Origin of the sequence: Kitasatospora sp. NPDC059160 (assembly GCF_042755465.1) — a bacterium.
Lineage (GTDB): Bacteria > Actinomycetota > Actinomycetes > Streptomycetales > Streptomycetaceae > Kitasatospora.
In genome coordinates this window covers 1-57,671 of sequence record NZ_JBHZCN010000001.1, presented here as the reverse complement: position 1 = coordinate 57,671, position 57,671 = coordinate 1, and the positions used below count along the sequence as shown (strand labels likewise).

48 protein-coding genes and 1 tRNA gene (1 of these 49 running past the window's edge) are annotated in these 57,671 nt (G+C 71.9%); 35 read left to right on the top strand and 14 right to left on the bottom strand.

What is annotated here, in order from left to right; all coding sequences use genetic code 11:
* From ACFXOZ_RS00245 to ACFXOZ_RS00235, 3 genes are all read left to right on the top strand, one after another.
* Window positions 1-283, top strand: partial view of a TetR/AcrR family transcriptional regulator gene (locus ACFXOZ_RS00245; RefSeq protein ID WP_375881973.1) — the 3' portion only. It extends 281 nt beyond the left edge of the window; 283 of the gene's 564 nt are visible here — the last part of the coding sequence; its start codon lies beyond the left edge, outside the window; the stop codon is at window positions 281-283.
* Between the two features lie 255 nt (window positions 284-538).
* A complete protein-coding gene (locus ACFXOZ_RS00240; RefSeq protein WP_380586268.1) occupies window positions 539-2,017 on the top strand; it encodes an MFS transporter in 1,479 nt (492 codons plus the stop codon).
* A 63-nt stretch (window positions 2,018-2,080) separates the two neighbouring features.
* Window positions 2,081-3,124: a UDP-N-acetylmuramate dehydrogenase gene (locus ACFXOZ_RS00235; RefSeq protein ID WP_380521305.1), complete on the top strand. Its 1,044-nt coding sequence runs from the start codon at window positions 2,081-2,083 to the stop codon at window positions 3,122-3,124.
* An 88-nt stretch (window positions 3,125-3,212) separates the two neighbouring features.
* Here ACFXOZ_RS00235 and ACFXOZ_RS00230 read toward each other — a convergent pair whose 3' ends face one another.
* Window positions 3,213-4,256 carry an adenosine deaminase gene (locus ACFXOZ_RS00230; protein WP_375881976.1) on the bottom strand — a complete coding sequence of 348 codons (1,044 nt, stop codon included), beginning with the start codon at window positions 4,254-4,256 and terminating at the stop codon, window positions 3,213-3,215.
* 116 nt (window positions 4,257-4,372) lie between these two features.
* Window positions 4,373-5,620, bottom strand: coding sequence for a pyridoxal phosphate-dependent aminotransferase (locus ACFXOZ_RS00225; RefSeq protein WP_375881979.1), 1,248 nt, complete (start codon window positions 5,618-5,620; stop codon window positions 4,373-4,375).
* A gap of 286 nt (window positions 5,621-5,906) precedes the next feature.
* Here ACFXOZ_RS00225 and ACFXOZ_RS00220 point away from each other — a divergent pair.
* The 13 genes from ACFXOZ_RS00220 (at window position 5,907) to ACFXOZ_RS00160 (ending at window position 22,546) form a co-directional block, all read left to right on the top strand.
* A tRNA-Trp gene (locus ACFXOZ_RS00220) sits at window positions 5,907-5,979 on the top strand.
* Between the two features lie 150 nt (window positions 5,980-6,129).
* Complete coding sequence (secE, locus tag ACFXOZ_RS00215) at window positions 6,130-6,456, top strand: preprotein translocase subunit SecE (RefSeq protein ID WP_360226154.1); 327 nt, start codon at window positions 6,130-6,132, stop codon at window positions 6,454-6,456.
* A gap of 207 nt (window positions 6,457-6,663) precedes the next feature.
* Window positions 6,664-7,581 carry a transcription termination/antitermination protein NusG gene (gene nusG, locus ACFXOZ_RS00210; RefSeq protein WP_380398955.1) on the top strand — a complete coding sequence of 306 codons (918 nt, stop codon included), beginning with the start codon at window positions 6,664-6,666 and terminating at the stop codon, window positions 7,579-7,581.
* Window positions 7,582-7,748: 167 nt separating this feature from the next.
* Entirely contained in the window at window positions 7,749-8,183 is a 435-nt protein-coding gene (gene rplK, locus ACFXOZ_RS00205) for a 50S ribosomal protein L11 (RefSeq protein WP_375881984.1), read from the top strand.
* 106 nt (window positions 8,184-8,289) lie between these two features.
* Window positions 8,290-9,012, top strand: coding sequence for a 50S ribosomal protein L1 (gene rplA, locus ACFXOZ_RS00200; RefSeq protein ID WP_375881987.1), 723 nt, complete (start codon window positions 8,290-8,292; stop codon window positions 9,010-9,012).
* A 239-nt stretch (window positions 9,013-9,251) separates the two neighbouring features.
* Window positions 9,252-10,034, top strand: a complete 783-nt coding sequence (locus tag ACFXOZ_RS00195) for a hypothetical protein (protein WP_380521301.1) — start codon at window positions 9,252-9,254, stop codon at window positions 10,032-10,034.
* Between the two features lie 103 nt (window positions 10,035-10,137).
* Entirely contained in the window at window positions 10,138-10,992 is an 855-nt protein-coding gene (locus tag ACFXOZ_RS00190) for a hypothetical protein (RefSeq protein ID WP_380521299.1), read from the top strand.
* Between the two features lie 92 nt (window positions 10,993-11,084).
* On the top strand, window positions 11,085-12,002 hold the full coding sequence (locus tag ACFXOZ_RS00185) for a hypothetical protein (RefSeq protein WP_380521297.1): 918 nt from the start codon (window positions 11,085-11,087) through the stop codon (window positions 12,000-12,002).
* Between the two features lie 102 nt (window positions 12,003-12,104).
* A complete protein-coding gene (locus ACFXOZ_RS00180; protein ID WP_380521295.1) occupies window positions 12,105-12,980 on the top strand; it encodes a hypothetical protein in 876 nt (291 codons plus the stop codon).
* 359 nt (window positions 12,981-13,339) lie between these two features.
* Entirely contained in the window at window positions 13,340-13,903 is a 564-nt protein-coding gene (rplJ, locus tag ACFXOZ_RS00175; protein WP_350503606.1) for a 50S ribosomal protein L10, read from the top strand.
* 87 nt (window positions 13,904-13,990) lie between these two features.
* Window positions 13,991-14,374, top strand: coding sequence for a 50S ribosomal protein L7/L12 (gene rplL, locus ACFXOZ_RS00170; RefSeq protein ID WP_375881995.1), 384 nt, complete (start codon window positions 13,991-13,993; stop codon window positions 14,372-14,374).
* Between the two features lie 685 nt (window positions 14,375-15,059).
* The gene (gene rpoB / locus ACFXOZ_RS00165; RefSeq protein WP_375881997.1) at window positions 15,060-18,536 is read left to right on the top strand and encodes a DNA-directed RNA polymerase subunit beta; all 3,477 of its coding nucleotides are present in this window, start codon (window positions 15,060-15,062) and stop codon (window positions 18,534-18,536) included.
* 116 nt (window positions 18,537-18,652) lie between these two features.
* The gene (locus ACFXOZ_RS00160; RefSeq protein WP_375882000.1) at window positions 18,653-22,546 is read left to right on the top strand and encodes a DNA-directed RNA polymerase subunit beta'; all 3,894 of its coding nucleotides are present in this window, start codon (window positions 18,653-18,655) and stop codon (window positions 22,544-22,546) included.
* 118 nt (window positions 22,547-22,664) lie between these two features.
* Here ACFXOZ_RS00160 and ACFXOZ_RS00155 read toward each other — a convergent pair whose 3' ends face one another.
* The 6 genes from ACFXOZ_RS00155 to ACFXOZ_RS00130 all read right to left on the bottom strand — a co-directional run bounded on the left by ACFXOZ_RS00155 (window position 22,665) and on the right by ACFXOZ_RS00130 (window position 29,418).
* A complete protein-coding gene (locus ACFXOZ_RS00155; protein WP_380586119.1) occupies window positions 22,665-23,972 on the bottom strand; it encodes a M48 family metalloprotease in 1,308 nt (435 codons plus the stop codon).
* A gap of 97 nt (window positions 23,973-24,069) precedes the next feature.
* Entirely contained in the window at window positions 24,070-24,585 is a 516-nt protein-coding gene (locus tag ACFXOZ_RS00150; RefSeq protein WP_380586116.1) for a Pycsar system effector family protein, read from the bottom strand.
* 17 nt (window positions 24,586-24,602) lie between these two features.
* A complete protein-coding gene (locus ACFXOZ_RS00145; protein WP_380521288.1) occupies window positions 24,603-25,553 on the bottom strand; it encodes a hypothetical protein in 951 nt (316 codons plus the stop codon).
* Between the two features lie 42 nt (window positions 25,554-25,595).
* On the bottom strand, window positions 25,596-27,782 hold the full coding sequence (locus ACFXOZ_RS00140; protein ID WP_380586113.1) for a hypothetical protein: 2,187 nt from the start codon (window positions 27,780-27,782) through the stop codon (window positions 25,596-25,598).
* Window positions 27,779-28,588: a hypothetical protein gene (locus ACFXOZ_RS00135; protein WP_380586110.1), complete on the bottom strand. Its 810-nt coding sequence runs from the start codon at window positions 28,586-28,588 to the stop codon at window positions 27,779-27,781. The genes ACFXOZ_RS00140 and ACFXOZ_RS00135 overlap by 4 nt, the downstream gene beginning before the upstream one ends.
* Window positions 28,589-28,698: 110 nt before the next feature.
* Window positions 28,699-29,418, bottom strand: coding sequence for a Crp/Fnr family transcriptional regulator (locus ACFXOZ_RS00130; RefSeq protein WP_380521281.1), 720 nt, complete (start codon window positions 29,416-29,418; stop codon window positions 28,699-28,701).
* Window positions 29,419-29,651: 233 nt separating this feature from the next.
* Here ACFXOZ_RS00130 and ACFXOZ_RS00125 point away from each other — a divergent pair, with 233 nt between their 5' ends.
* The 4 genes from ACFXOZ_RS00125 (at window position 29,652) to ACFXOZ_RS00110 (ending at window position 33,036) form a co-directional block, all read left to right on the top strand.
* Window positions 29,652-30,326 carry a DUF4097 family beta strand repeat-containing protein gene (locus ACFXOZ_RS00125; protein WP_380586107.1) on the top strand — a complete coding sequence of 225 codons (675 nt, stop codon included), beginning with the start codon at window positions 29,652-29,654 and terminating at the stop codon, window positions 30,324-30,326.
* 112 nt (window positions 30,327-30,438) lie between these two features.
* Window positions 30,439-31,626 carry a sensor histidine kinase gene (locus ACFXOZ_RS00120; RefSeq protein WP_380398930.1) on the top strand — a complete coding sequence of 396 codons (1,188 nt, stop codon included), beginning with the start codon at window positions 30,439-30,441 and terminating at the stop codon, window positions 31,624-31,626.
* Window positions 31,623-32,303 (top strand): response regulator, encoded by a 681-nt coding sequence (locus tag ACFXOZ_RS00115; protein WP_380521274.1) that lies wholly within the window; start codon window positions 31,623-31,625, stop codon window positions 32,301-32,303. The genes ACFXOZ_RS00120 and ACFXOZ_RS00115 overlap by 4 nt, the downstream gene beginning before the upstream one ends.
* Before the next feature lie 121 nt (window positions 32,304-32,424).
* Window positions 32,425-33,036, top strand: a complete 612-nt coding sequence (locus ACFXOZ_RS00110; RefSeq protein WP_380521272.1) for a hypothetical protein — start codon at window positions 32,425-32,427, stop codon at window positions 33,034-33,036.
* 47 nt (window positions 33,037-33,083) lie between these two features.
* Here ACFXOZ_RS00110 and ACFXOZ_RS00105 read toward each other — a convergent pair whose 3' ends face one another.
* Together ACFXOZ_RS00105 and ACFXOZ_RS00100 are read right to left on the bottom strand one after the other, a co-directional pair.
* Window positions 33,084-34,880 (bottom strand): hypothetical protein, encoded by a 1,797-nt coding sequence (locus ACFXOZ_RS00105; RefSeq protein ID WP_380586104.1) that lies wholly within the window; start codon window positions 34,878-34,880, stop codon window positions 33,084-33,086.
* Complete coding sequence (locus ACFXOZ_RS00100) at window positions 34,877-35,941, bottom strand: ATP-binding protein (RefSeq protein WP_375882031.1); 1,065 nt, start codon at window positions 35,939-35,941, stop codon at window positions 34,877-34,879. Before ACFXOZ_RS00100 ends, ACFXOZ_RS00105 begins: the two co-directional genes overlap by 4 nt.
* 112 nt (window positions 35,942-36,053) lie before the next feature.
* Here ACFXOZ_RS00100 and ACFXOZ_RS00095 point away from each other — a divergent pair, with 112 nt between their 5' ends.
* From ACFXOZ_RS00095 to ACFXOZ_RS00080, 4 genes are all read left to right on the top strand, one after another.
* Complete coding sequence (locus ACFXOZ_RS00095) at window positions 36,054-36,794, top strand: NAD-dependent deacetylase (RefSeq protein WP_380586101.1); 741 nt, start codon at window positions 36,054-36,056, stop codon at window positions 36,792-36,794.
* Window positions 36,795-36,868: 74 nt separating this feature from the next.
* Entirely contained in the window at window positions 36,869-38,083 is a 1,215-nt protein-coding gene (locus tag ACFXOZ_RS00090) for a cytochrome P450 (RefSeq protein WP_375882036.1), read from the top strand.
* 21 nt (window positions 38,084-38,104) lie between these two features.
* A complete protein-coding gene (locus tag ACFXOZ_RS00085) occupies window positions 38,105-39,103 on the top strand; it encodes an ADP-ribosylglycohydrolase family protein (RefSeq protein ID WP_380521265.1) in 999 nt (332 codons plus the stop codon).
* Window positions 39,104-39,140: 37 nt separating this feature from the next.
* Window positions 39,141-40,472: a serpin family protein gene (locus ACFXOZ_RS00080; RefSeq protein WP_380586098.1), complete on the top strand. Its 1,332-nt coding sequence runs from the start codon at window positions 39,141-39,143 to the stop codon at window positions 40,470-40,472.
* An 11-nt stretch (window positions 40,473-40,483) separates the two neighbouring features.
* Here the strand turns inward: ACFXOZ_RS00080 and ACFXOZ_RS00075 are convergent, their stop codons facing one another.
* From ACFXOZ_RS00075 to ACFXOZ_RS00060, 4 genes are all read right to left on the bottom strand, one after another.
* Window positions 40,484-41,599, bottom strand: coding sequence for an ADP-ribosylglycohydrolase family protein (locus ACFXOZ_RS00075; RefSeq protein WP_380521261.1), 1,116 nt, complete (start codon window positions 41,597-41,599; stop codon window positions 40,484-40,486).
* Window positions 41,600-41,635: 36 nt separating this feature from the next.
* Window positions 41,636-42,937 carry a DUF2786 domain-containing protein gene (locus ACFXOZ_RS00070; RefSeq protein ID WP_380586095.1) on the bottom strand — a complete coding sequence of 434 codons (1,302 nt, stop codon included), beginning with the start codon at window positions 42,935-42,937 and terminating at the stop codon, window positions 41,636-41,638.
* 71 nt (window positions 42,938-43,008) lie between these two features.
* Complete coding sequence (locus tag ACFXOZ_RS00065) at window positions 43,009-44,640, bottom strand: transporter (RefSeq protein ID WP_380521257.1); 1,632 nt, start codon at window positions 44,638-44,640, stop codon at window positions 43,009-43,011.
* Window positions 44,637-45,473 (bottom strand): ABC transporter ATP-binding protein, encoded by an 837-nt coding sequence (locus ACFXOZ_RS00060; protein ID WP_380586092.1) that lies wholly within the window; start codon window positions 45,471-45,473, stop codon window positions 44,637-44,639. Before ACFXOZ_RS00060 ends, ACFXOZ_RS00065 begins: the two co-directional genes overlap by 4 nt.
* 256 nt (window positions 45,474-45,729) lie before the next feature.
* On the opposite strand from ACFXOZ_RS00060, the gene ACFXOZ_RS00055 reads away from it, so the two are divergent.
* The 11 genes from ACFXOZ_RS00055 to ACFXOZ_RS00005 all read left to right on the top strand — a co-directional run bounded on the left by ACFXOZ_RS00055 (window position 45,730) and on the right by ACFXOZ_RS00005 (window position 57,594).
* A complete protein-coding gene (locus ACFXOZ_RS00055) occupies window positions 45,730-46,281 on the top strand; it encodes a DUF1707 and DUF4190 domain-containing protein (RefSeq protein WP_380521254.1) in 552 nt (183 codons plus the stop codon).
* Between the two features lie 428 nt (window positions 46,282-46,709).
* Window positions 46,710-47,081, top strand: a complete 372-nt coding sequence (rpsL, locus tag ACFXOZ_RS00050) for a 30S ribosomal protein S12 (RefSeq protein WP_014144289.1) — start codon at window positions 46,710-46,712, stop codon at window positions 47,079-47,081.
* 2 nt (window positions 47,082-47,083) lie between these two features.
* Entirely contained in the window at window positions 47,084-47,554 is a 471-nt protein-coding gene (gene rpsG, locus ACFXOZ_RS00045) for a 30S ribosomal protein S7 (RefSeq protein WP_148644378.1), read from the top strand.
* Window positions 47,555-47,593: 39 nt separating this feature from the next.
* Window positions 47,594-49,699, top strand: coding sequence for an elongation factor G (gene fusA, locus ACFXOZ_RS00040; RefSeq protein WP_380521252.1), 2,106 nt, complete (start codon window positions 47,594-47,596; stop codon window positions 49,697-49,699).
* Between the two features lie 195 nt (window positions 49,700-49,894).
* Window positions 49,895-51,088: an elongation factor Tu gene (gene tuf, locus ACFXOZ_RS00035; RefSeq protein WP_375882058.1), complete on the top strand. Its 1,194-nt coding sequence runs from the start codon at window positions 49,895-49,897 to the stop codon at window positions 51,086-51,088.
* Window positions 51,089-51,277: 189 nt separating this feature from the next.
* Entirely contained in the window at window positions 51,278-52,240 is a 963-nt protein-coding gene (locus ACFXOZ_RS00030; RefSeq protein ID WP_375882061.1) for a glycosyltransferase family 2 protein, read from the top strand.
* Window positions 52,237-52,692, top strand: coding sequence for a GtrA family protein (locus tag ACFXOZ_RS00025; RefSeq protein ID WP_375882063.1), 456 nt, complete (start codon window positions 52,237-52,239; stop codon window positions 52,690-52,692). The genes ACFXOZ_RS00030 and ACFXOZ_RS00025 overlap by 4 nt, the downstream gene beginning before the upstream one ends.
* A 223-nt stretch (window positions 52,693-52,915) precedes the next feature.
* Window positions 52,916-54,988, top strand: coding sequence for a hypothetical protein (locus ACFXOZ_RS00020; protein ID WP_380586087.1), 2,073 nt, complete (start codon window positions 52,916-52,918; stop codon window positions 54,986-54,988).
* Window positions 54,989-55,123: 135 nt separating this feature from the next.
* Window positions 55,124-56,446 carry a hypothetical protein gene (locus tag ACFXOZ_RS00015; RefSeq protein ID WP_375882067.1) on the top strand — a complete coding sequence of 441 codons (1,323 nt, stop codon included), beginning with the start codon at window positions 55,124-55,126 and terminating at the stop codon, window positions 56,444-56,446.
* A gap of 84 nt (window positions 56,447-56,530) precedes the next feature.
* Entirely contained in the window at window positions 56,531-57,220 is a 690-nt protein-coding gene (locus ACFXOZ_RS00010) for a glycosyltransferase family 2 protein (RefSeq protein WP_375882069.1), read from the top strand.
* Window positions 57,217-57,594: a DUF2304 domain-containing protein gene (locus ACFXOZ_RS00005; RefSeq protein WP_375882070.1), complete on the top strand. Its 378-nt coding sequence runs from the start codon at window positions 57,217-57,219 to the stop codon at window positions 57,592-57,594. Before ACFXOZ_RS00010 ends, ACFXOZ_RS00005 begins: the two co-directional genes overlap by 4 nt.
* The last annotated feature ends 77 nt before the right edge of the window (window positions 57,595-57,671 follow it).

The window sequence follows — 57,671 nt, the reverse complement described above, 5'->3', positions numbered from 1 at the left end:
GTACATGGGCCTGGTCGAGGACGGCGAGCAGCTGATGATGCAGATGCAGCTGTACGTCTCGGTGTTCGCCTCCCGGATGGCCGGTGAGGACGAGATCGGCGAGACCGCCCGGCGGTTGTGGGGGGAGCTGTTCGAGCGGGTGCGGGAGCGGGTCGGCGGCGACGTGCAGGGGACCACCGAGTTCTTCGCGTACGGGATGCTGATCAACGCCCTGGTGGCGCTGGGCTTCCCCCGGGAGCACCGGATCTGGGACGGCTTCGGCGAGCGCGAGGAGGCCGGGTAGCGGGTCGCGCGGCGCGGTCCGGGCGGCCCACTTTTCGGCCCTCAAAAGTTAGTGATCAATAACTATCCGGGAAATCCTGGGGGGACGTTCATGACGGAGCACACAGCAGCAAGCGCGACCGGGGCCGAGGCGGCGGAGGCGGCCGAGGGGGCCGAGGTGGCGAAGGCGACCGGGGCCGAGGTGGCGGCCACGGAGCGCCCGGGCCTCGGCCGTACCGGCGTCTGGACCTTGGTGATCACCGCCCTCGCGGGCTTCATGGCCGCGCTGGACAACCTGGTCGTCACCACCGCGCTGCCCTCCATCCGCGAGGAGCTCGGCGGCGGGCTGTCCGACCTGGAGTGGACGGTCAGCGCCTACACCCTCTCCTTCGCCGTGCTGCTGATGTTCGGCGCGGCGCTCGGCGACCGCTTCGGCCGCCGCCGGATGTTCGTGATCGGGCTCACGCTCTTCACCGTCGGCTCGGCCGCGGCCGCGCTCTCGCCCGGCATCGGCGAGCTGATCGCCGCCCGTGCCCTCCAGGGCGTGGGGGCCGCGGTGGCGATGCCGCTCACCCTCACCCTGCTGACCGCCGCCATCCCGGCGGCCAAGCGCGGGATGGCCTTCGGCATCTGGGCCGGTGTCAACGGCCTCGCCATCGCCACCGGACCGCTGGTCGGCGGCACCCTGACGGAGAACTTCTCCTGGCAGTGGATCTTCTGGGTGAACGTCCCGGTCGGCGTGGTCCTGGTGCCGCTGGCCGCCGTCAAGCTGCGCGAGAGCCGGGGCGCCAACCCGGCGCTGGACGCGGTCGGCACGGTGCTGGTGAGCCTCGGCCTGTTCGGCGTCGTGCTCGGCCTGATCCGCGGCAACCCGGACGGCTGGACCAGCCCGCTGGTGCTGGGCGCACTGGCCGGCGGCGTCCTGCTGCTGATCGCCTTCGTCCGGTACGAGCAGCGCGGCGCGAAGCACCCGATGCTCCCGATGCGGCTGTTCCGCAACCGGACCTTCACCGCCGTCAACGCCTCCGGCCTGCTGATGTCGCTCGGGATGTTCGGCTCGATCTTCCTGATCAGCCAGCACCTGCAGACCGTCGGCGGCTACACCCCGGAGGAGGCCGGCGTCCGGATGCTCCCGTGGACCGGGGTGGGGCTGATCGTCGCCCCGCTCGCCGGGATCCTGGCCGACCGGCTCGGCGGCCGCCCGATCGTGGTGCTCGGGCTGGTGCTGCAGGGCGTCGGCCTGGCGCTGTACGCGGCGATCAGCGCCGGACTCGGGCACTACGCGTACGGCCCGGTGGTGCCCGCCGTGGTGATGTGCGGGGTCGGCATGTCGATGTACTTCGCGCCGACCGCCGCCATGGTGATGGACAGCGTCCGGCCCGAGGAGCAGGGCATCGCCTCCGGCGCCAACAACGCGCTGCGCGAGGTCGGCGGCGCGCTCGGGGTGGCCGTGCTGGCGGCGGTCTTCTCGGAGCAGGGCGGGGACGGCTCGGCCGGGACCTTCGTCCACGCGATGGGGCCCGCGCTGTACGTCGGAGCCGCGGTGGTGCTGGCGGCCGGGGCCTGCGCGCTGCTGCTGCCGGGCCGGACGGCGAAGGCCGGGGCGGTGGTCGCCGGAGCGGTGGCCGCCGAGCAGTCCGCCGCGATCGAGCGGGCGGCGGACAACGAGGGCGTCGAGAGCATCCAGGGCGTCGAGAGCGTCGAGGGCGTCCAGGGCGCAGAGGAGGCCGTCCCGGCCGAGGCCTCGAAGGCCTGAACGGTGGGGTGCGGGTCACGGGGGCGGCCGAGCGGCCGCCCCCGTCCCCGTACGCTGGTGGGCGTGCTGGTAGAAAACGACGCCCCCCTCGCCCCGCTCACCACGCTCCGGCTCGGCGGCCCGGCCCGTCGGCTGGTCACCGCCCACACCGACGACGAGGTGATCGCCGCCGTCCGCGAGGCCGACGCGGCCGGTGAGCCGCTGCTGGTCCTCGGCGGCGGCTCCAACCTGGTGATCGGCGATGCCGGCTTCCCCGGCACGGTGCTGCGGGTCGCCACCACCGGGTTCGCCCTGGACGGTACCGTGCTGGAGCTGGCGGCCGGCGAGGTGTGGTCGGAGGCGGTCACCCGCGCGGTGCGCGAGCACGGCCTGGCCGGCATCGAGTTCCTGGCCGGCATCCCCGGCTCGGCCGGTGCCACCCCCGTGCAGAACGTCGGCGCGTACGGCCAGGAGGTGGCCCAGACCGTCACCGAGGTGGTCGCGTACGACCGCACGGCGGGCGAGGTGGTCACCCTCTCGAACGACGAGTGCGGGTTCTCCTACCGGCACAGCCGCTTCAAGGCCCGGCCGGACCGCTACGTGGTGCTGCGGGTGCGGTTCGCCCTGGCGGACCACGCGGGGCTCTCCACCCCGGTCAAGTACGCCGAGGTGGCCCGGCACTTCGGTGTCGAGCAGGGCGAGCGGGTGCCGCTGGGCGAGGCGTACGACGCGGTGCTGGGGCTGCGCTCCGGCAAGGGCATGGTGCTGGACCCGGCGGACCACGACACCTGGTCGGCCGGCTCCTTCTTCACCAACCCGGTGCTCACGGCGGCGCAGTACGAGTCCTTCCGCACCCGCCCGGGTGCCGAGGACGCCCCCGCCTACCCCGCCCCGGAGGGCTGCACCAAGACCTCGGCGGCCTGGCTGATCGACCGGGCGGGCTTCGCCAAGGGCTACGGCGACGGCCCGGCCACGCTCTCCACCAAGCACACCCTGGCGCTGACCAACCGCGGCGCGGCCACCGCCGAGGACCTGCTGGCCCTGGCCCGGGAGATCCGGGACGGGGTCCGCGAGGCCTTCGGGGTGGAGCTGGTGAACGAGCCCGTGATGGTGGGCGTCAAGCTCTGAGGCGTGTCCAGGGGCCCTGGCGGGCCCGTGCCCAGGGGCCCTGGCGGGCCCGTGCCCAGGGGCCCTGGCGGGCCCGTGCCCAGGGGCCCTAGCGGGCCGGGTGCCCGTCGACCAGCCAGGCGTCGATGTCCGCCAGCAGCTCCTTGCGGACGGCCTCCGGGGCGCACGAGCCGCGGACCGACTGCCGTGCCAGCTCGGCGAGTTCGGCGTCGGTGAAGCCCAGGGCGTCGCGGGCCAGGTCGTACTGGGCGACCAGCCGGCTGCCGAACAGCAGCGGGTCGTCCGCGCCGAGCGCCAGCGGTACCCCGGCGTCGAACAGCCGGCGCAGCGGTACCTCTTCCGGGTGTTCGTAGACGCCGAGCGAGACGTTGGAGGACGGGCAGACCTCGCAGGTGATCTGGCGGTCCGCCAGCCGGGCCATCAGCCGCGGGTCCTCGGCGGCCCGCACGCCGTGGCCGATCCGGCCGGCGCCCAGGTCGTCCAGGCAGTCCCGGACGGACTCCGGCCCGGCCAGCTCGCCGCCGTGCGGGGCGGCCAGCAGCCCGCCCTTGCGGGCGATCTCGAAGGCCCGGTCGAAGTCCCGGGCCAGGCCGCGGCGCTCGTCGTTGGAGAGGCCGAAGCCGACCACGCCGTGGTCGGTGTAGCGGACGGCGAGCCGGGCCAGCGTCCGGGCGTCCATCGGGGACCTCATCCGGTTCGCCGCGACCAGCACCCGGATGCCCACCCCGGTGGCCGCGGCGGCCTGCTCGACCGCGTCCAGGATCAGCTCCAGGGCGGGGATCAGCCCGCCCAGCCGGGGCGCGTAGGAGGTCGGGTCGACCTGGATCTCCAGCCAGCGGGAGCCCTCCCGCCGTTCGTCCTCGGCGGTCTCCAGGACCAGCCGGCGGATGTCCGACTCGTCCCGGAGCACCGAGCGGGCGGTGTCGTAGAGGCGCTGGAAGCGGAACCAGCCGCGCTCGTCGGTGGCGCGGAGCTTGGGCGGCTCGCCGGAGCTGAGCGCCTCCGGCAGGCGGACGCCGTGCTTGTCGGCCAGCTCCAGCAGGGTGGCGGGCCGCATCGAGCCGGTGAAGTGCAGGTGCAGGTGGGCCTTCGGGAGGCCCCTGACGTCTCGCGGGTTCAACAGGCGTTCCATTTTCCGATACTGCCGTATGAGGCCCCCAAACGGGAACCGCCCTCTTTCCGTCCCCCGAAGGGGTGAAAGAGGGCGGTGCGGCGTGTGAATCCGCCGTGTCCGGTTGACGTCGGACGTCAGTCGCGGGCCTCGCCGAGCAGCTTCTGGAGCCGGCTGATGCCCTCGACCAGGTCCTCGTCGCCGAGCGCGTAGGAGAACCGCAGGTAACCGGGGGTGCCGAAGGCCTCGCCCGGGACGGCGGCGACCTCGACCTCGTCCAGGATCAGACTCGCCAGCTCGGCGGAGGTCTGCGGGCGCTGACCGCGGATCTCCTTGCCCAGCAGGCCCTTGACCGAGGGGTAGGCGTAGAAGGCGCCCTCGGGCTCGGGGCAGAGGACGCCGTCGATCTCGTTGAGCATCCGCACGATGGTCCGGCGGCGGCGGTCGAAGGCGGTGCGCATCTCGTGCACGGCGGACAGGTCGCCCGCGACGGCGGCGATCGCGGCGCGCTGGGCGACGTTGGAGACGTTGGAGGTGGCGTGCGACTGGAGGTTGGTCGCGGCCTTGATCACGTCCTTGGGGCCGATCACCCAGCCCACCCGCCAGCCGGTCATCGCGTAGGTCTTGGCCACGCCGTTGACCACGATGCACTTGTCGGCCAGCTCGGGCAGCAGGGCCGGCAGCGAGGTGAAGGTCGCGTCGCCGTAGACCAGGTGCTCGTAGATCTCGTCGGTGAGCACCCACAGGCCGTGCTCCAGCGCCCAGCGGCCGATCGCCTCGGCCTCGTCGCGGGTGTACACCGCGCCGGTCGGGTTGGAGGGCGAGACGAACAGCACCACCTTGGTGTTCTCGGTGCGGGCGGCCTCCAGCTGCTCGACCGAGACCTTGTAGCCGGTGGTCTCGTCGGCGACGACCTCCACCGGGACACCGCCGGCCAGCTGGATCGACTCCGGGTAGGTGGTCCAGTACGGGGCCGGGACGATGACCTCGTCGCCCGGGTCCAGGATCGCGGCGAAGGCCTCGTAGATGGCCTGCTTGCCGCCGTTGGTGACCAGCACCTGGGAGGCGTCCACCTGGTAGCCGGAGTCGCGCAGCGTCTTGGCGGCGATCGCGGCCTTGAGCTCGGGCAGTCCACCCGCCGGGGTGTAGCGGTGGTTCTTCGGGTCGCGGCAGGCCTCGACGGCCGCCTCGACGATGTAGTCCGGCGTCGGGAAGTCGGGCTCACCGGCACCGAAGCCGATCACCGGGCGGCCGGCGGCCTTGAGGGCCTTGGCCTTGGCGTCCACGGCGAGGGTCGCGGACTCGGCGATCGCACCGATCCGGGCGGAGACCCGGCGGTCGGCGGGGCGGAGGGACTGGTCGGGCTGCGGGGTGGAAGCGCTCATGCCTGCATCGTCGCAGAACCGGGACGGACCGGGCGTGGCGGTTCCAGTATCCGTACGGCCCCGTCCGCATCGCGGCCCCCGGCGATCCGCCGGTGTGCGCCCCGCCGGGCCGGACATCCGCCGGGCGGACGGTGGTCCCGGAAGAAGAGGTTCGACCAAACACCCCTCGACCACGTACACTCGCTGCTCGACGGCCCGCCGAAAAAGACCGGAGCTTTCACCGCCTGTACAGACAGCGGGGGGAGATGCGGTAGGTTGGTCGCCACCAGGGGCCGCGAGGTTCCGTAGGGCAATAGCTCAATTGGTAGAGCACCGGTCTCCAAAACCGGCGGTTGGGGGTTCGAGTCCCTCTTGCCCTGCTGCTTGATCCGCATTCAGCCCGTTCGCTCCACAGAGCGAGCGGGCTTGATGCGGAGAGGGCTCCGATCAGCACCGCTTAAGCCGACCGCTCGTGCCTGAAACGGGTACGCAGGTGATGTTCGGCCGGACCCGGATTCAGGTGAGGACGAGTGACGGAGACCACGGGCTCCACCGCAACGCCTGAGAGCGGCAACCCCGAGGGGACCGACGGCGCTGCCGAGACCGCTGCTGTCGAGGGCGACAAGACCTCCGGCAAGCAGAAGAAGTCCGGCAAGCGGGCCAAGAAGGGCCTCTTCGCGCGGATGGGCCTGTTCTACCGCCAGATCATCGCGGAGCTCCGCAAGGTCGTCTGGCCCACCCGGAGCGAGCTCACCAACTACACGGCGGTCGTGGTGACCTTCGTCGTGGTCGTGATGGGCTTCGTCTACGGCCTCGACTACGGCTTCGCCAAGCTGAGCCTCTTGGTCTTCGGCTGATCGAGCCCCCACCTCCGAACCACCTCCCGACCCGGGCCGAATCATCGGTCCGGGTCGAGCTGTCGGCGGCGGACGTACGCGCGCGTACCGTGGACTCGGTACTGTTGAAGTCTCCGAGACCTCTCCTGGCGACCGCGCGAGCGGCTGCGCGCCGGGCCGGTTCCGGAGCGCGCCACCTTCACCATCTCCAGGAAAGAAGCAGCCACCGTGTCTGAGTCCCCCCTGTACGACGCCGACGAGACCGTCCGCGAGGCGGATGTCGCCGCCGAGCTGGACGCGGCCGAGCTGGCTGTCGACGCAGAGTCCGCCGAGCAGGTCGTCGACGCCGTGGACAGCGACGAGGACGAGGTCGAGGCGTACGACGAGGCCGAGGCCGGCGAGCCCGCCGAGGAGGCCGCGCTGCACGTGGAGGTCGACGAGGAGCTCGCCGCCGAGGAGTCGGTGGACGAGGAGCCGGCCGAGGACGAGGACGCCGAGGCCGTCGAGGCGGAGGACGCCGAGGAGGAGGCCGAGGTCGAGGTCGACCCGGTCGCCAAGTTCCGCGAGGACCTGCGCTTCATGCCGGGCGAGTGGTACGTGATCCACACCTACGCGGGCTACGAGAACCGGGTCAAGCAGAACCTGGAGCAGCGCGCCGTCTCGCTGAACGTCGAGGAGTACATCTTCCAGGCCGAGGTGCCGCAGGAGGAGGTCGTCCAGATCAAGAACGGCGACCGCAAGACCATCCGGCAGAACAAGCTCCCCGGCTACGTCCTGGTCCGCATGGACCTCACCCCGGAGTCCTGGGGCGTCGTGCGCAACACCCCCGGTGTCACCGGCTTCGTGGGCAACGCCTACGACCCGTACCCGCTGACCCTGGACGAGGTCGTCAAGATGCTCGCCCCGGACGTCGAGCGCCAGGCGGCCAAGGAGGCCGGCAAGCCCTCCCCGGTCAAGCCGAGCGAGATCCAGGTCCTGGACTTCGAGGTCGGCGACTCGGTCACCGTCACCGACGGCCCGTTCGCGACCCTCCAGGCGACCATCAACGAGATCAACCCCGACTCGAAGAAGGTCAAGGGCCTGGTCGAGATCTTCGGCCGGGAGACCCCGGTCGAGCTCTCCTTCGACCAGATCCAGAAGAACTAGTCACACGGTCTTCGGATTCGGGGCGGGGGCCGACGGCCTCCGCCCCGAATCCGTTTTGGTCCAGCGGCGCGGACGCGTTAGCCTGGCCTGATGTGTGTGCTGGCGACCGGGTGTCGCCCCGCGTCCGCACGCACCAGCAATCACCTCTCGGAAGGACCCGGAGAGACATGCCTCCCAAGAAGAAGAAGATCACGGGGCTTATCAAGCTCCAGATCAACGCCGGTGCGGCCAACCCGGCGCCGCCGGTCGGCCCCGCGCTGGGCCAGCACGGCGTCAACATCATGGAGTTCTGCAAGGCCTACAACGCTGCGACCGAGTCGCAGCGCGGCATGATCGTGCCGGTGGAGATCACGGTCTACGACGACCGTTCCTTCACCTTCATCACGAAGACGCCGCCGGCCGCGCGCCTCATCCTGAAGGCCGCCGGTATCGACAAGGGCTCCAGCGAGCCGCACAAGACCAAGGTCGCCAAGCTCACCAGCGCCCAGGTCCGCGACATCGCCACCACCAAGATGCCCGACCTGAACGCCAACGACCTGGACGCGGCGGAGAAGATCATCGCCGGCACCGCCCGGTCGATGGGCATCACCGTCGAGGGCTGATCAAGCCCCCCGTCCCGTCAGGGGCAAACCGGCTCAGCCGTCCCTGTGGTAGGGCCTGCGCAGGCCCGTCGAATACCACAACTCCAATCACCATTCAGGAGCAGCAGTGAAGCGCAGCAAGGCTCTGAAGGCCGCGGACGCCCAGGTCGACCGCGACCGCCTCTACGCCCCCCTCGAGGCCGTCCGCCTCGCCAAGGCGACCAGCACCACCAAGTTCGACGGCACCGTCGAGGTCGCCATGCGTCTGGGCGTCGACCCGCGCAAGGCCGACCAGATGGTCCGCAGCACCGTGATCCTCCCGCACGGCACCGGTAAGACCGCTCGGGTCCTGGTCTTCGCGACCGGCGAGCGTGCCGAGGCCGCGCGTGCTGCGGGTGCCGACATCGTCGGCTCCGACGAGCTCATCGACGAGGTCGCCAAGGGCCGCCTCGACTTCGACGCCGTCGTCGCCACCCCGGACCTCATGGGCAAGGTCGGCCGCCTGGGCCGCGTGCTCGGTCCCCGTGGCCTGATGCCGAACCCGAAGACCGGCACCGTGACCCCGGACACCGCCAAGGCAGTGAACGAGATCAAGGGCGGCAAGATCGAGTTCCGCGTCGACAAGCACTCGAACCTGCACTTCATCATCGGTAAGGCCTCCTTCACCGACGAGCAGCTGGTCGAGAACTACGCCGCCGCGCTGGACGAGGTGCTCCGCGCCAAGCCGTCCGCCGCCAAGGGCCGCTACATCAAGAAGACCGCGTTCTCGACCACCATGGGCCCCGGCATCCTGGTGGACCCGAACCGCACCCGCAACCTCCTCGTGGAGGAGGACCCGGCCGCGGTCTGAGCCCCAGTGCTCTAGAGCAGTCCGTACGACGGGCCCGCACCCCCTTCACCGGGGGTGCGGGCCCGTCGTCGTTCCTGCGGTGCGGCCGGGCAGCGGCGCGGCCGGGTGGTGGGGCCCGGCGGGGCGGCGGCGGAAACGGTTGCGGGATCGGGACACGGGTGAAGGGGAACGGTTGAGCGAGTCGTCGTACGCTCTGCCGGTCAGATCATGTGGAGAACCTGTGACCGCCGGAGTGTGCCGTGCCGCCCGCCCTTCGCCCCGCCGCGCTCGCGGCGGCCCTGCTGCTGCTCGGCACCACCACCGCCTGCAGCGTGCTGGCCGCCCCGAGCACCCGCGTCCCCGGTGAGCCGGCGCCGATCCCGCCCAAGCAGGTGGTGCTCGCGGCCGCCCAGGCCCTGGACGACGCCGGCGGCGCCCGGGTCGACCTGCTGCGGGAGGGCCCGGACGGCCGGCGCAGCGCGAGCGGCAGCCTGGTCTGGGGCGACCGGGACGAGGTCACGCTGGCCGTCACCGACGAGCTGGGCACCGGGCAGCTGTCCCTCCGGGACGGCGCGCTCGACCTCACGTACCAGGGCGGCGCGGCCAGGCACGCCGAGCGCGCCACCGCGGAGTCGATCGACCCGGCGGCCGGCAACGGCTCCAGCGGCTACGCGGGCGGCTGGATGACCGCGCTGGTCACCAACCCGGGCAGCCGGGCGTACGCGATCGCCCAGGCCGACCGGCTCGGCTCGCTCGGCGCCGAGCAGCTCGCCGGGACGACCGTCGCGCACTACCGGGGCTCCGCCCCGGTGGCCGACTACTTCGGCGCGGACCGGGAGTTGGACCCGCAGCAGCTCGCCGCGGTGGTCGGCTGGTACCGGCAGCGCGGGGTCGGCGAGATCGGGTACGACGTCTGGGTCGGGCCCGGCCCGCGGCTGATGAAGCTCAGTGAGACGGCCCGGGGGAGCGCCGGGACCACCGTGACCACGACGGACGTCATCGCGCCCGGGGCGGGGGAGACGACCCCGGCCGCGACCGGCTGACGGGAGGGGATATCCGGTGCGGGTCGGCCCTGGCGATCCGTTAGAGTCCGGCTGAGAAGAAGCCGATGATCGGCTCTTCCGAGGAACTTACGGGGGTACTTCCATGCGCGCTGTCCGTCTCGCGGCCACCGTCGCGACCGCCGCCGTCCTGCTGGCCGGCGCCACCGCCTGCGGCAGCAAGGGCGGCGACACCAAGAGCGCCGCCGACAGCACGGGCGCCACCGGCGGCAAGGACGCCGCCGCGGCCGCGGCCGGACTCGCCGCCGACCCGAAGGCCGCGCTCGCCGCCTCCGCCCTGGTGATGCAGAAGGCCGGCAACGGCAAGGTCGCCATGACCTCCCCGGACGCCTCCAGCCCGGGCGGCAGCGGCAGCGCCGACTGGAAGGACCCGGGCAAGGTCTCCGTGGACGTGTCCAGCGACATGGACGGCAAGAAGCTCAGGATCCGGGCGATCGGGGCCGACACCTACATCGGCGGCGACGACACCACGGCCGCCGCCCTCCAGGGGAAGCACTGGGTCAAGGTGCCCGCCACGGAGGAGATGGGCAGCGCCTTCGTGGTGATGGGCCAGATGGTCAACCCGGTCTCCCAGCTCACCATCGCGGCCGCGAGCGGCAAGCTCAGCAAGGTCGGCCAGGAGGCCGTGGACGGCGTCCAGACCACCCACCTGCGGGCCGTCGAGGACACCGCCACCCTGGTGGCCGGGATGACCTCGCTCACCGCGGAGCAGCGCCAGTCCGTCCAGAAGACGCTGGAGCAGGACGGCAAGACCCTCACCATCGACTTCTGGCTGAACGACAAGCAGGAGCTGGTGAAGTACCAGGAGTACGGCGACAACAACGGCCAGTCCAAGGCCGTCACCGTCAAGTACTCCGACCTCGGCAAGGCCGAGAAGATCGAGGCGCCCGCCGCCGGCGACCTCGGCGCCCAGGCCGACCTGCTCAAGCTGTTCGGCTGATCCGGCCGGACACCCGGGCCGGACACCGCACCAACCACCGGCTACCACCCCGGGCGCGTCGCGCGCCCGGGGGTTCTCGAGGGGGGAACACCATGGCTGGAACTCGGAAGGCCGCCGTCGCCGTCGTCCTCGCCGCTCTGGCGCTGACCGCGACCGCCTGCAACGACAACGGCTCCGACGGCGGGAACGCCGCCCCGGCGGCCCCGACCACGGCCGCCGCCGCGACGACCGCCGCCACCCAGGCCGCCCCGCCGGTCAAGGTGAGCCCGGCGGTCTTCCTGGAGCAGGTCACCAAGAAGACCGGCGCGGCCAAGTCGGCCAAGGTCACCGAGGAGATCTCGGTCGGCCAGGTCACCATGAAGGGCCAGGGGGCGCTGGGCTGGTCCGACGGCCTGGAGGCCGACCTGACCATGGACCTCACCGGCTCCCCGATGGCCAAGGCGCTGGAGCCGATCACCGGCGGGCCGAAGGTGCACTACCTGTACACCGCGGACGCGATGTACATGGGTCTGGGCGGTCAGATGGTCCAGGGCGGCGGCCCGCGCTGGCTGCGCTACAGCAAGGAGGAGATGTCCAAGCTCTCCGGGGGCTCGACCGACCAGCTCCAGAGCGCGGACCCGGTCCAGGGCGTCCGGACGCTGATCGCCACCGGCAAGGTCACCGAGGTCGGCCAGGAGACGGTGGACGGCAAGGCCGCCACCCACTACTCCGGGGAACTCGCCGTCGCCGACCTGGTCAAGGCGACCGGCCGGGGCGTGACCCAGGAGCAGGCCGACCGGCTCAAGCAGAACCTGGACAAGGCCGGCGTCGCCAGTGAGCAGGTCGACGTCTGGGTCGACGCCGACCAGCTGGTGGTCAAGCGGACCGAGCGGGCCGACACCAAGAACGGACCGGTGAACATCGCCGTGACCTACTCGGACTACGGCACGCCGGTCGTCGCCGCCACCCCGGGGGACTTCATCACCCTCGCCGACCTGGCGAAGGCCGGCGGCACTCCCGCCGGCAGCTGACGCCGGCCCCCGACCCGGCCGATCAGGTGGACGGGGCGGGGGCTGCCACCGGCCGGACCCGGTCCGGGTGGCAAGGTGGGCCCGGTGAGAGAGGAACGGACGATGGCGCGACGGCAGCGACTGGCGGCGGTGGCCGTCGTCGCCGTGCTCGCGAGCGGCCTGACCGGCTGCGGCGGCGGGGACGCGCCCGCCACACCCTCGGCCGGCGCCAGCGCGAGCACCGCCGCCGCGACCGCCGCCACCCCGACCGGGCCGGCCAAGCCGACCGACCGCTCCCCGCACGGCGTGCTGCTCTCCGCCCAGCTGGCCATGCAGACCGCCCGCCGGGCCAAGGTCGGCTACCGGCTGGGCGCGGACGCCGGCTCCGGCTCGCTGTTCTGGGCGCCCAAGACGGCGGCCCAGCTCAAGCGCTCCACCCCGGGTGACGCCGAGCAGCTGATCGTCGTGGACACCGTCGGCTACCAGGGCGGCGACGCCGCCACCGCGGCCAGGAACGGCGGCAGGCACTGGGAGCGCTTCTCCGTCCCGACCGACCCGGACGGGCACAAGGCGGTCCCGTACGCGGGGCTGCTGGACCTGCTGAACCCGGTCGAGGCACTGGCCGCGGCCACCGCCGACGGGGTGGAGCCGGCCTTCGTCGGCGAGGAGAAGTTCGAGGACTCCACCGTCGAGCACTACCGGGTGACCACCACCGCCGAGAAGTACGCGGCGGCCCAGACCCAGCTGACACAGGCCCGCCGGGACGGCCTGCGGGCCGCACTGGCCCCCGGCGGCTCGCTCGAACTCACCCTGGACCTCTGGCTGAACGACAAGGACCAACTGGTCCGGCTGCAGCGCACCGGGAACGGGGACAGCGGCCGGGCGGACGACTCGGTGATCTACTCCGACCCGGCCGGCGCGCTGCTCTCGGCCCAGGCCCCGGCCGAGACGGACACCGTGGACACTGGCGTCCGGACGGTCTCCCCGCTGGCCCGCTGAGCCCGCCGGGGCCCGTTCCGGTTCACCCGTCCGAGGGCGATTTGCGTCGTCCGGACGAGTCCGGTTACTGTTGCCGAAGCCAAAGACCGCTGGTTGTCGCCGCCCCCGTGAGGGAGTCGGTGGCCGAAGGATCTGCGCTTCGTCGCAGGCAGCCCGCGCAGGTGTGTCTGGAGCTTCGACTTCCGGGTCCCGCGTTCGCGCTGGTGCCCGTCGAGGTCGCTACGAGCCCCGTGCGCCTGCGCACCGGGGCTCATTGCATTTTCTGCAAGGGCTTTCCTTCCGTCCGGCCGGTTCGAGGTGTGAATGGTCGACTTTCGCGGTCGGCCGGACTTCGACATCACGGAAGGAGGCGTAAGCCTATGGCCAGGCCCGACAAGGCTGCCGCCGTCGCCGAGATCACGGACAAGTTCCGTGGCTCCTCCGCGGCGCTGCTGACCGAGTACCGCGGTCTCTCGGTGAAGCAGGTCAAGACCCTGCGTCGCTCGCTCGGCGACAACGCCGAGTACGCCGTGGTGAAGAACACGCTGACCAAGATCGCGGCCAATGAGGCCGGGATCTCCGAGCTCGACGACCTGTTCAACGGTCCGACGGCTGTCGCCTTCGTCACCGGTGACCCGGTGGAGTCGGCGAAGGCTCTGCGTGACTTCGCCAAGGAGAACCCCGCTCTCATCATCAAGGGCGGTGTCCTTGACGGTAAGGCGCTGTCCGCCGATGAGATCAAGAAGCTCGCGGACCTCGAGTCCCGCGAGGTGCTGCTCGCCAAGCTGGCGGGTGCCCTGAAGGCCAAGCAGTCCCAGGCTGCCGCGCTCTTCCAGGCCCTGCCGTCGAAGCTCGTCCGCACTGTGGACGCGCTGCGCGACAAGGTCGAGCAGGGCGGTGCCGGTACGCCGGCTCCCGCCGCCGAGGACGCCGCCGCCGAGTAATCGGCAGGCTCACGCCTCGCTGCGGGCCCGTGCCCGCCCAACCCGTACATCCGGCACCACCTGCCGATTTAGTGGAAGGACGCCATCATGGCGAAGCTGTCCCAGGACGAGCTGCTCGCGCAGTTCGAGGAGCTCACCCTCATCGAGCTCGCCGCCTTCGTGAAGGCCTTCGAGGACAAGTTCGACGTCACCGCCGCCGCTCCGGTCGCCGTTGCCGGCATCGCCGGCCCGGGCGCCGTGGCCGAGGCCGTTGAGGAGCAGGACGAGTTCGACGTCATCCTCGACGGCGCCGGTGACAAGAAGATCCAGGTCATCAAGGAGGTGCGCACCCTGACCTCCCTCGGCCTGAAGGAGGCCAAGGACCTCGTTGACACCGCTGGTGCCAAGGTCCTGGAGAAGGTTGCCAAGGACGTTGCCGAGAAGGCCAAGGCCGCCCTCGAGGGTGCCGGCGCCAAGGTCACCGTCAAGTGACTTCTCGCCCCCTCTGAGGGGGCCTGAGGCCGGGCCGATCACCCTTGCGGGTGGTCGGCCCGGTCTTTTGTGTTTCCGGGCCCGCCCGCCCTCCCCGCCGCCCGCGGCCGGCCGGCCACCGGTGTGGCCGATCGCGCACTCGGTACTGTCGGCGACGAGGAGTATGGTGATCACCGTCATCGACGGTGGCCCCGACCACGGCTTCTGTAACGCCGGAGGGGTTCGGACCGATGAACGGGTCGAGGCCCGCCCCGCCGGCGGGCCCTTGACGAACCTGGCGAGGCGCGCGATTCTCAAGGCGCGAGTCCGCCCGGTTGGTTCGCCGCTGGATGCATAACCAGCGGCTCGGGCGGGAAATGACTCCACGTGAGTTAGAGCAGTACCCGGTGGGCGCCCGCGCCCCCGGCTACCGGGAGGAGTCTCCGATTCGGTTTCCGAATCAGAGCTGGACAGCAGTGTGGCCTTTGGCTACACTGTCCCTTTGCGCTGCCTGTTAGCTGCTCCGTGACTCGTCGCCCGGAGTTTGCGTTGCCCTGAAGGGGTCTGGCACCGCCTCCGCAAAGCGGCTCTGACCTGGGGTTTCGACCCCGGCGGAGGCCAGCTGCGAGGGAGGCGGAATCCAGGCTCAAGCAGGCCCGGCTGGTACGCGCGTAGTGAGCTCCGAGCCCTCGGAAGGACCCCCCTCTTGGCCGCGCCGCGCAACGCCTCGAACAATTCCGCCGCATCCACCGCCCCGCTCCGCGTCTCGTTCGCGAAGATCAAGGAGCCCCTCGAGGTCCCGAACCTCCTGGCCCTGCAGACCGAGAGCTTTGACTGGCTGCTCGGCAACGCGGCCTGGAAGTCCCGGGTCGAGCAGGCGTTGGAGTCTGGTCAGGACGTCCCCACCAAGTCCGGTCTGGAGGAGATCTTCGAGGAGATCTCGCCGATCGAGGACTTCAGCGGGTCGATGTCCCTGACCTTCCGCGACCACCGTTTCGAGCCGCCGAAGAACTCCATTGACGAGTGCAAGGACCGCGACTTCACGTACGCGGCCCCGCTCTTCGTCACGGCCGAGTTCACCAACAACGAGACCGGTGAGATCAAGTCTCAGACGGTCTTCATGGGCGATTTCCCGCTCATGACCCACAAGGGCACGTTCGTGATCAACGGCACCGAGCGTGTCGTCGTGTCGCAGCTCGTCCGCTCCCCGGGCGTGTACTTCGACTCCACCCTGGACAAGGTGTCCGACAAGGACATCTACTCCTGCAAGGTCATCCCCTCGCGTGGTGCCTGGCTCGAGATGGAGATCGACAAGCGCGACATGGTCGGCGTCCGCATCGACCGCAAGCGCAAGCAGTCCGTCACCGTGCTGCTCAAGGCTCTCGGCTGGACCAACGAGATGATTCTCGAGGAGTTCGGCGAGTACGAGTCGATGCGCAACACCCTGGAGAAGGACCACACCCAGGGCCAGGACGACGCGCTGCTGGACATCTACCGCAAGCTGCGTCCGGGCGAGCCGCCGACGCGCGAGGCCGCGCAGACGCTTCTGGAGAACCTGTACTTCAACCCGAAGCGCTACGACCTGGCCAAGGTCGGTCGTTACAAGCTGAACAGGAAGCTGGGCAACGCCGAGTCGCTGGACTCCGGTGTGCTCACCGAGCCCGACATCATCGGTGCGATCAAGTACCTGGTGAAGCTGCACGCGGGCGAGACCGAGTGGCGTGACGAGACCGGCCGCGACATCGTGGTCGAGGTCGACGACATCGACCACTTCGGCAACCGCCGCCTGCGCAACGTCGGCGAGCTCATCCAGAACCAGGTCCGTACGGGTCTCGCCCGTATGGAGCGCGTCGTGCGCGAGCGCATGACCACCCAGGACGTCGAGGCGATCACGCCGCAGACCCTGATCAACATCCGGCCGGTCGTCGCCTCCATCAAGGAGTTCTTCGGCACCAGCCAGCTGTCGCAGTTCATGGACCAGACGAACCCGCTGTCGGGCCTGACCCACAAGCGTCGTCTGTCCGCCCTCGGTCCCGGTGGTCTCTCCCGTGAGCGCGCCGGCTTCGAGGTCCGTGACGTGCACCCCTCGCACTACGGCCGCATGTGTCCGATCGAGACCCCGGAAGGCCCGAACATCGGTCTGATCGGGTCGCTGGCCTCGTACGGCCGGGTCAACGCCTTCGGCTTCATCGAGACCCCGTACCGCAAGGTCGTCGACGGTGTCGTCACCGAGAAGGTGGACTACCTCACCGCCGACGAGGAGGACCGCTACGTCATCGCCCAGGCGAACGCCCCGCTGACCGCGGACCTGCACTTCGCCGAGCCCCGTGTCCTGGTCCGTCGCCGCGGCGGCGAGATCGACTACATCCCGGGCTCCGAGATCGACTACATGGACGTCTCGCCGCGCCAGATGGTGTCGGTCGCGACCGCCATGATCCCGTTCCTCGAGCACGACGACGCCAACCGCGCGCTCATGGGCTCGAACATGATGCGCCAGGCGGTGCCGCTGCTGAAGAGCGAGGCCCCGCTGGTCGGCACCGGCATGGAGTACCGCTGCGCCGTCGACGCCGCCGACGTCATCACCGCCGAGAAGTCCGGCGTGGTGCAGGAGGTCTCGGCCGACTACGTCACCGTGGCGAACGACGACGGCACGTACACCACGTACCGCGCCGCCAAGTTCACCCGCTCCAACCAGGGCACCGCCTTCAACCAGAAGGTGCTCGTGGACGAGGGCGCCCGGGTCGAGGTCAACCAGGTGCTGGCCGACGGCCCGTGCACCGACGAGGGCGAGATGGCCCTCGGCAAGAACCTGCTCGTGGCGTTCATGTCGTGGGAGGGTCACAACTACGAGGACGCGATCATCCTGTCGCAGCGCCTCGTGCAGGACGACGTCCTCTCCTCGATCCACATCGAGGAGCACGAGGTCGACGCCCGTGACACCAAGCTCGGCCCCGAGGAGATCACCCGGGACATCCCGAACGTCTCCGAGGAGGTCCTCGCGGACCTGGACGAGCGCGGCATCATCCGGATCGGCGCCGACGTCGTCACCGGTGACATCCTCGTCGGCAAGGTCACCCCGAAGGGTGAGACCGAGCTGACCCCCGAGGAGCGCCTGCTCCGCGCGATCTTCGGCGAGAAGGCCCGTGAGGTCCGCGACACCTCGCTCAAGGTCCCGCACGGTGAGTCCGGCAAGGTCATCGGCGTCCGCGTCTTCGACCGCGAAGAGGGCGACGAGCTGCCCCCGGGCGTCAACCAGCTGGTCCGCGTCTACGTGGCCCAGAAGCGCAAGATCACCAACGGTGACAAGCTCGCCGGCCGTCACGGCAACAAGGGTGTCATCTCCAAGATCCTTCCGGTCGAGGACATGCCCTTCCTCGAGGACGGCACCCCGGTCGACATCATCCTCAACCCGCTGGGTGTCCCGTCCCGAATGAACCCGGGACAGGTCCTGGAGATCCACCTCGGGTGGCTCGCCAAGCAGGGCTGGGACGTCTCCGGCCTCGCCGACGAGTGGGCCCAGCGCCTCCAGGCGATCGGCGCCGACCAGGTCAGCGGTGGCACCAACCTCGCCACCCCGGTCTTCGACGGTGCCCGCGAGGACGAGATCACCGGTCTGCTGGACAACACCACCCTCACCCGTGACGGTGAGCGCCTGGTGAACTCCACCGGCAAGGCCCGCCTGTTCGACGGCCGCTCCGGCGAGCCGTTCCCGATGCCGGTCTCGGTCGGCTACATGTACATCCTCAAGCTGCACCACCTGGTCGACGACAAGCTGCACGCCCGTTCGACCGGTCCGTACTCGATGATCACCCAGCAGCCGCTCGGTGGTAAGGCGCAGTTCGGTGGTCAGCGCTTCGGTGAGATGGAGGTGTGGGCCCTCGAGGCGTACGGCGCCGCGTACGCCCTGCAGGAGCTGCTCACCATCAAGTCCGACGACGTGCTCGGCCGCGTGAAGGTCTACGAGGCCATCGTCAAGGGCGAGAACATCCCCGAGCCCGGCATTCCCGAGTCCTTCAAGGTTCTCATCAAGGAAATGCAGTCGCTCTGCCTCAACGTGGAGGTGCTGTCCTCGGACGGCCAGTCCATCGAGATGCGGGACTCCGACGAGGACGTCTTCCGCGCCGCCGAAGAGCTCGGCATCGACCTGTCCCGGCGCGAGCCGAGCAGCGTCGAAGAGGTCTGACGGAGGTCGGGCCGGCTCGCGCTTCTGAATCAAGCAGAGCGCGCAGCCGGCCCGCCCCCAGGCCCCCCTCAGACCACAGACAAACTCTCGAATCACGAAAGAGGGCTTGACGACCAGTGCTTGACGTCAACTTCTTCGACGAGCTCCGCATCGGCCTGGCCACCGCCGACGACATCCGCCAGTGGTCGCACGGCGAGGTCAAGAAGCCGGAGACCATCAACTACCGCACCCTGAAGCCCGAAAAGGACGGCCTCTTCTGCGAGAAGATCTTCGGCCCGACCCGGGACTGGGAGTGCTACTGCGGTAAGTACAAGCGCGTCCGCTTCAAGGGCATCATCTGTGAGCGCTGCGGCGTCGAGGTGACCCGCGCCAAGGTGCGCCGCGAGCGGATGGGCCACATCGAGCTGGCCGCCCCGGTCACCCACATCTGGTACTTCAAGGGCGTGCCGTCCCGCCTCGGCTACCTGCTCGACCTGGCGCCGAAGGACCTCGAGAAGGTCATCTACTTCGCCGCCTACATGATCACCTGGGTCGACGACGAGCGCCGCCAGCGCGACCTGCCGTCCCTGGAGGCGCACGTCTCGGTCGAGCGCCAGCAGATCGAGAACCGCCGCGACTCCGACCTCGAAGGCCGCGCCAAGAAGGCCGAGTCCGACCTCGCCGAGCTGGAGGCCGAGGGCGCCAAGGCCGACGTGCGCCGCAAGGTGCGCGAGGGCGCCGAGCGCGAGATGAAGCAGCTGCGCGACCGCGCGCAGCGCGAGCTCGACCGCCTCGACGAGGTGTGGGCCCGCTTCAAGAACCTCAAGGTCCAGGACCTGGAGGGCGACGAGCTGCTCTACCGCGAGCTGCGCGACCGCTTCGGCACCTACTTCTCCGGCTCGATGGGCGCCGCGGCCCTCAAGGACCGCCTGGAGACCTTCGACCTGGCGGAGGAGGCCGAGCGCCTCCGCGAGATCATCCGCACCGGCAAGGGCCAGAAGAAGACCCGTGCGCTCAAGCGCCTCAAGGTCGTCTCCGCGTTCCTGCAGACCAGCAACAAGCCCAACGGCATGGTGCTGGACTGCGTCCCGGTCATCCCGCCGGACCTGCGTCCGATGGTGCAGCTGGACGGTGGCCGCTTCGCGACCTCCGACCTGAACGACCTGTACCGCCGCGTGATCAACCGCAACAACCGCCTGAAGCGCCTGCTCGACCTCGGTGCCCCCGAGATCATCGTGAACAACGAGAAGCGCATGCTCCAGGAGGCCGTCGACGCGCTGTTCGACAACGGCCGCCGCGGCCGTCCGGTCACCGGTCCGGGCAACCGCCCGCTCAAGTCCCTGAGCGACATGCTCAAGGGCAAGCAGGGTCGTTTCCGTCAGAACCTGCTCGGCAAGCGAGTCGACTACTCGGCCCGTTCGGTCATCGTCGTCGGCCCGCAGCTCAAGCTGCACCAGTGCGGTCTGCCGAAGGCCATGGCGCTGGAGCTCTTCAAGCCGTTCGTGATGAAGCGCCTGGTCGACCTGAACCACGCGCAGAACATCAAGTCGGCCAAGCGCATGGTCGAGCGCGCCCGCCCGGTCGTGTGGGACGTGCTCGAAGAGGTCATCGCCGAGCACCCCGTCCTGCTGAACCGTGCGCCCACCCTGCACCGCCTCGGCATCCAGGCCTTCGAGCCGCAGCTGGTCGAGGGCAAGGCCATCCAGATCCACCCGCTCGTCTGCACCGCGTTCAACGCGGACTTCGACGGTGACCAGATGGCCGTCCACCTGCCGCTCTCCGCGGAGGCGCAGGCCGAGGCCCGCATCCTGATGCTGTCCTCGAACAACATCCTCAAGCCGGCCGACGGTCGCCCCGTCACCATGCCGACCCAGGACATGGTGCTCGGCCTGTTCTTCCTGACCTCGGACCGCGACAACGTGAAGGGCGCCGGCCGCACCTTCTCGTCGACCGCCGAGGCGATCATGGCCTTCGACGCCCGCGAGCTGGACGTCCAGGCCCCGATCGAGCTGCGCCTGGCCGCCGGCACCGTCCCGCCCCGTGGCTGGACCCCGCCGGTGGACGAGGAGGGCCAGTCGACCTGGTTCGACGGCGAGCCCTTCCGCCTCAGCACCACCCTGGGCCGCGCGCTCTTCAACGAGCTGCTGCCCGAGGACTACCCGTTCGTCGACTACGAGGTGGGCAAGAAGCAGCTCTCCGCGATCGTCAACGACCTGGCGGAGCGCTACCCCAAGGTCGTCGTCGCGGCGACCCTGGACAACCTCAAGGCGTCCGGTTTCCACTGGTCGACCCGCTCGGGCGTCACCGTCTCGATCTCCGACGTCGTCGTCCCGCCGAACAAGCCCCAGATCCTCGAGGGCTACGAGGCGAAGGCGGAGAAGGTCCAGCGTCAGTACGAGCGCGGCCTGATCACCAACGACGAGCGCAAGCAGGAGCTCATCGGCATCTGGACCCAGGCGACCAACGAGGTCGCCGAGGCCATGAACGAGAACTTCCCGAAGACGAACCCCATCTTCATGATGGTCGACTCGGGTGCTCGTGGAAACATGATGCAGATGCGCCAGATCGCCGGTATGCGTGGTCTGGTGTCCAACGCCAAGAACGAGACCATCCCGCGACCCATCAAGGCGTCGTTCCGTGAGGGTCTCACCGTGCTGGAGTACTTCATCTCCACCCACGGTGCCCGTAAGGGTCTGGCGGACACCGCCCTCCGTACCGCCGACTCCGGCTACCTCACCCGTCGTCTGGTCGACGTCTCCCAGGACGTCATCATTCGCGAGGAGGACTGCGGCACCGAGCGCGGCCTCAAGCTGTCGATCGGCTCCGTGGGCGCCGACGGCGTGCTGCGCAAGGCCGACGACGTCGAGACCAGCGTGTACGCCCGCATGCTCGCCGAGGACATCACCGTCGACGGCAAGCTGCTCGCCACCGCCAACACCGACCTCGGTGACGTGCTGATGGACGAGCTGATCCGCCACGGCGTGTCCGAGGTCAAGGTCCGCTCGATCCTCACCTGTGAGTCGGCCGTCGGCACCTGTGCCTTCTGCTACGGCCGTTCGCTGGCCACCGGCAAGCTGGTCGACATTGGTGAGGCGGTCGGCATCATCGCCGCCCAGTCCATCGGTGAGCCCGGCACCCAGCTGACCATGCGTACCTTCCACACCGGTGGTGTGGCCGGTGACGACATCACCCAGGGTCTGCCGCGTGTCGTCGAGCTCTTCGAGGCCCGCACCCCCAAGGGTGTGGCCCCGATCTCCGAGGCCACCGGCCGCGCGCGGATCGAGGACACCGAGAAGACCCGCAAGATCGTCATCACGCCGGACGACGGCACCGACGAGATCGCCTACCCGGTCTCGAAGCGTGTCAAGCTGCTGGTCAGCGAGGGCGAGGCGGTCGAGGTCGGCCAGAAGCTGACCATGGGTGCCACCAACCCGCACGACGTCCTGCGCATCATGGGCCAGCGCGCCGTCCAGATCCACCTGGTCGCCGAAGTCCAGAAGGTCTACAACTCGCAGGGCGTGTCGATCCACGACAAGCACATCGAGATCATCATCCGGCAGATGCTCCGCCGCGTGACGATCATCGAGTCGGGCGACGCCGAGCTGCTCCCGGGCGAGCTCGTCGAGCGCGGCCGCTTCGAGACCGAGAACCGTCGCGTGGTCTCCGAGGGCGGTCACCCCGCCTCCGGCCGTCCGCAGCTGATGGGTATCACCAAGGCCTCGCTGGCCACCGAGTCCTGGCTGTCGGCCGCCTCCTTCCAGGAGACGACCCGGGTCCTCACCGACGCGGCGATCCACGCCAAGTCGGACCCGCTGCTGGGCCTCAAGGAGAACGTCATCCTCGGTAAGCTCATCCCGGCCGGTACGGGTCTGCCCCGCTACCGCAACATCCGGGTCGAGCCGACCGAGGAGGCCAAGGCCGCCATGTACTCGGCCGTCGGCTACGACGACTACGACCTGTCGCCCTTCGGCGCCGGCTCCGGCCAGGCGGTTCCGCTGGACGACTACGACTACGGCCCGTACACCGGCTGAGTCGAGCGTCACTGATCGCAGGGCGGTCACCCCTCACGGGGTGGCCGCCCTGCGGCGTTTCCGGCGGGTGTTCCGGGCCGGTGCTTCCGGCCTGTGCTCCCGGCGGGTGTTCCGGGCGCTACCGGGCCGGGGCGGCCGCGGCCGCGCGCCAGTCCTCCAGCCGGCGGATCCGGGTGTGGGTGTCCGGGTGGCTGGACAGCAGCCGCCGGCCCAGGCCCGGGCGGACGGCCCGGCCCCCGTTCTCCCGCGCGGCGGCCGCCAGGGCCTCCTCCTCGTCCCGCAGGAAGCCGTGGAAGACCTCGATCATGGCGTCCGCGAAACCGAGTTCGGCGGCCTGGACGTCCGCCCTCAGCTCGGAGCGGCGGCCGACCGCGGCCAGCAGGTACGGCGTGACCAGGACCAGCAGCAGCGGCGGGAAGGAGAGCGCCACGGCCACCACCAGGACCACCGAGACCAGCCCGACCACCAGGGCGCCGAGCAGCGAGAACACCGAGGCGATCCGGAACGCCACGACCGCCGCGATCCGGAAGACCGCCCAGGCGATCCGGGCCGGCATCGAGTACCAGTAGCCGAGCAGGGTCGCCCAGGCGTGGCCGCCGCGGTGGTGGCCGAGCTCGTGGGCGAGCACGGCGGCCAGCTGGGCGTCGGGGAGGGTCTCCAGCGCGTACCGGGTGACCCCGACGATGTGGCCGGCGGCCGCGGTGGCGTTGACGGCCTTGTGGTCCTCGATCCACAGGTCGTACGTCTCCGGGTTCACCCCCGCCTTGGCGGTCACCTGGTGCCAGATCGGCTCCAGCCTGGTCAGCTCGGAGTGCAGCGCCGGACGCATCCGGAACAGGTAGCGGGCTAGCACCTTCTCGGTCGGGCGGTGGAACACCAGTGCGCCGGAGGCGATCCAGAGGCCGATCAGCACCAGGTTGAGCGGCTCGGGGAGGAGCAGCGAGACCAGCGTGACGACCAGCAGGCTGCACAGGAAGTGCGGCAGCTGGAGCAGCAGTTGGCCGACCGCGGTGGCGTCGGCGCCGCGCTGGCGGGCGGCCAGGTGGACCCGGCCGGTGTGCGGGTCGATGTCGACGGTGGGGTCGAGGACCGGCGGCCGGGGCGGGGCGGGCGGCGGGGCGAAGCCCTGGGCGGGGACGCGCGGGGGGTGCTGGGGGTGCTGGGGCTGGGGCTGGGGCTGGGGCGGGGGCGGGGGAGCGTACTGGGGCGGGACGGCGGTGGGGTACTGCGGCGGGGCGGGGGGCTGCGGGGCCGGCGCGGGGTACGGGGGCGGCGGCGGGGGAGCGGCGGTCGGGTAGGCGGGCGGCTGCGCCGTCGGGTACTGCGGGGCGGCCGTGGGGTACTGGGGCGGGACGGTCGGGTACTGCGGCGGGGCGGCCGTCGGGTACGGCGGCGGTGTGGCGTCCGGGTAGGTCGGTTCGGTCATGGCGGGGTCCTCGGGGACGGGACGCGCGCACGGCGGCGTCCGTACGGTGACGGGTTGGGCAGGACGGTGCTGGGCGGTTCTGGGCGGGGCAGGCCGGTCAGCCCAGGAACAGGGCGGTGACCAGCGAGAACAGGCCGGCGCCGAAGGCGAGGATGCCGACCCGGACCCAGGAGTGCTTCCGCGCGGCGATCAGGCTGTTCTCCGCGAGCGCGGCCCGCACGGCCTCCGCGGCCAGCCGCTCGGTGTCGGCCAGGGCGTCGGTGAGCAGCCCCCGTTCGGCGGCCAGCCGGATGTCCCCGAAGTAGCCGAGCGGGCGGCCCGGGCGCCAGGTGCTGCGCCGGAAGCGGGGCAGCACCGCGAGCAGCAGCGAGACCAGGGAGACGGCGATGCCCAGGCCGCCGAGGGCCAGCAACGCCTTCGCCGCGCCGGAGAGCTGCTGCGGCGCCCAGCCGGTGCTGGTGAGCAGGCCGCCGAGCACTCCGACGATCACGCCGAGGGCGGCGACCAGGACGGCCGCCTTGCTGTCCGCGCGGGCGATCTCGGTGCGCAGCTCGGCGAGCAGGGCGGTACCCGGCGGCGGGGGCACCGGGGCGGTACCGGCGGGGGCGGACACGGCGGAACTCCTCGGGTTCACTGCGGCAACGGCGGGTTCGGGCCCTTGTCGAGCCGGGGCGTGCCCGGGCCCGCTGGGCGGTGGCGCAGGATCGCTTCGAGCGCGGCCTTCGCCTCCTGGCGCGGGCCCTCCAGCTCGAACTCCTCCAGGCCGTTCTGGTCGAGCAGCCGCTGGATCACCTGGAGCTGGCCCTGGACCAGCTCCTGCTGCTCGTCCTTCAAGTACGTGAGGGCCGCTTTCAGGTCCTCGGGGTGAGCGGCCACCTGGAGGGCCCAGGCGGTCACCCCGCCCTGCTCCAGGTGGTACTGGTAGAACTTCGCCTTCGCGGCGAGGACCTCGTTGGACTCCTGGACCTGCCGGAGGGCGTGCGGGTGGGCCTGGGTGTCGAAGTGGTAGCCGCGCAGCCGCTCCTTCTGCTCGCGGGCGGCCTGGTCGATGTCCAACTGGACGGTGCAGCGCACCCGCAGGCCCTCGGCCTCGGCGACCGGGAAGCCGTCCAGCTCCTCCTGGACGGCGGACTCGGCCTCGCCGCTCCGGTCGGTGGAGAGGTGGCGGGTGACCGCCCGCATCCGCTGCCGGATCCGCGGGACCAGCAGCGCGGGGACGTCGCGGATCCGGCTCGCCACGACCAGCTCCGCGGCCGACACCTGCCAGTCGATCTCCACCACGGCCTCGAAGGCCCCGACGTCGTCCCGGCCGGGCAGCCGCTCCTCGGCCCGCAGGTGGTGCAGGCCGAGGTCGACCTCGTACGCGGCCTGGTAGTTGCGGCCCACCAGGTCGCTGAACCCCGGGCGGTGCGGGGGCAGGTAGACCTGGTGCTCCCCGGACGGGGTGGTCAGGACGAGGGCGGAGTCGGCCCGGGCGGCCGGGCGCTTGGGCAGGCCGAGCGCGCGGCCCAGCGGGTGGACCGTCAGGACCGGGTCGGTCAGGTCTCCGTGGGGGAGGTCGGGGCGGTGTCGTGCCGACATGCGCGGGTGCTCCAGGATCGGGACGGGTCGGACGGTGCTGTGTCAGTTGCCGGGCAGCGCCGCGGTCGCCGGGCCGTCGGCGCGTACGGTGCGGACCAGGTGGTCGAGCCGCCGGCGGTCGCGCTCGGTGACGGCCAGGTCGTCGAAGAGTTCGGTGAGCCGGGCGGTGGTGCCGGGCTGGTCGGCGGCGCCGACCAGCCAGCCGCGCAGCACCCCCAGGGCGGCATCGCGGTAGTGCGGGTCCTCCAGGGCCGTGCGCCACAGGGCGACCAGCAGCGCTCGGACCGGCGCGGGCTCCTCGGGCGCGGGCAGCACGGTGACGCTGCGCACACCTCCCGGCTCGGGTCGCGGGCTCCGGGCGTACCAGTCGAGCAGCAGCGGCTGGCCCACGGCGGTGTCCTCGGTGCGCTGCGCGGCGGTCAGGAAGGCGGCCAGGGCCAGCTGGCGCAGGGCGGCCGGGCCGGAGAGCCAGCGGACCAGGGTGCGCAGGGTCAGCTCGGCCTCGGCGGAGAGCAGCATCAGCTCGGCCGCTTCGAGCAGCCCGAGCGCCTGGTGGCGGTCGGGCTGCTCCGACGGCCGCGCGCCGGGCCGGAACCCGGCGGTCAGCTGGTCGAGCTCGCCGGCGGTCAGCCGCTCGGCGGCCAGGGCGAAGGCCTCCAGGGCCTGGGTCGGCAGCAGCGGGCCGAGCAGGGCGTAGCAGCGGATGGCCGTCCAGCGGCGGCGGGCGTTGTCGTCGCCGGCCCAGCCGCGCAGGATGCGGGGCACGGCCGCGGTGCCCGCGTGGTAGGCGAGGGCGAGGCTGTTGGCGGCCTGGAGGCAGAGCCGGAAGTCCTTGGCGCCGGACCAGGGACCGAGCAGCCCGCTCATGGCGGCGGAGAGGTCGACGGAGGCCAGCAGGGCGGTGGTGGAGGCCACCCGGGTGCGGACCAGGGCGCGGGAGTCGGTGGCCAGGGCGTTCAGCCAGCCGGTGATCGCGGGGCGGGCGGAGGGGTGGCTCGTCCAGACCTCGCGCAGCAGGGTGGGGGAGGTACGGGGGTCCAGGAAGGAGGCCATCCGCTGGGGGACCGGGCCCCAGGGGGTCTGCTCGGACTCCTCGGTGAGCTCGGCCCGGGCGAGGGCCATCCGGTCCTCGACCGAGCTGCCGAACGGCGGGATGCCGTCCGGGCGGCCGGGGGTGCGGATGGTCTCCAGGCGGCGGAACAGCTTGTCGGCGCACTCGGCGGCGAGGGTGTAGGGGGCGTGGTCGAAGACGGCCAGGGAGATCAGGAAGGCCTTGTCGTGGAGGGGGAGTCCGTCGTCCCCGAACCAGCGGCCGACCTTCTCCTGGACCGCGCCCCGACCGAAGTCGGCGAGGTCGGAGGGCCTGCCGGTCAGCGGGGAGTAGGCCGCCAGCCTGACGGCGAACTCGGCGATCTCCCGGATCGGCGGGTACTTGGCCAGGAACCCCTCGACGGGGTCCAGGGCGAGCAGCTGCTCGAAGGGGACGCCGTCGTCCCGCAGTGCCCGCAGATGGGCACCGAGGACGAGCCCCGGGTCGGGCGGTGACCAGCCGACCGTGGGGAGTTCGCGGAGCGTGGGGGAGGGGGTGGTGGTGATGACCAGGTAGCCGTCCTGCTTGGCGAGTGCCTCGCGCAGGCGGTGGAGGTCGGATCGGAGCAGTGGGCGGGTGCGGGAGGCCGTGTAGTCGGTGAGCACGTACCCCTCGGCCCGTTCGACGCCGTTGAGCAGGGCGGTGGGACTGACATCCGGGTCCAGGTTTCGAATCCGGTCGATGCCCAGCTCACGCAGCAGCATCAGTGCGGCGGCGCGGCGGCCGGTGTCCGCCCGGCCGGTGAGGACCAGGACCCGTTGCTCGCGGAGGTGCACGAGAGCCTGGTCGAAGGCCGGTCCGGGCCGGAAGACCTCGACCAGGGCGATGAGTTCATCGGTCGGGACCAGCCCGGAGGCGTGCAGTGCGGCCCCGCCGACCTGGTAGATCGTGGTCTTGTGGCCGGTGACGACGTCGCCGTGGACCTGGCCGCCGGAGACGGTGTGCCGGTCGCCGCCGATGAGGTCGCCGCCGAAGCCGGGGGTGCCGCCGGCGAAGAGGTAGGTGCGGCCGGCGAAGGAGTCCGGGACGTGCTCCAGGAGTTCCTGGACGGCCTCCACGGCGTTCTGCGGGTCCTCGGGCGGGGCTTCCTGGAGGCCGTCCTCCTGGTCCGCGGCCTCCGGCTCGGCGGTGGTGGTCATCGGTCGCCGCCGACGGTGTTGCCGGTGTTGACGTCGCCGTGGACCTGGCCGCCGGAGACGACGTGCTGGTCGCCGCCGATGAGGTTGCCGCCGAAGGTGGGGGTGCCGCCGAGGAACTGGAAGGTGGCGGCGCCCTGGGCGGCCGCCGGTGCCGGGGGCGGGGCCGCTGCCAGGGCCCGGGTGGTGGTCGGGGCGCTCGCCGGGGCGGGTTCCGGGGCGTCGGGGGCGGGTGCGCCGTGCAGCCAGGCCGGGAACTCGCCCTCCTTGCCCTGGACGGTGACCCGGTGGAACGCCTCCGGCGCCAGGCCGCCGTGGCCGTGCCGGACGATGCCCTGGTAGAGCGCGTCGGACACGGCGAGGGCGCAGGGCCCCTCGCGGTGCCGGAGGGCTTCCCGGAGCGGGGTCGAGTCGAGCAGCCGGAAGGCCTGGTTGAGGTCCCAGCCGACGGCGCCGCCGAGGGCTCCGCCGAGTTCCTGGACGGCGACCTCGCCGGAGGCGAGCACGATCCGCAGCCGTACCCGGGCGCCGGCGGCCGCGAGGCGGTTGTTGGCGTGCAGCAGGGTGGGGGTCTCGTTGATCAGCGCGTGCAGCAGCCGGGCCTTGGGGACGGTGGCGTTGATCAGGGCCATCACCGAGTCGCCACGGTCCTCCAGGCGCTGTTCGGCGGGTTCGACCCCGGCGCTGCGCAGCGTCTCGTGCAGGACGGAGTAGAGCATGCGGCGCATGAAGGCCTGCTCGACGTCGTCCCGTCGGCCGAACTGTTCGATGTCCAGCAGCAGGATGGTGTGGTTCACCGGATCGGTCATGGTCGCCTCTCGATTCGTCGTCGGCCTCAGCCTGCCCGTGCCGGGCAGGTCGGCGTGAGCGCCGTTGAGGTACTCGCTCTGTGACGGTGTGCACAGAACTGCTGTGCGGATCAGCGGAGTTGGCCGGGCCTCCGGAGCAGGTCGGGGCGCGCGACGACCAGGGAGCGGCGGCTGGTGACGACGATGCCGCGGTCCCGCAGGGACTTGAGCAGGCGGGCGACGGCCTCGCGGGAGGCACCGACGGAGCCGGCGAGTTCCTGTTGGCTGAGCGGGACGGAGACGACGATGCCCTCGGCGGTGCGGCGGCCGTGGGTGCGGGCGAGTTCCAGCAGGAGGTCGGCGAGGCGTTCGCTGACGCTGAGCGAGGCGAACTTGAGCCGGTGCCGGTCGGCGGCGCGCAGCCGGTCGGTGGAGAGTGCCAGGAGCTGCATCGCGGCGGCGGGGGTGTTCTGCAGGTAGGTGGTGAAGGCGGCCCGGTCGACGGCGGTGGCGGAGACCTGCTCCAGTGCGGTGACGGTGGCGGCCCGGGGCCGGCCGCTGAGGGCGGCGGACTCGCCGACGATGTCGCCCGGCCCGCGCAGGGCGAGCAGGGCCTCGTAGCCGTTCTCGGCGAGGGCGGTCACCTTGAGCCAGCCGTGCAGGACGAGCAGGACGTGGTCGGAGGGTTCGCCCTCGCGCAGTGCGGTGGAGCGGGCGGGGTAGTCGAGCCGGTGGCCGAGGGCGAGCAGGGCGGTGCGGTCGGCGTGGTCGAGCCGGGCCAGGAAGGGCACGCGGTCGTCCAGGCCGTGGCCGGTCGCGGGACCCGGTCCGCCGGGCGGGGTGTTGGCCATTGCCTGATCAGCCCTCGTCGTCAGTGCCTGGGCGTGGTGCGGCTCCGGGAGGTTGAGCGCGGGCAAACAAGCTACCGGCGAAGCGGCGGCCGCGCCGGTGAATCCGTGAATTGCCCGCCATCCCCCGCACGGGGGAGGGCCGGGAACCGCTCCGCGGAGGGAGGTGCCGAGGGGGCCGGTCGCGGGAGGGTTCTCGGTGTCGGGACGGCGGGGCTTTGCGAAGGGGGCCGGACATGAAGCGGGTGCTGGGCGCGGTGGCGATCACGGCGGCGGTGGTGCTGGGGATGCAGGGGTGCCTGCCGTTCCTGGAGTCGGACGAGCACCGGACGGTGGCGTACGGGGTGGCCGAGCCGGTCGGGGAGCTGGTGGTCGAGGGGGAGAACGGCGGGGTCGTGGTGACCGGCACCGGTGACTCGGTGCACGTCGTCGAGAAGCAGAGCTACCGGGGGTCCGCGCCGAAGAGCACCCACGAGGTGAAGGACGGCGTGCTGCGGCTGGGGTACTCCTGCGACTCCTGCGGGGTCGGGTACGAGGTGCAGGTGCCGGCCGGCACCAAGGTGCGGATCAAGGAGGAGAACGGCGGGGTGCGGTTGACGGGGCTGTCCGCCGCGGTGGAGGCCGCGGTGGAGAACGGCGGGGTCGAGGCCACCGGGCTGACCTCCCCGACGGCGCGCCTGAGCGCGACCAACGGCGGCGTGCGGGCCGACTTCGCGGCGGCGCCGTCGGCGCTGGAGGCCCGGGTCGGCAACGGCGGGGTGCGGCTGCGGGTGCCGTCCGGGGAGGCGTACGCGGTGGACGCGCAGGCGGGGTCGGGCGGGGCGGACGTCGGCGTCCCCTCGCGGCCGGGCGCGGCGCACAGCATCACGGCGCGGGCGGAGACCGGCGGTGTGACGGTCAGCGGTGTCTGACCGGGCGGTGTCCGATCGGGAGGCTCCCGGCCGGGCGGTGCCAGTGGTTCTGCCGGTAGGGCATGATCTTCTCCGCGGGGACGGGGTCCCCGGGTACGGGGGAGGTACGACGGTGGAGCGCGCGGCGCGTTGGCGGAGCCGGACGGCCGGGCTGAGCCCGTACGTGCTGGACACCTTCCTGGCGGTCTGCTCGGCGGCGGTGTCGGTCTGGTCGGTCTACAACGACGACACCGACTGGCCCTGGTGGGTGTACCCGCTGGCGGTGTCCACCGCGCTGTTCCTGCCCTGGCGGCGCAAGGTCTCGCTGCTGGGCCTGATCGCGGGCGCCGTTCCCTCGCTGGCGCTGTCGGTGGTGGCGCACTCGGCGAACCCGCAGGTACCGCTGTACGCGGTGATCGGGATGTACACCATCGCGGAGCGCTTCCCCGACCGGCAGCGCTGGCCGGTGCTGGCGGTCGTGGTGGTCGCCAATGTGATCGGCACCCATTCGCCGAACGGCGCGCTGTTCAGCGTGCTGACCTCGGGCGGTTCCTTCGTCTTCGGCGCCCTGGTGCGCACCCAGCGGGAGCTGGCCCGGATGCAGGCCGAGCGGGCGCGGGAGGCGGGGGTGCGGGCGGCCAGCGAGGCGGCCCGGGCGGTCGCCGAGGAGCGGGCCCGGATCGCCCGGGAGATGCACGACATCCTGGCGCACGCGGTGTCGTTGATGGTCATCCAGGCCGAGGCCGGGCCGCTGGTGGTGCGCGACAACCCGGACCGGGCGATCCGCGCCTTCGACACCATCGCCGACGCGGGCCGCGACGCGATGGTGCAACTGCGGCGGGTGCTCGGTGTGTTGAAGGACCCGGAGGCGGAGCGGGAGCTGGCGCCGCAGCCCCGGCTGGCCGAACTCGCCGACGTGGCCGAGCGGGTGCGCGGGACGGGCCTGCGGGTGGACCTCGAACTCGCGGACGGGCTGGGCGGGTTGCCCGCCGACGTGGAGGCGGCCGCGTACCGGATCGTGCAGGAGGCGCTGACCAACACGGTCAAGCACTCCGGGGCGGACCGGGTGGCGATCCGGGTGGGCCGGGTCGACGGGGTGCTGGAGGTGGTGGTCTCCGACAACGGTCGCGGGATGCCGCCGGCCGCCGACCGTACGGTGGCCGGCTGGTCCGGCGGGCGCGGGCTGGTCGGCATCCGCGAGCGGGCCGCGGCCTGCGGCGGCCGGGCCGAGGCCGGTCCGGGGCCGGAGGGCAGGGGTTTCCTGGTGAGTGTCCGGCTGCCGCTGGGGCCGACGGGCGTGGTGGAGAGGGTGGGCGGATGACGCCGATACGGGTGGTGGTCGCGGACGACCAGGAGCTGGTGCGGGCCGGGTTCGGGATGATCCTGGACGCCCAGCCGGACATCGAGGTGGTCGCCGAGGCCTGCGACGGCGCCGAGGCGGTCGAGGCGGTGCGCGCGCACAACCCGGACGTGCTGCTGCTGGACGTCCGGATGCCGGTGATGGACGGCCTGGAGGCGGCCCGCCGGGTGTGCGAGGAGTTCCCGGCCACCAAGGTGATCATGCTGACCACCTTCGACATCGACGACTACGTCTTCGACGCGCTGTACGCGGGCGCCAGCGGCTTCCTGTTGAAGGACGTCCGCCGGGACGACCTGGCGCACGGGGTGCGCATGGTGGCCTCGGGCGAGGCGCTGCTCGCGCCCTCGGTGACCAAGCGGCTGATCGGCGAGTTCGCGGCCCGCCGCCCGGGCGGCCGGGAGCGGGCGGTGCGGCCGCCGTCCAAGCTGCTGGAGCAGCTGACCCTGCGCGAGCAGGAGACGCTGCAGCTGATCGCGCGTGGGCTGTCCAACGCGGAGATCGCGGCCGAGCTGGTGGTCAGCGAGCACACCGTGAAGACCCACGTCAGCAATGTGCTGAGCAAGCTCGGACTGCGCGACCGGGTGCACGCGGTGGTGTTCGCGTACGAGGCCGGGGCGGTGGTGGCGGGGGAGTCCTGAGGGGACTCCCCCTTGCGGGGGAGGGGCCGGTTTCGCCGGTACGGGCGATCCGCGACGAGGGGTCGGGCCGGGAGGCTCTGCGGTGTCGGAACGGACCACGGACACCGCAGGAGATCGTCAGATGAACGCCATCCGGAACACCCGCCTCACCGCTTACGCCGCCGTCGGCGCCCCCGCCCTGATGGCCCTGTACGGCGGCATCCGCCTGGTGCCCGGCTCCCGCGAGCCGGGCCTCGGCTGGACGCTCGGCCACACCGCGATGTTCGCCGGGCTGCTGCTGTTCGCCCCGGTCTTCCTCGCGCTGCGCCGACTGCTCGCCCCGCGCGGCACCACCGCCGGGCGGCTGGCCGCGAACGCCGCGCTGGGGACGGCGTTCGCGGGCCTGGCGGCCTCGCTGGCGCAGATCGGGATCGACCTGTGCGTCGGCCTGGCCGCGGCGGACAAGGCCGAGCAGTCGAGGCTGTTCGACCGGGTGCAGTCCGTCCCCGGGGTGCTCCCCGCCGTCTACCAGGTCGGCCCGCTGCTGTTCTACGTCGGCCTGCTGGCCCTGCTGGTCGCCGCCTCGGTCGGCGCGGCCCGGACGCTGCGCTGGTGGAGCCCGGTGCTGATGCTGGTCGGCACCGTCGCCTCGGCGGCCGACCTGGCCTTCATCCCGCTGGCCGCCGCCTGCTACCTGGTGGCGCTGTCCCCGCTGGTGCGGACCGGTACCGCTCCCGCCCTGGCGCTGGCCTGACCGTCCGGTGGCCCGGTGGCCCGGTGGCCCGTCGGCCCGTCAGCCCGTCAGCTCATGCGGAAGACCGGTCCGCGCGGGGTGAACGGCAGTCCGGCTCCGCGCGGGACGAGGAAGGCGTGCTCCCGGCGCAGCCGCAGCACGTCGCACATGCCGTCGGTGATCACCAGGACCGGCGCCCCGGGCGGGAAGTCCTCGGCCCGCTCCAGCAGGTCGATGCCCGGCTGGAGGACGGTGCCGCCGCGCCCGTGCACCCGCAGCCGCCCGGCGATCTCCTCGACCGGGAGGTACCCGGCGTCGTGCGGGGCGGCGTCGCAGTGCACCACCCGGGCGGCCGGGACGTCCCGGGCGGCGGCGTAGGAGGCGATCGCGCCGAGGGCCTTGCCGAGCAGCGTCCGGTCCATCGAGCCGGAGGTGTCCAGGACCACCCCGAAGGTGCAGCGCGGCACCTCCTCCTCGGGGTGGTAGCGGCCGGCCCGGGGGATGTCCGGGGTGGCGGACTGCCGGCGAGCCGGGCGGGAGTAGCTGCGCACCGGCTCCGGGCGCGGCACGAACTCGTCGAACCAGCGCGCCAGTCGCGCGTCCCAGGGGAGCGGCGGGTGGGCGAGCGCGCGGATCTCCTCGACCAACCCGGCCGGGAGCAGCCCGCGTTCACGGCCGTGCAGCTCGAAGCCCTGCTGGAGGCCGCGCCGGTAGAAGTCGTCCAGGTCGACGTAGTCCCGCGGCGGCCCCAGCGGCTCGCCGAGGATGTCCGGGCGGTTCTTCCCGGCGAGGGTGGCGAGCCGGCGGATCCGGCGCTGGTCGCGGGCGATCCGGTCGTACACCTCCTCGGCCGACAGGCCCTTCAGCTGCGGGTCGTGCAGCAGCCCGTCGGGCATCTCGCCGACGTTCATCTCCAGCAGCCAGCCGTTGATGACGTAGTCGGCGGCGACGTTGAACAGGAACGGGTCCCGTCCGCCGCGGCGCTCGCCGTGCCGCAGGGCGGCGTGCAGGATCTCGTGGCCGAGGATGAACCGCCACTCCTCGTCGGAGTGGTGGCGCAGCGGGTTCACGTAGATCTCGGCGGCCTCGGCGTTGACGGCGGCGACGGCGATGCCGTGCGCCCGGGCGAGTTCGGCGTCGGCGACGACGGTGAGGCCGGCCGCGATGCCGCCGAGCAGCGGGTACGAGGAGACGAACCAGTTGAGCGCCCGGTTCCAGGGCCGTTCGGGCAGGCGCTCGCCGGTCTCGGCGTCGATCCGGCCGCCGGCCCGGTCCATCGCGGCGGACATGGTGCGGGTGAGGGCGGCCGCGAAGGCCGCCGGCCAGTCCTCGCGGGCCCGGCCGTGCCCGCGCCACTCGACCAGCAGCTGGTCGCAGTCGGCGGTGCCGGCCGTCCCGGCGGTGCCGGGCAGGGGCAGGCCGTCGCGGCGCCAGCGCTCGGCCAGCTCCTCCTCGTCCCCGCCCGGGTACTCCTGCGGGAGGGTGACCGGGGCGCGGCCGACCGGGAAGGTGGCGAGGAAGCGGTTGACCACGGCGCAGCGGGCGGCGACCTGGTACGGGTCGGGCTGGGTGCGGGTGCCGCGGTCGCCCGGGAGGTGGCCGAAGCCGAGGTGCAGCAGGCCGTGCGCCAGCACCCAGGCCCACTCCTCGGGTTCGGCCCGGCGGCGCGGGTTGACGTGCAGGGTGCCGTCGGAGTCGGCCACCGCCCAGCCGTCGGGCGGGGCCGTGGTGCACTCCTCGGAGCGGCAGACGTCGGCCCGCAGGGCGGCGAGGGCCGGGTTGCCGCGCAGCAGCCGGACGCCCTCCTCGAAGGCCACGGTGCCCGGGTCGGGCTTCTTCGCGGCGGCCTTGGCCGGCCGCTTCACCGGCGGGCCTCGACCAGTCGGGGCATGTCCCGGGCGGCCTCGATCAGGAACCAGGAGGGCAGTACCGGGTTGCCGTCCGCGCCGTCCGCGATCACCGTCTGGGCGACCTCCACCGAGATCTCGGCCAGCTGCACCAGCAGCGACTTGGCCCGGAAGGCGGTCTGCCGCTGCGCCCCGGAGGCGTGCTCCTTGCTGGCGGGCAGTTCCTTGACCAGCCGGCCGCGGAAGGCGTCGGCCAGGTAGTAGAGCAGGTCGCGGTCCTCCAGCCGGTGCGGCCAGCGGGCGTCGCCCTTGAGGATCGCCTCCAGGCCGTAGGAGTTGCGGACGATCTTCGCGTAGCCGCAGAAGGCGATCGCGTGCTGCGGGGTGAGCAGCCCGTACGTGACCACCTTGAGGGTCTCCTCGTCCAAGGTGGGGCCGAAGGAGTTCAGCGCGTCGGAGAGCATGTGCCAGGCGCGCGGGGTGGAGAACGGCTCCTCGGTCTTGGGCGGGGCGGACCACAGGTGGTCCGGCCGGTCGGTGAGGTGGTCGAGGATCCAGGGGTGGATCCCGGCGCCGGCCGCCCAGCGCAGCCAGTCCTCGGCGCTGGCCCGCAGGTGGACGTGGACCATGCGGTTGACCAGCGCGGAGGCCATCGGGCGGGCGAGCGCGCCGTCGGTGGCGCGGTTCCCGGCGCCGATCACAATGGAGCCGGGCGGCAGCTCGTAGGAGCCGATCCGGCGGTCCAGGATCAGCGAGTAGAAGGCCTTCTGGACGTCCGGCGAGGCCGCGTTGAGCTCGTCCAGGAACAGGCAGTACGGCTCGTCGCGGGCGATCTGCTCGGGCGGGCAGAACCGGGAGCGGCCCTCGGGGGTGAGCTGCGGGACGCCGATCAGGTCCTCCGGGGCGAGCTGGGTGCCGACCAGGCTCACGCACTCCAGACCGAGCGACTCGGCGAACGCCCTGACCAGGGAGGACTTCCCGATCCCGGGGGCGCCCCAGAGGAACACCGGGCGGACGGTGGCCAGGCCGAGCAACAGCTCGGGGATCTGGGCGGGCGAGACGCTGACTGCTCCCTGCACGGGGCTCCTTCACGGCAACGGTGGGTGACCGGCCCAGTGTGCGGCGGGAGTTGACGGGGCGCATCCGGATTTTCGGTGGCCGCCGCGCCCCGCCGCCCGTACCGTCCGGGGCATGAACGCGAAGCGCCCCCTGATCGCCGTGCTCACCGGCGCGGGCATCTCGACCGACTCCGGCATCCCCGACTACCGCGGCCCGCAGGGGCTGTGGCGCAAGGACCCGTCGGCCGAGGAACTGGTCACCATCGGCCCGTACCGGGACGACACGAAGGTGCGCGCGCGGGCCTGGCGGATGCGGCTGGAGACGGCCGGGCTGGACGCCGAGCCGAACGCCGGGCACCGGGCGCTGGTCGACCTGGAGCGCTCCGGGCTGCCGCTGCGGGTGCTCACCCAGAACATCGACGGGCTGCACCAGCGGGCCGGCCTGACCGCCCGCAAGGTGCTCGAACTGCACGGCAACGCCCGGGAGACCCAGTGCCTGAGCTGCCGGGTGGTCGGGTCGATGGCGCAGGCGCTGGCCCGGGTCGAGGCGGGGGAGCCGGACCCGGCCTGCCGGGAGTGCGGCGGCATCCTCAAGCCGCGGATCGTGATGTTCGGCGAGAACCTGGACCAGGAGGTGCTCGGTCAGGCCGACTCCGTCGCCCGGGCCTGCGAGGTCTTCGTCGCGGTCGGCACCAGCCTCCAGGTGTTCCCGGTCGCCGGGCTGCCGTACAACGCGGTGCGGAGCGGCGCGAAGCTGATCATCGTGAACGCCGAGGAGACCCCGTACGACGCGGCCGCGGCCGAGGTGATCCGGGAGCCGATCTCCCGGGCGCTGCCGAGGCTGGTGCGCCGGCTGGTGCTGGAGGGGGCGTAAGGACCCTTTACGGACGTACCGCACGCATACGATGATCTTCCCGGCTTCCCCTCACGGCCTGGAGTGATCGAGCGATGACGACGACGGCGAAGTTCGACCCCTGGTCGGCGGAGTTCGTGGCCCACCCGTACGACGCGTACGCCGAACTGCGCGAGCACGCGCCGGTGACGTACCACGAGCCGACGAACCAGTGGCTGGTCTCCCGCCACGAGGACGTCAGCGCCCTGCTGCGCGACCGGCGGCTCGGCCGCACCTACACCCACCGGTTCAGCCACCAGGAGTTCGGCCGCCCCGAACCCGACCCGGCGCACGAGCCCTTCCACACCCTCAACGACCACGGGCTGCTCGACCTGGAGGCCCCCGACCACACCCGGATCCGCCGGCTGGTCTCCAAGGCCTTCACCCCGCGCATGGTCGAAGGGCTGCGGCCGACCGTCCGGCGGCTGGCCGGGGAACTCGTCGACGACCTGCTCGCGGCCGGCGGCGGCGACCTGATCTCCGCCGTCGCCGAGCCGCTGCCGGTCGCCGTGATCGCCGAGATGCTCGGCGTGCCGGAGGGCGACCGGCACCTGCTGCGCCCCTGGTCCGCCGACATCACCGGGATGTTCGAGCTCAACCCGAGCGAGGAGGCCGCCCGCCGGGCCGTCACCGCCAGCACCGAGTTCTCCGACTACCTGCGCGCCCTGATCCGCGAGCGCCGGGGGAACCCGGGCACCGACCTGATCAGCGCGCTGATCCAGGCCCAGGAGGGCTCCGACGCGCTCAGCGAGCAGGAGATGGTCTCCACCTGCGTGCTGCTGCTCAACGCCGGCCACGAGGCGACCGTCAACACCACCGGCAACGGCTGGTGGGCGCTGTTCCGCCACCCCGGCGAACTCGCCCGGCTGCGCGGCTCGGTGGACGCCCTGCTGCCCACCGCCGTCGAGGAACTGATGCGCTGGGACACCCCGCTGCAGATGTTCGAGCGCTGGGTGCTGGAGGACATCGAGGTCCGCGGGGTCACCGTGCCGCGCGGCGCCGAGATCGCCCTGCTCTTCGGCTCCGCCAACCGCGACCCGGAGCGCTTCGCCGACCCCGACCGCCTCGACCTCGGCCGCACCGACAACCCGCACGTCACCTTCGGCGCCGGAATCCATTTCTGTCTGGGCGCCCCTCTTGCCAGACTGGAGCTCACCGAGTCCTACGGCACGCTGCTGCGCCGGGCCCCGGGCCTGCGGCTGGTCCGCGAGCCCGAGTGGAACCCCGGCTACGTGATCCGCGGGCTCAAGGAGCTGTTGGTCGACGTGTGACGGGAAGCGGGGGAGAAGGCCGTGGGCAAGGCGACGGGGGCACTGCTGGGGCTGGCGATCGGCGACGCGATGGGCCGGCTGACCGAGTTCCAGGACGTCGAGCGGATCGCCGCCGACCACCCGGACTGGCGGCGACTCCCGCTGCCGCGGAAGGCGTTGGTCACCGACGACACCCAGATGACGCTCGCCCTCGCCCGCGGCCTGCGCACCGCCCTGGCCCGCGGCCCGCTGACGCCGCTGCGGCTGGCGCGCCCGGTCCGCGAGGAGTTCGTCGACTGGTGGCGCTCCCCGTCGAACAACCGCGCCCCCGGCATGACCTGCCTGCGCGCCTGCGAGCGGCTCAGCCACGACGAGTACCGCTGGCAGCAGGCCAGCGACGTGGGCTCCAAGGGCTGCGGCGCCAACATGCGGGTCGCCCCGCTCGGCCTGATCCGCGACCTGGACGCCCGGCAGCTCTCCGGCGCCGCCCAACTCCAGTCCGCGCTCACCCACGGCCACCCGACCGCGCTCGCCGCCAGCGACCTCACCGCCTACGCCGTGCGCAAGCTCGCCGAGGGCGTCCCGCCCGCCGGACTGCCCGCCGTGCTGCGGGCGTACGCGCTGGCCGGCCGCGAGCGCTACGACGAGTTCTGGCTCGGCGACCTCGCCGACCACTGGTACGGCGCCTCCCCGCAGGCCGTCATCGCCCGCGGCTGGGACGACTGCCTCACGGTCCTCGACCAGCTGGACGCCGCCCTCGCCGCCCCCGACGTCGAGGCCGACCCCTGCCTGGCCACCGGCGAGGGCTGGGTCGCCGAGGAGGCCTTCGGCACCGGCCTGCTCTGCTTCCTGCTGCTGCCCGACGACCCGGTGGCCGCCGTCCGCCGGGCCGCCTACTCCAGCGGCGACTCCGACTCGCTCGCCTGCCTGACCGGTGCCTTCGCCGGCGCCCACCACGGCGAGGCGGTCTGGCCCGCGGAGTGGGTCGAGCGGATCGAGCACCGGGACGAACTGCTGGAGTTCGGCGCGCTCTGGGACTGAGCCGGAACCGGGCGGAGGGGTGCCGCGTCGAAGGGCCATGACGAACAGCAGCAGCGGAACCCGTCGTCGCCCGCCCCGCCGCCCCGCGGCACTGCTCCTCGCCGCCGCGCTCGCCGCACCGCTGGTCAGCGGCTGCGGCAGCACCGGCCCCGGCACCGCCGCCACCGGGGAGCAGCGGGCCTCCGCGCCGGCCACCCGGCCCGCCGTCGACCAGGCCTCGGTGGCCGCCACCGCCAAGGCCACCGACGCCTTCGGCCTGGACCTCCTGCACACCCTCACCGCGAAGCCGGACACCGCCGGGCAGAACCTGGTGGTCTCGCCGTCCGGGCTGTCCACCGTGCTCGCCATGCTGCTGCCCGGCGCGCGCGGTGCCACCGCCGAGGAACTCGCCAAGGCCCTGCACACCGACCTCGACCCGAAGCAGTACGCCCTCGCCGTCGGCGCGCTCGACCGGCCCGTCCCGGCCACCGACGGACTCACCCTGCGCCGCAGCGACCAGGTCTGGGCCCAGCAGGGCTTCGCGGTGAAGCCCGACTACCTGGCCACGCTCGCCACCGCCTTCGACGCCGGGGTGCGCACCACCGACTTCGGCAAGGACCCGAACGGCTCCCGCGAGGCCGTCAACTCCGCCGTGGAGAAGGCCACCGAGGGGCAGATCAAGGACCTCTTCGCACCGAACACGATCAACGCCGACACCCGGCTGGTCCTCACCGACGCGCTCTACCTCAAGGCGAAGTGGGCCTCGGCGTTCAAGCCCGGGCAGACCGCGGACCGCCCGTTCCACAAGCTCGACGGATCCGCCCCGGCCGTCCCGTCGATGAGCCAGGCCGGTGAGTTCAAGTACGCGGACGGCCCCGGCGGGATCGTCGGCGAGCCCTGGCAGGCCGTGGAACTCCCGTACCAGGGCGGCGGTCTGGCGATGGACCTGATCGTCCCCGCGCAGGGCGGTTTCGCCGCCTTCGCCAAGGGGCTGGACCAGCCCCAGCTCGACCGGATCCTCGGCGCCCTCGCCGAACGGCCGGTCGACCTCCAGCTGCCGCGCTTCCACTTCGACACCTCGAACGAGCTGAGCCCCGCGCTGCGCTCGCTCGGCGTCCACTCGGTCTTCGACCGGGCCGACCTCGGCGGCATCGCCGACCAGCCGCCGCTCGCCGTCAGCACGGTGGTGCAGAAGGCCACCGTCCAGGTCGACGAGGAGGGGACGGTCGCGGCGGCCGGCAGCGGCGTCGGGATCGGCGTCGCGGCGGCGCCCGCCCCGGACCGGCCCGTCCAGCTGCACATCGACCGGCCGTTCCTGTTCCTGATCCGGGACACCGCCACCGGGCGGCCGCTGTTCCTCGGCCAGGTCGCCGACCCCGGGGCGAGCTGAGGAGCGTCCGGCTACCAGGCGGGGTAGCGCCCGCCGAGCGCCGGGTGGCCCGGGTCGCGGCTGCCGAACAGCACCAGCAGGTCGTCCGCGACCGTCAGCAGTTCGGCCCGCCCCTCGACCGCCCCGACCCAGTCGGCGGGCAGCGCCGAGGCGCCGTACGCGGCCCCGACCAGGTTGCCGCAGACCGCGCCGGTGGAGTCGCTGTCCCCGGAGTGGTTCACCGACAGCAGCAGCGCGGTGCGCACCGGATCGGGGTCGAGAGTGGCCGCCAGCAGCGAGTGCACCGCGATGGCCAGGCACTCCTCGGCGATCCAGCCGAGCCCGACCCGCTCCACGGTGTCCGCCGAGGGCTCGGCCTCCTGGGCCAGCCGGACCGCCCGGGCCAGCGCCTGCACGGTCTCCTTGGACTTCGGCAGCTCGCGGATCTGCTCCACCGTCTCGCCGACCGCCGCCCACGGCTCCGTCCCGGCCGCCAACCGCTCGACCAGCGCCGCGAAGGCGCCCGCGGCGAGGTAGCCGGTCGGGTGCCCGTGGGTGAGCTGGGCGCACTGCACGGCCAGCCCGAAGGACTGCTCCGCCCCGAGCCGGGCCAGCCCGAACGGCGCCGCGCGCATCACCGAACCGCAGCCCTTGGAGCCGGGGTTGATCGGCCCCGGGCTCCCGATCGGGGCCGGCGCCTCGAACACCGGGTGCTCGGACACCCCGCTCAGGCAGGCGTTGCCCGGCGCCCGCCGCGCGTACAGGAACGGCCGGCCGAGCAGCCAGCCGTCGTACGGGCGCGGCTGCGGCTCGGTGTCCGGGGCGCCCTGGTACTGGGTCCGCAGCCAGCGCCGGTACGCGCCGTGCACCGCCTCCGGCACCGAGCCGCCGCCGCCGGACCAGCCGCGGACGAAGCCGCGGATCAGGCCCTCCGCGGTGAACAGCGTCATCTGGGTGTCGTCGGTGACCTCCACCGACCCGGCGCTCCCGGACGGCAGCGCGGTCACGCCCTGCGGACCGAACCGCTCGCGGATCTGGTGGAGCTGCTGGAACTCCACCGGCCAGCCCAGGGCGTCGCCGATCGCGCCGCCGAGCAGCGCGCCGCGCACCCGGTCCCGGTATCCGGACTCCGCTGTCGACTCCGTCACGTCGGATCCCCCTTCGTTCGTGGCGGGTCGTTTCTATCAGGCGGGCGGCCGGTTGTGGATCTCGCCCCGCCCGTGCAGGGCGGCGCGGTCGGCCGCGGCCCGCCCGGCCGCCCAGCCCTCGCCGTCGCTGACCCGGACCCGCTGGGAGACCAGCTTCGGGAACAGCCGGCCGACCTCGTCGTCCACCGCCGCCGAGCGGGCGGCCAGCGCGGGCAGCAGCCGCTCGTCGGGCAGCAGCTGCTCCTCGGTGCCGTCCTCGCGCAGGTGGCGGCCGGCCGCGGCGGCGCTGGTGGCCCGCTCGGTGGCGGCGGTCAGCCGCTCGCGGATCCGGGCCGCGTACGCCACCAGGAAGGACTGCCGGAACGCCTTGCTGCGCGAGTCCTTGCCGGACCCGGCCTTGTTGAGCGCGTGGGTGGCCTGCACCAGCAGCGAGGTGTAGAGCAGTTCGACGCCGTCCAGGTCCCCGTCGAAGCCGATCACGGTGCAGAAGCCGAACTCCTTGGCCCACACCACCCGGCACCGGTTGGCCGCCGCGACCGCGTCCAGCAGCATCGTCTTGGGCCCCTCGTACGGGTTGTCCACGCCGATCCGCAGCGCCGCCGGGGTGTTCCGGTCGGCCCCGGCGGCGGCCAGCAGCGCGTCGTCGATGCTGTGCTGGGCCATCAGCTGCTGGGCCTTGGCGGTCAGCGCCTCGGCCTCCTCCGGGAACTCGGTGGACTCGGCCTTGGCCAGCAGGGCCCGGATCCGGGCCAGCATCCGCGGCTCCCCGGCCGACGACCCGGGATGCTGCGGCCCGGCCGGGCGCCGCACCGGCCCCTGCTGCCCGGGGGCGGGGCCGACCGGGGCGATCGGGGGCAGCCGGCCCCAGCTGCGCAGCAGCTCCAGCAGGGCGGTGGCGAGCGCGAAGCGGTCCAGCCGGTGGCGGTGGGCGAAGGCGCCGAGGTACTGCTCGTCGGCGGGCCACCAGACCTCGGCCTCCAGCTCGCGCAGCTGCTCCTGCCAGCGCCGGTCCAGGGCGGCGGCGGGGTGGCGGCGGGCCTCGGCGGCGATCAGGTCCACCGCGAGGGCCAGGTGGACGGGCTTGAGCCCGCGCCGTACGACCCGCACCAGGTCGGCCGGGCGCCAGCCGGCGGACCAGCAGCGGCCCACCGCGGTGTCCGCGTACCCGAGCACCGACCGGCTGACCGCCGGCCACTGCCCGGCCGAGGCGGCCAGCAGCGAGGCCCCGGTGTCCAGGGCGAGGTCCAGCCCCTCGTCGGGGGCGGTGAGCACCGAGCGCACCGCCTGCTCCAGCAGCGGCCCGGCGTTCCCGTCGCCCTGCTGCGCGCGCTTGCCCACGGTGTGTCCCTGCTCTCCTCGACGGCCCCGCCCCTCCGGCCCATGATGCCGGAGCGGCCGGGCAGACCTAGCTACCGTTCGATGGCCTTGGCCATGATCTCCGGCACACGCTCCAGCAGCCGGGGGGCCGCCAGCCGGATGCCGAGGGTGGCGACCAGGGCGCCGTAGGCCGGGCCGAGCAGCAGCAGCGGCCAGCTCGGCCCGTCCGAGAGCAGCGCCCAGAGCAGGTAGCCGCCGACCGGCAGGGAGAGCACCGCGACGCCGAGCATCGAGCCGAACTGGTTGAGCAGGATCAGCCCGCCCTGCCCGGGGGCGGCGTTGCGCATCGGGTTGCTGTCGGCGGGCATGGTGTACGGCGCGAGCACGCTGAACACCGAGCCGAGCGCGATGCCGCCGCCGAGCACTGCCAGCGCGAGGCCGAGGGCGGACGGCAGCCCGCTCCAGTCGCCGGTGACGGCGGCCAGCACCAGCCCGAGCACCACGGTGACCGGCAGGGCGTACGACAGCACCGCGTACGCCCGGCCGCGCAGCTCGTCCCGGGCATCGGCCGGGGTGCGCAGGGTGGCGGCGACCATCCAGAACGCCGAGCCGTCCATGCCGAACAGGTTGAGCATCTGCAGCCCGAGGAAGGTCCCGGTCATCGCCAGCAGGTAGACGCTCGACCAGCCCTGCACCACCGACAGCAGGCAGATCACCAGCGTCATCCCGACGCTGGTGAACAGCGCGGCCTTGGCCCGCGGCTCGCGCCAGGCGTACCGCAGGTGGCGCTGCATCACCGCGCCGGTGCGGCCCTCCGGCAGGAAGCGCCAGCCGCGGGCGCTCTGCACCCCGCGGGCCACCTCCAGGGTGGAGGAGTCGGCGGTGACCATCAGCTCCTGGAGGCTGCCCCGCCACCAGCGCAGCAGCAAGACGAGCAGCGCACCGGCCGCGGCGAGCTGGAGCAGCGCCGCCCCGTACTCGCCCGCGCCGACGCTGCGGGGGGCGTCCACGGCGCTGACCGGCGGGATCCAGCGCAGTACCGCGGCGATCGGCCTGAGCGGGCCGAGGTCGATGTCCTGGCCGTGCTGCCGGCCGAAGATGCTCTGCGAGCCGACGTTGGCGCCCTGGACGAGCAGGGCGAAGGCCAGCCCGCCGAAGATCGCGAAGTCCTTGCCGCGCCGGCTGGAGAGCATCCGGGCGTTCCCGGCCGCGACCGCCCGGGACAGCGTGACCAGGCAGAGCAGGGCGAGCGGCACGGCGACCACCGCGGTGGCGGCTGCGGCGCCCCCGGTGGCGCCGGACAGCACCGCGCCGGTCACCAGCACCAGGCTGATCAGCGGGCCGGGCCCGATCAGCGAGGCCAGCAGCGAACCGCGCAGCAGCGGGCCGGGCCGCAGCGGCAGCATGGTGAGCCGGGTCGGGTCGGCGCTCTCGTCGCTGGAGAACAGGAACAGCGGCAGCGCGGCCCAGCCCAGGGTGAGCACGCCGGCCAGCATCACCCCGGTGTTGCCGGAGCCCTCGTAGCGTCCGTTGAGCATCGCCATGCCGAAGGCGATCAGGCCCGCGAAGCCCAGGCCGAGGACGCCGCCGAGGACGTACACGGCCGCCCGGCCCCGGCTGCGGCGCAGCCCGTTGCGCAGCAGCCGCAGCTTGAGCGCGACCAGGCCGCGGACCACCGTCCGGTCGTCGGGCACGGCGGTGACGGGCGCGGTGGCGGCGGTCACCGGGTGTCCCCGGTGCGTCCGCCGCCCAGCCAGCCGAGGGCCTGGCCGTCGTCCTCGCGGACGCCGATCAGCTCCAGGAAGGCCGCGTGCAGGCTGCGTCCGCCGCGGACGGCGTCCAGCGGGCCCTGGGCGATCACCCGGCCCGCGTTGACCACGGCGACCCAGTCGCAGAGCTGCTCGACCAGCTCCATCACGTGGCTGGAGAAGACCACGGTGGAGCCGGCCGCCGCGTACCGCTTGAGCACGCCGCGGATGGTCTGGGCGGAGACCGGGTCGACGCCCTCGAAGGGCTCGTCCAGGAACAGCACGTCGGGGTTGTGCAGCAGCGCGGCGGCCAGCCCGATCTTCTTGCGCATGCCGGTGGAGTAGTCGGCGACCAGCTTGTCGGCGTCCCGGCCGAGGTCCAGGACGGCCAGCAGCTCCTCGGCGCGGCGGTCCACCTCGGCGCCGGGCAGGCCGCGCAGCCGGCCGGTGTACTGGAGCAGTTCGCGCCCGCTGAGCCGCTCGAACATCCGCAGGCCCTCGGGCAGGATGCCGATCCGGGCCTTGACCGTGACCGGGTCGGCCCAGACATCGGTGCCGTGCACCAGCACGGTGCCCTGGTCGGGCCGGAGCAGGCCGGTGGCCATGGACAGCGTGGTGGTCTTGCCGGCGCCGTTCGGCCCGACCAGGCCGATGAACGACCCGGCCGGGAGCTCCAGGCTGAGCCCGGCGACGGCGGCCTGGGTGCCGAAGTGCTTCCACAGCCCCTGGATGCTGACGGCGGACGGGGTGCCCGGTCCGGGCCGGCCAGCGGCGGTCGGTTCGGAGGGCGACGGTTCTGACGCCTGCATGGCGGCCTTCTGTCTCTGGTCGTGGGTGGACGCGCGGTGGCGGGGCGCTCCGGAGCCAGCCTGGCACCGGCCCGACGGGCTGTCGCCCGCTTTGAGCATCCCCTGAGCCTGTCCGCCGAACGGGTGAGGCGCGCCGCCCGGCGACGGTCTCCGGGAGCTGCCGGTCCGATTCGGCAACTACTCAGTTCCCCGGTTCGTCCTGCACTATGAGGACCAGTGAGCGCGCGGGGGTGCCGCGGCGCCCGGGAGGTGGCGGATGTCCGTTCAACCGTGGGGCGAGTCCCGCCCCACCGATCGGTACGGCCGGAATGCGGCCGGCTGGCAGGCCGCGCCGACCCCGCAGTCGGTGATGCGGGCCAGCCACGCCGACCGGGACCGGACGGTGGACGTGTTGAAGGCCGGGTTCGCCGAGGGGCGGCTGTCCGTCGAGGAGTACGGGCAGCGCCACGAGGCGGCGGCCCGGGCGGTGACCTACGGCGAGCTGGCCGCGCTGGTGGCCGACCTGCCGTCCGGGCCGATGGCGGCGCCGTTGCAGGCCGCGCAGCCCGTCCCGGCGACCTTCCTGGTGCCGCCGCCGGTGCCGCAGGCCCGGCCCACCAGCGTGCTGGCAGTGGTCTCCCTGGTGTGCGGCCTGACCGGTTTCCTGGCGCTGCCGGTGGTGCCCGCGGTGATCACCGGCCACCTCGCCCGCCGGCAGATCCGCGAGCGCAACATGGACGGGGACTGGGCGGCGGTGCTGGGCCTGGTGCTCGGCTACCTGGGCGGCGCCTTCTGGCTGCTGGTGATCATGTTGGGCATCGCCTCCTAGGTCGCCTAGGCCGCCCCGGCGGCCCCGGCCGCCCCGCTGGCGGGTGCCCGCCGACTGTGGTAGAGCGGGTGGAGGGCGGCCCGACACCGGCCGGTCGCGTACGGGACACCGGGGCGACACCCGGCCGAAGGCCGCGACCTGCGGCGTTGCATTTGTTTTGACCGAGCCCCATGCGCTAGGTACGCTCTGACCTTGTGCCTGGGGTGTCCCCGGGTCCTTGTGCGTGCATGCACACCGGTCGCCGCGCCGAGCCGGAGCGCCTCAAAGCGCGCCGCGCGTAGAGCGCCGTCGCTGTACATCAGCCATGGGATTCCGTGTCGGAAAAAGCCCAACACACCCGACCGCGTGGGTCGACCACGGGGTTGTGTGCAAGGGAGACACCGCAGGTTAGTTCCACCAAGCCTTGGCACACAGAAAACGGAGAAACGGTGCCTACGATCCAGCAGCTGGTCCGAAAGGGCCGGCAGGACAAGGTCGAGAAGAACAAGACTCCCGCGCTGAAGGGCTCCCCGCAGCGCCGTGGGGTCTGCACGCGTGTGTACACGACCACCCCGAAGAAGCCGAACTCGGCGCTTCGTAAGGTCGCCCGTGTGCGCCTCACCAGCGGGATCGAGGTCACCGCTTACATCCCGGGCGAGGGCCACAACCTGCAGGAGCACTCCATCGTGCTGGTGCGCGGTGGTCGTGTGAAGGACCTTCCTGGTGTCCGCTACAAGATCATCCGCGGTTCGCTCGACACCCAGGGTGTCAAGAACCGCAAGCAGGCTCGCAGCCGCTACGGCGCCAAGAAGGAGAAGTAAGAATGCCTCGTAAGGGCCCCGCCCCGAAGCGCCCGGTCATCATCGACCCGGTCTACGGCTCCCCTGTCGTCACCCAGCTGGTCAACAAGATCCTGCTGCACGGCAAGCGCTCCACCGCCGAGCGGATCGTCTACGGCGCCCTCGAGGGCGTCCGTGAGAAGACCGGCTCGGACCCGGTCGTCGCGCTGAAGCGTGCGCTGGAGAACGTCAAGCCGGCCCTCGAGGTCAAGTCCCGCCGTGTCGGTGGCGCGACCTACCAGGTTCCGGTCGAGGTCCGTCCGGGCCGCGCCAGCACCCTGGCGCTGCGCTGGATGGTCGGTTACTCCCGCGCCCGTCGCGAGAAGACCATGACCGAGCGCCTGATGAACGAGATCCTCGACGCCAGCAACGGCCTGGGCGCTTCCGTGAAGCGTCGCGAGGACACCCACAAGATGGCCGAGTCCAACAAGGCCTTCGCGCACTACCGCTGGTAGTCCGTACCCCGTCACTAGACAGAGAGAGAACGAGCCACCATGGCTGCAACCTCCCTTGACCTCGCCAAGGTCCGCAACATCGGGATCATGGCGCACATCGACGCGGGCAAGACCACCACCACCGAGCGGATCCTGTTCTACACCGGCGTGTCGTACAAGATCGGTGAGGTCCACGATGGCGCTGCCACCATGGACTGGATGGAGCAGGAGCAGGAGCGCGGCATCACGATCACGTCGGCCGCGACGACCTGTCACTGGACCGTCGACGATGCCGACCACACCATCAACATCATCGACACCCCGGGTCACGTCGACTTCACCGTCGAGGTGGAGCGTTCGCTGCGCGTCCTCGACGGTGCCGTGACGGTGTTCGACGGTGTCGCCGGTGTCGAGCCCCAGTCCGAGACCGTGTGGCGGCAGGCTGACCGCTACGGCGTCCCGCGCATCTGCTTCATCAACAAGCTGGACCGCACGGGCGCGAACTTCTTCTTCTGCGTCGACACCATCGTGGAGCGCCTCGGCGCCACCCCGCTGGTGATGCAGCTCCCGATCGGTGCCGAGGCGGACTTCCAGGGCGTTGTCGACCTGGTCCGCATGAAGGCGCTGATCTGGTCGGCCGAGGCCGCCAAGGGCGAGATGTACGACATCGTCGACATCCCGGCCGAGCTGCAGGAGCAGGCGGACGAGTACCGCGAGACGCTGATCGACACCGTCTCCAACGTCAGCGACGAGATCATGGAGCTCGCCCTGGAGGGCGAGGAGATCCCGGTCGAGCTGCTGCAGGACGCGATCCGCAAGGGCACCCTGAACTCGGACTTCACCCCGATCTTCTGCGGTACCGCCTTCAAGAACAAGGGCGTTCAGCCCCTGCTCGACGCGGTCGTCAAGTACCTGCCGTCCCCGCTGGACATCGAGTCCGTCGAGGGCACGAAGCCGAACGACCCGGAGACCAAGATCTCCCGCAAGGCTTCGGACGACGAGCCGCTGGCCGCGCTGGCGTTCAAGATCATGTCCGACCCGCACCTGGGCAAGCTCACCTTCGTCCGGATCTACTCCGGCCGCCTGGAGTCCGGCACCTCGGTGCTGAACGCCGTCAAGGGCAAGAAGGAGCGCATCGGCAAGATCTACCGCATGCACGCGAACAAGCGTGAGGAGATCGAGTCGGTGGGCGCCGGCGACATCGTCGCCGTCATGGGCCTCAAGCAGACCACCACCGGTGAGACGCTGTCCGACGAGAAGAGCCCGGTCATCCTGGAGTCCATGGACTTCCCGGCCCCGGTCATCCGCGTCGCGATCGAGCCCAAGTCCAAGGGTGACCAGGAGAAGCTGGGTGTCGCCATCCAGCGTCTCGCCGAGGAGGACCCGTCCTTCCAGGTCAACACGGACGAGGAGACCGGCCAGACCATCATCGCGGGTATGGGCGAGCTGCACCTCGAGGTGCTGGTCGACCGTATGAAGCGTGAGTTCAAGGTCGAGGCCAACGTCGGCAAGCCGCAGGTCGCGTACCGCGAGACGATCCGTCAGGCCGTCGAGCGCATCGACTACACCCACAAGAAGCAGACCGGTGGTTCCGGTCAGTTCGCCAAGGTGCAGATCGCGATCGAGCCGCTCGAGCAGGCCGAGGGCTACGAGTTCGTCAACAAGGTCACCGGTGGCCGCGTCCCGCGGGAGTACATCCCGTCGGTCGACGCCGGTTGCCAGGAGGCCATGGAGTTCGGCATCCTCGCCGGCTACCCGCTCCAGGGTGTCCGCGTGAGCCTGCTCGACGGCCAGTCGCACGACGTCGACTCCTCCGAGCTCGCGTTCAAGATCGCCGGTTCGATGGCCTTCAAGGAAGGCGCGAGGAAGGCCAAGCCGGTCCTCCTCGAGCCGATGATGGCCGTCGAGGTCACCACGCCCGAGGACTACATGGGCGACGTGATCGGCGACATCAACTCTCGCCGTGGCCAGATCCGGTCCATGGACGAGCGTCACGGTGCCCGCGTCGTCTCGGCGCTGGTGCCCCTCTCCGAGATGTTCGGCTACGTCGGTGACCTGCGCAGCAAGACCTCTGGTCGCGCGAGCTACTCGATGCAGTTCGACTCGTACGCCGAGGTCCCCAAGGCCGTGGCTGAGGAGATCATCGCCAAGTCCAAGGGCGAGTGACCTCCCGATATTCGGGATGATTCACACCCCTTAGGCTCTTAGGAGGCGACCTGGGAGGATCCGTCCGGATCCTCCCAGGGCCTCCGGCCCCCAACCACGGGGCGGCGAGAGGTGCTTCGGGCACCCAGGCCGGGCCCGTATCAAAGACCAACTGACGTCAGCACGGCGTACAGGAACTGTCCTCAGGAGGACTCAGTGGCCAAGGCGAAGTTCGAGCGGACGAAGCCCCACGTCAACATCGGCACCATCGGTCACATCGACCACGGCAAGACCACGCTGACCGCGGCCATCACCAAGGTGCTGCACGACGCGTACCCGGAGATCAACCCCTTCACGCCGTTCGACCAGATCGACAAGGCCCCGGAGGAGCGTCAGCGCGGTATCACCATCTCGATCGCGCACGTCGAGTACCAGACCGAGGCGCGCCACTACGCCCACGTCGACTGCCCGGGTCACGCGGACTACATCAAGAACATGATCACCGGTGCCGCCCAGATGGACGGCGCCATCCTGGTGGTCGCCGCCACCGACGGCCCGATGCCGCAGACCAAGGAGCACGTCCTCCTGGCCCGCCAGGTCGGCGTCCCGTACATCGTCGTCGCCCTGAACAAGGCCGACATGGTGGACGACGAGGAGATCCTGGAGCTCGTCGAGCTCGAGGTCCGCGAGCTGCTCTCCGAGTACGAGTTCCCGGGCGACGACCTGCCGGTCGTCCGCGTCTCCGCGCTGAAGGCCCTCGAGGGCGACGCCGAGTGGGGCCAGAAGCTCCTCGGCCTCATGCACGCGGTCGACGAGAGCATCCCGACCCCGGCCCGCGCCGTGGACCAGCCGTTCCTGATGCCGATCGAGGACGTCTTCACGATCACCGGTCGTGGCACCGTCGTCACCGGTCGTATCGAGCGTGGCATCCTCAAGGTCAACGAGACTGTCGACATCATCGGCATCAAGGAGACCAAGACCACCACCACGGTCACCGGCATCGAGATGTTCCGCAAGCTGCTCGACGAGGGCCAGGCCGGTGAGAACGTCGGTCTGCTGCTCCGTGGCATCAAGCGCGAGGACGTCGAGCGCGGCCAGGTCATCATCAAGCCGGGTTCGGTCACGCCGCACACCGACTTCGAGGCCCAGTCCTACATCCTGTCGAAGGACGAGGGTGGCCGCCACACCCCGTTCTTCAACAACTACCGCCCGCAGTTCTACTTCCGTACCACGGACGTGACCGGCGTCGTGACCCTCCCCGAGGGCACCGAGATGGTCATGCCGGGCGACAACACCGCCATGACCGTCGCGCTGATCCAGCCGATCGCCATGGAGGAGGGCCTCAAGTTCGCCATCCGTGAGGGTGGCCGCACCGTCGGCGCCGGCCAGGTCACCAAGATCATCAAGTAATTGGTGCTCTGACCTGCCTGCCCCGTCAGGCTCGTCCGAAGGGCCCCACGCACCTTGCGGTGCGTGGGGCCCTTCGGCGTCTAACCCCGCGCTCACCTGGGCGCACTTCCTCTCACGGGCAGCTCATGGCCGACTGTTATGGTCGGCTCACCATCCAGTCCCGCCGTCGCGGAAAGTGGGATCCATCGCATGTCTACGGCACCGCTGTTGTCCGTCGTGATGCCGATCTACAACGAGCAGGAGGCGCTCCCGCTCACCGTCGAGCGACTGCGCCCGATCCTGGACGGGCTGGGGGTCGACTACGAGGTCGTCGGCGTGGACGACGGCAGCCGGGACGCCACCCCCGTGCTGATGCAGAAGATCCGGCAGGACTGGCCGGAGTTCCGCATCGTCCGCTTCGCCCGCAACTCCGGGCACCAGGCCGCGCTCACCGCGGGCATCCACCGGGCCATCGGCGACTACGTGGTCAGCATCGACGCCGACCTCCAGGACCCGCCGGAGAAGATCCCGGAGATGCTCGACCTGGCCCGCGAACAGGGCCTCGACGTGGTCTACGGCGTGCGCGGGGACCGCGGCACCGACACCGCCTTCAAGCGCCGCAGCGCGGGCGCGTACTACTGGCTGATGCGCCGGCTGGTCGGCAAGCGGATGCCCAACCAGGCCGGCGACTTCCGGCTGCTCAGCCGGGCCGCCGTGGACGCCCTCAAGCAGCTGCCCGAGCACCAGCCGGTCTACCGGCTGCTGGTGCCGTGGCTCGGCTTCCCCAGCGGCGAGGTCGTCTACGTCCGCGAGGAGCGGGTCGCCGGCGGCACCCACTACCCGCTGTCCAAGATGGTGCGGCTCGCGCTCGACAGCATCACCAACTTCTCCGCCGCCCCGCTGCGGCTGGCCACCTACCTCGGCCTGGTCAGCTTCGTGGTCTGCATCGCGCTGGGGATCCACGCCACCGTCTCGTACGCGCTCGGCTCGACGGTGCCGGGCTGGTCCTCGCTGTTCATCGGGATGCTCTTCCTCGGCGGGGTGCAGCTGATCTGCGTCGGGCTGCTGGGGGAGTACGTGGGCCGGATCTACTCGGCGGTGCAGAACCGCCCGACCTACTTCGTCGGCTACGACTCGGCCGAGGACGACGACGAGCGGGGCCGGGGCCGGTGACGCTCACCGAGGAGCCGGTCGGGCCCGCCTCCGGGGCCCGCCGCCAGCTGCCGTCCTTCCTGGTCATCGGCGTCCTCAGCACCGTCTTCTACCTGGGGCTGTTCGTCGTCGCGCGGCGGTTCACCGACCCGCAGGCGGCCAACCTGATCGCCCTGGCGGTCAGCGCGGTGGCGAACACGGCCGCCAACCGGCGCTTCACCTTCGGGGTGGTCGGTTCGCAGGGGATGGTCCGCCACCAGTTGCAGGGCGCCGTCGCCTTCCTGATCGGGCTCGGCCTCAGCTCCGGGGTGCTCGCCCTGCTCGACCGGGTGGTGCCGGACGCCTCCCGGCCGGTGGAGGTCGGCGGGCTGGTCGTCGCCAACGGGCTGGCCACGGTCGCCCGGTTCGTCCTGTTGAAGGTCTGGGTCTTCCGGGGCGGATCCGCCGGGCAGCCGGACCGCTCCGAGGCCTGACCAGGGGATCCGCTCCACCGCCGACCGTCCGGCGTTCCCGGGGCGGACGGACCGTGTGCGCGCCCGGTGGTTCGCAGGCGGCCCACAGGGCCCCTGGGAGGTCTGGACCAATGGGGCCCTCGGTATGCTGGGCGCTTGCAGCCTGCCCGCAGACGGTGGCGGAAGTCCGGACCCGGTAGGGGGGAGACGGGCGGCAGGGACTTGACCGGAGGGGCACGGCACCGTGTCGACCATACAGAGCTCACCCGACAGCGAGACCGGGCACAGAACCGTGCCATCGGGACCGCCGTCCCCGCCCGCCGACAGCAGACGGCCGCGGCGCAACCCGTTCGTCCTGGCAGGCGGGCTCGCCCTGTCCTGGCTGGTGCCGGCCGGCCTGGTCGCGCTGCACCTGGGCGTCGTGCTGCTGCCGCTGCTGCTGCTCGCGGTCGCCGCCGTGATCAGGGTCGGCGGTGTGCTGCTCGACCGGCTCTTCGTCGCCGGGCTGATCCTGGTCGGCGCGGTGCTGGCCTTCGGCCTGGCCTTCTCGCTCTGGCCCTGGGGCCTGTCGCCGACGGCCACCAGCGGTGTGCTGTTCAGCGTGCTGACCACGGCCGCATGGGCCGCCCGGCGCGCCCCCCGGCTGCCGCTGCGCTTCCGCTGGTCGGACCTGCTGGTGGTGGGCACCTTCGCCGGGATGTGGCACTACCTGTTCCACCCGGTCGCCGGTGCGTCGGCCGCGGAGCGGGTCGCCTTCTTCGCCACGGCGGAGGACCGGCTCTCGCACTTCTCCTTCTTCTCCGGCATCCAGGGGGTCGGGGGCTTCGCCTTCCTCCACCAGGAGGCCGCCAGGTCCTACCTGATCCCGCCGTCCGAGGTGACCTACCCGCAGGGCTCGCACTTCCTGCTGGCCTGGATCGACGGGCTGGTCCACTCCGCCGCCGACCCCGGCGACATGATCCACACCATGAACCGGTACTTCCTGTACCTGCTGGTGGCGTACGCGCTGTTCTGCACCGTGCTGGTCTGGGCGGCGCGCTGGATCGGCGGGCCGCGGCTGCGCGGCTGGCGGGCGGCGGCGGTCTGCGCGACCGTCGGCGCGATCATGTTCTCCACCAACTACCTGGACCTGCTGGTCCACGGCTTCGACTCGACCTTCATCGGCCTGCTGCTGATCGCGCTCGCCTTCGCGGTGCTGATCCGGCCGGCGATGGGCCGCACCGAGTTCGTGCTGGCCGCCTCCGCCGGGCTGATCTCCGTCACCTACACGTACAACATCTACGGCGCGTTCGTCGGCGTGCCGCTGCTGGGCGCGCTGGTGGTGCACCGGCGCAGGTTCGCCGGGCGCTGGTGGTGGACGCTCGGCGCACTGGCGTGCGCGCTGGGCGTGGCCGCGCTGCCGAGCGTCCTGTCGGTGATGGGCGACCTGAACGTCGCGGACGCCTCGAACATGAGCGGCCCGAGCGTCGCCGCGGACCGCTCGATCCTGATCGGCGGCGGGCTGCTCGGCCTGCTGGCGGCGGCCATGCCGCGCAACCGCCGCACCGCCACCGGGCGGGCGCACCTGGCGGTGCTGCTCGGCACCGGCGGCCTGCTCAGCGCCTTCGCGGTCTACCAGCTGCAGACCATCGAGAAGTACTCGTACTACTTCCACAAGATGACGGCGGTGGGCGTCGTGGTCGCCCTGGTGTCGATCGGCGCGGTCGGGGCGGTCCTCCAGACACCCCACCGGGGCACCGGGAACACGCTGAGCCGGCGCCTGGGCGAGCTCGCGCTCTCCGGGCTGACGGTCGCCGCCGCGCTGAGTCTCTTCGCCAACGTGCAGTGGGGCTTCCTGGCCACCAAGGAGGCTCCCTCCGCGTGGTCCAACAACCCGCTGGTGGTCTGGAGCCGCGGCGAGGCCGAGACCGACATGGGCCCCAAGGGCATGGACGGGTTGCGGGCCCTGCGCAGCGACGGACCGGTGATCGCGCTGGTCTCCAACGACGAGGTCAAGAACCTCAAGGCCACCTGGCTCGCCTCGCTGATGAACCGGCGCGGCGGTGACATGAAGGCGCTGTACGACATCCACTGGGTGGGCATCGGCGGTCCGCAGGCGAAGGAGGAGGACTACCAGCGCTCCCTCGGCAGGTTGAAGGGCGCCATCGAGAAGCTCCCCGCGCCGCACCCGACGCCGACCATCCTGACCGCCGACCGTTCCGTGGGGGAGCGGATCAAGCGGGACCTGGCCAAGAACGGCGTCACGGTCGACGTCGTGAGCGATCAGGGGATCCTCTGGACCCAGCCGTGGGGCCGTACGTTCCCCGGGACCGTCTGAGATGGCGTCCGAGGGAACGCCCGCGCGCACCGAGCATTCACGGCCACCCGCTACTATTCACAGCAATCGCACGGCTTGGCCGGCCTCGTGCGGAGGCGTGCTGCACGGCCGGCCGGTGAATTCGGTGGTCATGTGATGAAGAACCCGATCGCCAAGCTGCTTGGGGCGCTTCCCCCGGGGGCGCGGCTCGTGGTCGGTGGCACGGTCGTGCTCGGAGCTTCGGCGTACGTCTACATGGCGCTCGTGGGCTACAGCCTGAGTGCCGTGGGCAAGGCCAACGTCACCATGCTCTGGACCATCGTGATGTCCGTGGGGTGGGGACTCTTCCAGCCGGTCGAACTCGAACTGACCCGGCTGGTGGCCGCCCGCAAGGTGGCCGGACACGGGGCACTGCCCGCGGTGCGCCGGATGCTGCTCCTCGCGATGGCACTCCTGGTCGCGGTGTGCGCACTGCTGGCCGCGGCCGCGGGCCCGGTCGCCGACCTGCTGTTCAGCGGGGACAAGGCACTGGTGGTCGCCCTGGCCGGCGGCCTGGCCGGCCTCGCGGTGAGCTCGGTGGCCCGCGGTGCCCTGGCCGGCCTCGGGCTGTTCGGCCCGTACGGCACGCAGCTGGCGGTCGACGGCGGGCTGCGGATCGGCCTGGCCGCGGTGGCCGCGGCGGCCGGCCTGCACTCGGCGCTGGCCTTCGGCCTGATCCTCTTCGTCTCCCCGCTGGCCGCCTCGCTGATCGGCCTGCGCGGCACCCTCGCGGACCGCACCCCCGGCCCGGAGGTGCCCTGGAAGCAGCTGACCGGCGGCCTCGGCCTGCTGATCGCCTCGGTGATGCTGAGCCAGCTGGTGGTCAACGCGACCGTGGTCTGCGTGCGCCTGCTCTCTCCGAAGCACTCCGAGGCCTCCGACGCGCTGGTGTTCGCGATCGGCCAGGCGGTGGTGATGGCCCGGGCGCCGCTGTTCGCCTACAGCGCCCTGCAGGCTTCGATGGTCTCCGCGCTCTCCGGCGCCGCCGCGGCCGGCGACCACGCCGAGTTCCGCAAGGTGCTGACCCGTACCACCGCGATCGTCGCCGCGATGTGCATCGGCGGCGGCCTGCCGGTGATCGTGCTCGGCTCCAAGCTCAACCCGCTGCTGTTCAACGCCAAGGACGTGCTCGGCCCGCTGGACTTCGTCTGGCTGGTCTTCGGAACGCTCTGCTACGTCCTGGCGACGGTCTTCGGCCAGGCGCTGATGTCGAGCGCCCAGCACCGCCGCCAACTGGTCGGTTGGACCGCCGGTTCCGTAGCATTGGTGGCTGTCGCGCTCGCACCGGGCGATGTGGGTCTCCGGGCAGAGCTCGCGTACCTGGCGGGCTCACTGGTCAGTGCCGTCCTGATGTTGTGGTCGCTGTACCGTGCCTTCCCCTCCCGCCCCGCTGCCGTGTCGGCAGACCGGTCCGCGGCAGAGCCGCTGCGGACCTCCTGAGGGTGGGCCCAGACACCATGACCAGCACCGATAGACAGACCCGAGGCACGGGCCGCCGTGCCGTTCGCCAAGCATGGAGCACCTGTGTCCGAGTATGACAACGTCTGGCTGGTGATCCCGGCCTACAACGAAGGCCAGGTGATCGCCGACGTCGTGGAGGGGGCACGCAAGACCTTCCCGAACATCGTGGTGATCGACGACGGCTGCACCGACGACACGGCCGAGCACGTCATGACGACCGGCGCCCACCTGGTGCGGCACCCGGTCAACCTGGGGCAGGGCGCCGCGCTCCAGACCGGTCTCAAGTACGCGCTCGCCCAGGAGGGCGCCGAGTACTTCGCGACCTTCGACGCGGACGGCCAGCACCAGACCGCCGACGTCGAGAAGATGGTGGCGCTGCTGCGCGAGGGCGAGGCCGACATCGTCCTCGGCTCCCGCTTCATCGAGCAGACCGGCCAGGTGCCGTGGATCAAGCGGGTGGTGCTCCGCACCGCCGCCGCGGTCAGCCCGACCGCCCGCAAGCTCAAGCTCACGGACGCGCACAACGGGCTGCGGGTGATGAACCGCGAGGCCGCCGGCCGGATCAAGATCACCATGAACGGCATGGCACACGCCTCGGAGATCGTCTCCTTCCTCGCCGGCTCGGACCTGCGGGTCGCCGAGGTTCCGGTGGACATCCTCTACACCGACTACTCGCGCGCCAAGGGCCAGTCCCTGATCAACGGCGTGAACATCCTCTTCGACATCTCGCTGCGGGAGCGTAACGGCCGATGAACCACCTCTGGATCCAGCTCATCCTGGTCGTGGCCGCGGTGGCCATGGCGCTCGTCTTCGTCTGGCGCTGGGACAAGGCGAACACCCGGGCGTGGAAGCGCATCGCCTTCACGCTCTTCGTGATCGTCAACGTCGTCGCGATCCTGTGGCCGAGCGGCGTGACCAAGCTGGCCACCGCGCTGGGCGTCGGCCGCGGCACCGACCTGGTGCTCTACCTGATGGTCATCGCCATGGGCTTCCTGACCCTCAACACCTACCTGCGCTTCCGCTCGCTGGAGAAGAAGATCACCGACCTGGCCCGCACCGTGGCCATCACCGAGGGTGTCCGGCACAACAACGACCGGCTCAACGCCCCGGTCGGCTCCGAGCACTGATCCCGGGCGGTCACCACAGCGCAGTACCAGTGGCGGAGGGGGGGGGCCCCTCGCCGGGCGCCCGCCCCCCCCCCCCA

Bases quoted from the DNA above. Each gene is read 5' to 3' on its own strand.
- rplK (WP_375881984.1), top strand. From the start codon at position 7,749: ATGCCTCCCAAGAAGAAGAAGATCACGGGGCTTATCAAGCTCCAGATC.
- ACFXOZ_RS00090 (WP_375882036.1), top strand. From the start codon at position 36,869: ATGACGACGACGGCGAAGTTCGACCCCTGGTCGGCGGAGTTCGTGGCC.
- rpsG (WP_148644378.1), top strand. From the start codon at position 47,084: ATGCCTCGTAAGGGCCCCGCCCCGAAGCGCCCGGTCATCATCGACCCG.
- ACFXOZ_RS00095 (WP_380586101.1), top strand. From the start codon at position 36,054: ATGAACGCGAAGCGCCCCCTGATCGCCGTGCTCACCGGCGCGGGCATC.
- ACFXOZ_RS00145 (WP_380521288.1), bottom strand. From the start codon at position 25,553: ATGTCGGCACGACACCGCCCCGACCTCCCCCACGGAGACCTGACCGAC.
- ACFXOZ_RS00015 (WP_375882067.1), top strand. From the start codon at position 55,124: ATGAAGAACCCGATCGCCAAGCTGCTTGGGGCGCTTCCCCCGGGGGCG.
- ACFXOZ_RS00005 (WP_375882070.1), top strand. From the start codon at position 57,217: ATGAACCACCTCTGGATCCAGCTCATCCTGGTCGTGGCCGCGGTGGCC.
- ACFXOZ_RS00080 (WP_380586098.1), top strand. From the start codon at position 39,141: ATGACGAACAGCAGCAGCGGAACCCGTCGTCGCCCGCCCCGCCGCCCC.
- rplL (WP_375881995.1), top strand. From the start codon at position 13,991: ATGGCGAAGCTGTCCCAGGACGAGCTGCTCGCGCAGTTCGAGGAGCTC.
- ACFXOZ_RS00130 (WP_380521281.1), bottom strand. From the start codon at position 29,418: ATGGCCAACACCCCGCCCGGCGGACCGGGTCCCGCGACCGGCCACGGC.
- ACFXOZ_RS00110 (WP_380521272.1), top strand. From the start codon at position 32,425: ATGAACGCCATCCGGAACACCCGCCTCACCGCTTACGCCGCCGTCGGC.
- ACFXOZ_RS00190 (WP_380521299.1), top strand. From the start codon at position 10,138: ATGCGCGCTGTCCGTCTCGCGGCCACCGTCGCGACCGCCGCCGTCCTG.
- ACFXOZ_RS00030 (WP_375882061.1), top strand. From the start codon at position 51,278: ATGTCTACGGCACCGCTGTTGTCCGTCGTGATGCCGATCTACAACGAG.
- ACFXOZ_RS00115 (WP_380521274.1), top strand. From the start codon at position 31,623: ATGACGCCGATACGGGTGGTGGTCGCGGACGACCAGGAGCTGGTGCGG.
- ACFXOZ_RS00060 (WP_380586092.1), bottom strand. From the start codon at position 45,473: ATGCAGGCGTCAGAACCGTCGCCCTCCGAACCGACCGCCGCTGGCCGG.
- rplJ (WP_350503606.1), top strand. From the start codon at position 13,340: ATGGCCAGGCCCGACAAGGCTGCCGCCGTCGCCGAGATCACGGACAAG.
- fusA (WP_380521252.1), top strand. From the start codon at position 47,594: ATGGCTGCAACCTCCCTTGACCTCGCCAAGGTCCGCAACATCGGGATC.
- ACFXOZ_RS00155 (WP_380586119.1), bottom strand. From the start codon at position 23,972: ATGACCGAACCGACCTACCCGGACGCCACACCGCCGCCGTACCCGACG.
- ACFXOZ_RS00140 (WP_380586113.1), bottom strand. From the start codon at position 27,782: ATGACCACCACCGCCGAGCCGGAGGCCGCGGACCAGGAGGACGGCCTC.
- ACFXOZ_RS00180 (WP_380521295.1), top strand. From the start codon at position 12,105: ATGGCGCGACGGCAGCGACTGGCGGCGGTGGCCGTCGTCGCCGTGCTC.
- ACFXOZ_RS00055 (WP_380521254.1), top strand. From the start codon at position 45,730: ATGTCCGTTCAACCGTGGGGCGAGTCCCGCCCCACCGATCGGTACGGC.
- ACFXOZ_RS00225 (WP_375881979.1), bottom strand. From the start codon at position 5,620: ATGAGCGCTTCCACCCCGCAGCCCGACCAGTCCCTCCGCCCCGCCGAC.
- ACFXOZ_RS00135 (WP_380586110.1), bottom strand. From the start codon at position 28,588: ATGACCGATCCGGTGAACCACACCATCCTGCTGCTGGACATCGAACAG.
- ACFXOZ_RS00240 (WP_380586268.1), top strand. From the start codon at position 539: ATGGCCGCGCTGGACAACCTGGTCGTCACCACCGCGCTGCCCTCCATC.
- ACFXOZ_RS00230 (WP_375881976.1), bottom strand. From the start codon at position 4,256: ATGGAACGCCTGTTGAACCCGCGAGACGTCAGGGGCCTCCCGAAGGCC.
- ACFXOZ_RS00185 (WP_380521297.1), top strand. From the start codon at position 11,085: ATGGCTGGAACTCGGAAGGCCGCCGTCGCCGTCGTCCTCGCCGCTCTG.
- ACFXOZ_RS00125 (WP_380586107.1), top strand. From the start codon at position 29,652: ATGAAGCGGGTGCTGGGCGCGGTGGCGATCACGGCGGCGGTGGTGCTG.